Annotated in this window: 51 protein-coding genes and 1 riboswitch (2 of these 52 running past the window's edge); of the genes, 28 read left to right on the top strand and 23 right to left on the bottom strand. The window is 61.2% G+C overall.

What is annotated here, in order from left to right; all coding sequences use genetic code 11:
- The 4 genes from htpX to purH form a co-directional block, all read left to right on the top strand.
- On the top strand, window positions 1–936 hold the 3' portion of the coding sequence (gene htpX, locus E9677_RS20865; protein ID WP_136559976.1) for a zinc metalloprotease HtpX. 27 nt of this gene lie to the left of the window's left edge; the window shows 936 of its 963 coding nt (coding positions 28–963); its start codon lies beyond the left edge, outside the window; the stop codon is at window positions 934–936.
- Window positions 927–2,315, top strand: a complete 1,389-nt coding sequence (locus E9677_RS20860; protein ID WP_136559975.1) for an RsmB/NOP family class I SAM-dependent RNA methyltransferase — start codon at window positions 927–929, stop codon at window positions 2,313–2,315. Before htpX ends, E9677_RS20860 begins: the two co-directional genes overlap by 10 nt.
- A gap of 155 nt (window positions 2,316–2,470) precedes the next feature.
- Entirely contained in the window at window positions 2,471–4,147 is a 1,677-nt protein-coding gene (locus E9677_RS20855; RefSeq protein ID WP_136559974.1) for a heparinase II/III family protein, read from the top strand.
- 103 nt (window positions 4,148–4,250) lie between these two features.
- Complete coding sequence (gene purH, locus E9677_RS20850; RefSeq protein WP_136559973.1) at window positions 4,251–5,867, top strand: bifunctional phosphoribosylaminoimidazolecarboxamide formyltransferase/IMP cyclohydrolase; 1,617 nt, start codon at window positions 4,251–4,253, stop codon at window positions 5,865–5,867.
- A gap of 76 nt (window positions 5,868–5,943) precedes the next feature.
- On the opposite strand, the gene E9677_RS20845 is transcribed toward purH, so the two are convergent.
- Together E9677_RS20845 and E9677_RS20840 are read right to left on the bottom strand one after the other, a co-directional pair.
- A complete protein-coding gene (locus E9677_RS20845; RefSeq protein ID WP_235883058.1) occupies window positions 5,944–7,260 on the bottom strand; it encodes an MFS transporter in 1,317 nt (438 codons plus the stop codon).
- A 99-nt stretch (window positions 7,261–7,359) separates the two neighbouring features.
- Entirely contained in the window at window positions 7,360–12,147 is a 4,788-nt protein-coding gene (locus E9677_RS20840) for an NAD-glutamate dehydrogenase (RefSeq protein ID WP_136559971.1), read from the bottom strand.
- A 186-nt stretch (window positions 12,148–12,333) separates the two neighbouring features.
- On the opposite strand from E9677_RS20840, the gene pdxY reads away from it, so the two are divergent.
- Together pdxY and E9677_RS20830 are read left to right on the top strand one after the other, a co-directional pair.
- The gene (pdxY, locus tag E9677_RS20835) at window positions 12,334–13,221 is read left to right on the top strand and encodes a pyridoxal kinase PdxY (protein ID WP_136559970.1); all 888 of its coding nucleotides are present in this window, start codon (window positions 12,334–12,336) and stop codon (window positions 13,219–13,221) included.
- A 63-nt stretch (window positions 13,222–13,284) separates the two neighbouring features.
- A complete protein-coding gene (locus E9677_RS20830; RefSeq protein WP_136559969.1) occupies window positions 13,285–13,962 on the top strand; it encodes a carbonic anhydrase in 678 nt (225 codons plus the stop codon).
- Window positions 13,963–14,018: 56 nt separating this feature from the next.
- Here E9677_RS20830 and E9677_RS20825 read toward each other — a convergent pair whose 3' ends face one another.
- Window positions 14,019–14,840: a lytic murein transglycosylase gene (locus tag E9677_RS20825; protein WP_136559968.1), complete on the bottom strand. Its 822-nt coding sequence runs from the start codon at window positions 14,838–14,840 to the stop codon at window positions 14,019–14,021.
- A 181-nt stretch (window positions 14,841–15,021) separates the two neighbouring features.
- Window positions 15,022–16,053, bottom strand: a complete 1,032-nt coding sequence (locus E9677_RS20820) for an aspartate-semialdehyde dehydrogenase (RefSeq protein WP_136559967.1) — start codon at window positions 16,051–16,053, stop codon at window positions 15,022–15,024.
- A 414-nt stretch (window positions 16,054–16,467) separates the two neighbouring features.
- Here E9677_RS20820 and E9677_RS20815 point away from each other — a divergent pair, with 414 nt between their 5' ends.
- Entirely contained in the window at window positions 16,468–17,019 is a 552-nt protein-coding gene (locus tag E9677_RS20815) for a GNAT family N-acetyltransferase (protein WP_136559966.1), read from the top strand.
- A 3-nt stretch (window positions 17,020–17,022) separates the two neighbouring features.
- Here the strand turns inward: E9677_RS20815 and E9677_RS20810 are convergent, their stop codons facing one another.
- Window positions 17,023–17,421, bottom strand: a complete 399-nt coding sequence (locus E9677_RS20810; protein WP_136559965.1) for a DUF2794 domain-containing protein — start codon at window positions 17,419–17,421, stop codon at window positions 17,023–17,025.
- A 105-nt stretch (window positions 17,422–17,526) separates the two neighbouring features.
- Window positions 17,527–18,465: a LysR family transcriptional regulator gene (locus tag E9677_RS20805; RefSeq protein WP_136559964.1), complete on the bottom strand. Its 939-nt coding sequence runs from the start codon at window positions 18,463–18,465 to the stop codon at window positions 17,527–17,529.
- 190 nt (window positions 18,466–18,655) lie between these two features.
- Here E9677_RS20805 and chvE point away from each other — a divergent pair, with 190 nt between their 5' ends.
- From chvE to E9677_RS20760, 9 genes are all read left to right on the top strand, one after another.
- Window positions 18,656–19,708 (top strand): multiple monosaccharide ABC transporter substrate-binding protein, encoded by a 1,053-nt coding sequence (chvE, locus tag E9677_RS20800; RefSeq protein ID WP_408014763.1) that lies wholly within the window; start codon window positions 18,656–18,658, stop codon window positions 19,706–19,708.
- A 119-nt stretch (window positions 19,709–19,827) separates the two neighbouring features.
- A complete protein-coding gene (mmsA, locus tag E9677_RS20795) occupies window positions 19,828–21,363 on the top strand; it encodes a multiple monosaccharide ABC transporter ATP-binding protein (RefSeq protein WP_136559962.1) in 1,536 nt (511 codons plus the stop codon).
- A complete protein-coding gene (mmsB, locus tag E9677_RS20790) occupies window positions 21,363–22,574 on the top strand; it encodes a multiple monosaccharide ABC transporter permease (RefSeq protein ID WP_136559961.1) in 1,212 nt (403 codons plus the stop codon). Before mmsA ends, mmsB begins: the two co-directional genes overlap by 1 nt.
- Before the next feature lie 10 nt (window positions 22,575–22,584).
- On the top strand, window positions 22,585–23,550 hold the full coding sequence (gene araD1, locus E9677_RS20785; RefSeq protein WP_136559960.1) for an AraD1 family protein: 966 nt from the start codon (window positions 22,585–22,587) through the stop codon (window positions 23,548–23,550).
- 49 nt (window positions 23,551–23,599) lie between these two features.
- Complete coding sequence (gene araD / locus E9677_RS20780; RefSeq protein ID WP_136559959.1) at window positions 23,600–25,345, top strand: L-arabinonate dehydratase; 1,746 nt, start codon at window positions 23,600–23,602, stop codon at window positions 25,343–25,345.
- Between the two features lie 11 nt (window positions 25,346–25,356).
- Window positions 25,357–26,286, top strand: coding sequence for a Gfo/Idh/MocA family protein (locus E9677_RS20775; protein ID WP_136559958.1), 930 nt, complete (start codon window positions 25,357–25,359; stop codon window positions 26,284–26,286).
- A 21-nt stretch (window positions 26,287–26,307) separates the two neighbouring features.
- Complete coding sequence (locus E9677_RS20770) at window positions 26,308–27,822, top strand: aldehyde dehydrogenase (NADP(+)) (RefSeq protein ID WP_136559957.1); 1,515 nt, start codon at window positions 26,308–26,310, stop codon at window positions 27,820–27,822.
- 9 nt (window positions 27,823–27,831) lie between these two features.
- Window positions 27,832–28,761: a 2-dehydro-3-deoxygalactonokinase gene (locus tag E9677_RS20765; protein WP_136559956.1), complete on the top strand. Its 930-nt coding sequence runs from the start codon at window positions 27,832–27,834 to the stop codon at window positions 28,759–28,761.
- A gap of 4 nt (window positions 28,762–28,765) precedes the next feature.
- Complete coding sequence (locus E9677_RS20760; RefSeq protein ID WP_136559955.1) at window positions 28,766–29,398, top strand: 2-dehydro-3-deoxy-6-phosphogalactonate aldolase; 633 nt, start codon at window positions 28,766–28,768, stop codon at window positions 29,396–29,398.
- Window positions 29,399–29,667: 269 nt separating this feature from the next.
- Here E9677_RS20760 and E9677_RS20755 read toward each other — a convergent pair whose 3' ends face one another.
- Window positions 29,668–30,456: a DUF1223 domain-containing protein gene (locus E9677_RS20755; protein WP_136559954.1), complete on the bottom strand. Its 789-nt coding sequence runs from the start codon at window positions 30,454–30,456 to the stop codon at window positions 29,668–29,670.
- Between the two features lie 158 nt (window positions 30,457–30,614).
- Window positions 30,615–33,308 (bottom strand): aconitate hydratase AcnA, encoded by a 2,694-nt coding sequence (acnA, locus tag E9677_RS20750; protein WP_136559953.1) that lies wholly within the window; start codon window positions 33,306–33,308, stop codon window positions 30,615–30,617.
- Window positions 33,309–33,581: 273 nt separating this feature from the next.
- Here acnA and ccmA point away from each other — a divergent pair, with 273 nt between their 5' ends.
- From ccmA to E9677_RS20725, 5 genes are read left to right on the top strand one after another with little or no spacing between them, the layout of a single operon-like run.
- Window positions 33,582–34,229 carry a heme ABC exporter ATP-binding protein CcmA gene (gene ccmA, locus E9677_RS20745; protein WP_136560054.1) on the top strand — a complete coding sequence of 216 codons (648 nt, stop codon included), beginning with the start codon at window positions 33,582–33,584 and terminating at the stop codon, window positions 34,227–34,229.
- A complete protein-coding gene (gene ccmB / locus E9677_RS20740) occupies window positions 34,226–34,885 on the top strand; it encodes a heme exporter protein CcmB (RefSeq protein WP_136559952.1) in 660 nt (219 codons plus the stop codon). Before ccmA ends, ccmB begins: the two co-directional genes overlap by 4 nt.
- A gap of 59 nt (window positions 34,886–34,944) precedes the next feature.
- A complete protein-coding gene (locus E9677_RS20735; protein WP_136559951.1) occupies window positions 34,945–35,712 on the top strand; it encodes a heme ABC transporter permease in 768 nt (255 codons plus the stop codon).
- Window positions 35,709–35,888, top strand: a complete 180-nt coding sequence (ccmD, locus tag E9677_RS20730; RefSeq protein ID WP_136559950.1) for a heme exporter protein CcmD — start codon at window positions 35,709–35,711, stop codon at window positions 35,886–35,888. The genes E9677_RS20735 and ccmD overlap by 4 nt, the downstream gene beginning before the upstream one ends.
- Window positions 35,885–36,475 carry a DsbE family thiol:disulfide interchange protein gene (locus E9677_RS20725; RefSeq protein ID WP_136559949.1) on the top strand — a complete coding sequence of 197 codons (591 nt, stop codon included), beginning with the start codon at window positions 35,885–35,887 and terminating at the stop codon, window positions 36,473–36,475. The genes ccmD and E9677_RS20725 overlap by 4 nt, the downstream gene beginning before the upstream one ends.
- A gap of 3 nt (window positions 36,476–36,478) precedes the next feature.
- On the opposite strand, the gene E9677_RS20720 is transcribed toward E9677_RS20725, so the two are convergent.
- The 11 genes from E9677_RS20720 to E9677_RS20670 form a co-directional block, all read right to left on the bottom strand.
- The gene (locus E9677_RS20720) at window positions 36,479–37,069 is read right to left on the bottom strand and encodes a DUF2585 domain-containing protein (protein ID WP_136559948.1); all 591 of its coding nucleotides are present in this window, start codon (window positions 37,067–37,069) and stop codon (window positions 36,479–36,481) included.
- Complete coding sequence (locus E9677_RS20715) at window positions 37,066–37,707, bottom strand: septation protein A (RefSeq protein WP_136559947.1); 642 nt, start codon at window positions 37,705–37,707, stop codon at window positions 37,066–37,068. The genes E9677_RS20720 and E9677_RS20715 overlap by 4 nt, the downstream gene beginning before the upstream one ends.
- A gap of 27 nt (window positions 37,708–37,734) precedes the next feature.
- Complete coding sequence (ftsY, locus tag E9677_RS20710; RefSeq protein ID WP_136559946.1) at window positions 37,735–39,186, bottom strand: signal recognition particle-docking protein FtsY; 1,452 nt, start codon at window positions 39,184–39,186, stop codon at window positions 37,735–37,737.
- Between the two features lie 18 nt (window positions 39,187–39,204).
- On the bottom strand, window positions 39,205–40,497 hold the full coding sequence (gene mtaB / locus E9677_RS20705) for a tRNA (N(6)-L-threonylcarbamoyladenosine(37)-C(2))-methylthiotransferase MtaB (protein WP_136559945.1): 1,293 nt from the start codon (window positions 40,495–40,497) through the stop codon (window positions 39,205–39,207).
- Window positions 40,494–41,402 carry a diaminopimelate epimerase gene (gene dapF / locus E9677_RS20700; protein ID WP_136559944.1) on the bottom strand — a complete coding sequence of 303 codons (909 nt, stop codon included), beginning with the start codon at window positions 41,400–41,402 and terminating at the stop codon, window positions 40,494–40,496. The genes mtaB and dapF overlap by 4 nt, the downstream gene beginning before the upstream one ends.
- An 87-nt stretch (window positions 41,403–41,489) precedes the next feature.
- A complete protein-coding gene (locus E9677_RS20695) occupies window positions 41,490–42,095 on the bottom strand; it encodes a thiamine phosphate synthase (protein ID WP_136559943.1) in 606 nt (201 codons plus the stop codon).
- Window positions 42,092–42,868 (bottom strand): thiazole synthase, encoded by a 777-nt coding sequence (locus E9677_RS20690; protein WP_136559942.1) that lies wholly within the window; start codon window positions 42,866–42,868, stop codon window positions 42,092–42,094. The genes E9677_RS20695 and E9677_RS20690 overlap by 4 nt, the downstream gene beginning before the upstream one ends.
- A gap of 1 nt (window position 42,869) precedes the next feature.
- Entirely contained in the window at window positions 42,870–43,067 is a 198-nt protein-coding gene (gene thiS, locus E9677_RS20685) for a sulfur carrier protein ThiS (protein ID WP_136559941.1), read from the bottom strand.
- A complete protein-coding gene (thiO, locus tag E9677_RS20680; RefSeq protein WP_136559940.1) occupies window positions 43,064–44,047 on the bottom strand; it encodes a glycine oxidase ThiO in 984 nt (327 codons plus the stop codon). The genes thiS and thiO overlap by 4 nt, the downstream gene beginning before the upstream one ends.
- Window positions 44,044–45,882, bottom strand: a complete 1,839-nt coding sequence (thiC, locus tag E9677_RS20675; protein WP_136559939.1) for a phosphomethylpyrimidine synthase ThiC — start codon at window positions 45,880–45,882, stop codon at window positions 44,044–44,046. The genes thiO and thiC overlap by 4 nt, the downstream gene beginning before the upstream one ends.
- 90 nt (window positions 45,883–45,972) lie before the next feature.
- Window positions 45,973–46,093, bottom strand: a riboswitch (TPP riboswitch).
- A gap of 47 nt (window positions 46,094–46,140) precedes the next feature.
- Window positions 46,141–47,226, bottom strand: coding sequence for an MBL fold metallo-hydrolase (locus E9677_RS20670; RefSeq protein WP_136559938.1), 1,086 nt, complete (start codon window positions 47,224–47,226; stop codon window positions 46,141–46,143).
- A gap of 308 nt (window positions 47,227–47,534) precedes the next feature.
- Between E9677_RS20670 and ffh the strand changes: the two genes are divergently transcribed.
- The 5 genes from ffh (at window position 47,535) to trmD (ending at window position 51,281) form a co-directional block, all read left to right on the top strand.
- Window positions 47,535–49,106, top strand: a complete 1,572-nt coding sequence (ffh, locus tag E9677_RS20665; RefSeq protein ID WP_136559937.1) for a signal recognition particle protein — start codon at window positions 47,535–47,537, stop codon at window positions 49,104–49,106.
- A gap of 11 nt (window positions 49,107–49,117) precedes the next feature.
- Window positions 49,118–49,438, top strand: a complete 321-nt coding sequence (locus E9677_RS20660) for a chorismate mutase (protein WP_136559936.1) — start codon at window positions 49,118–49,120, stop codon at window positions 49,436–49,438.
- Window positions 49,439–49,504: 66 nt separating this feature from the next.
- Window positions 49,505–49,879: a 30S ribosomal protein S16 gene (gene rpsP / locus E9677_RS20655; RefSeq protein WP_136559935.1), complete on the top strand. Its 375-nt coding sequence runs from the start codon at window positions 49,505–49,507 to the stop codon at window positions 49,877–49,879.
- 123 nt (window positions 49,880–50,002) lie between these two features.
- Entirely contained in the window at window positions 50,003–50,581 is a 579-nt protein-coding gene (gene rimM, locus E9677_RS20650; protein ID WP_136559934.1) for a ribosome maturation factor RimM, read from the top strand.
- Between the two features lie 7 nt (window positions 50,582–50,588).
- Window positions 50,589–51,281 (top strand): tRNA (guanosine(37)-N1)-methyltransferase TrmD, encoded by a 693-nt coding sequence (gene trmD, locus E9677_RS20645; protein WP_136559933.1) that lies wholly within the window; start codon window positions 50,589–50,591, stop codon window positions 51,279–51,281.
- Here the strand turns inward: trmD and E9677_RS20640 are convergent.
- A complete protein-coding gene (locus tag E9677_RS20640; RefSeq protein ID WP_136559932.1) occupies window positions 51,263–52,009 on the bottom strand; it encodes a sulfite exporter TauE/SafE family protein in 747 nt (248 codons plus the stop codon). The genes trmD and E9677_RS20640 overlap by 19 nt on opposite strands.
- 277 nt (window positions 52,010–52,286) lie before the next feature.
- Here E9677_RS20640 and rplS point away from each other — a divergent pair, with 277 nt between their 5' ends.
- On the top strand, window positions 52,287–52,823 hold the full coding sequence (gene rplS / locus E9677_RS20635) for a 50S ribosomal protein L19 (protein ID WP_112239748.1): 537 nt from the start codon (window positions 52,287–52,289) through the stop codon (window positions 52,821–52,823).
- Between the two features lie 81 nt (window positions 52,824–52,904).
- Here rplS and E9677_RS20630 read toward each other — a convergent pair whose 3' ends face one another.
- From E9677_RS20630 to E9677_RS25760, 3 genes are all read right to left on the bottom strand, one after another.
- A complete protein-coding gene (locus E9677_RS20630; RefSeq protein ID WP_136559931.1) occupies window positions 52,905–53,735 on the bottom strand; it encodes a DMT family transporter in 831 nt (276 codons plus the stop codon).
- A gap of 184 nt (window positions 53,736–53,919) precedes the next feature.
- Entirely contained in the window at window positions 53,920–55,329 is a 1,410-nt protein-coding gene (leuC, locus tag E9677_RS20625; RefSeq protein ID WP_136559930.1) for a 3-isopropylmalate dehydratase large subunit, read from the bottom strand.
- 79 nt (window positions 55,330–55,408) lie between these two features.
- The gene (locus tag E9677_RS25760) at window positions 55,409–55,537 is read right to left on the bottom strand and encodes a hypothetical protein (protein ID WP_267499007.1); all 129 of its coding nucleotides are present in this window, start codon (window positions 55,535–55,537) and stop codon (window positions 55,409–55,411) included.
- Between the two features lie 121 nt (window positions 55,538–55,658).
- Here E9677_RS25760 and ppk2 point away from each other — a divergent pair, with 121 nt between their 5' ends.
- Window positions 55,659–56,534, top strand: the 5' portion of a protein-coding gene (ppk2, locus tag E9677_RS20620) for a polyphosphate kinase 2 (RefSeq protein ID WP_136559929.1). Its footprint extends 18 nt past the window's final position; 876 of the gene's 894 nt are visible here — the first part of the coding sequence; the start codon lies at window positions 55,659–55,661; its stop codon lies off the right edge, out of view.

Below are 56,534 nucleotides of genomic sequence, written 5' to 3'. Positions count from 1 at the left end.
CTCGCCTTCATGACTGCCCTCTTCATGGGCGTCGGCTTCCTGATCGGCGGAAGGGGCGGCATGATGATCGCCTTCGTCGTGGCGGCGGGCATGAACTTCTTCTCCTACTGGAACTCCGACAAGATGGTGCTCCGTGCCTATCGGGCACAGGAGGTCGACGAGCGGACGGCGCCCGAATTCTACGTCATGGTGAGAGATCTTGCGCAGAATGCCGGCCTGCCGATGCCGAAGGTCTATGTGTTCGACAATCCCCAGCCGAACGCCTTCGCGACGGGCCGCAACCCGCAGAATGCGGCCGTCGCGGCATCGACCGGGCTGTTGCAGCGGCTGACGCCGGAAGAGGTGGCAGGGGTCATGGCCCATGAACTTGCGCATATCGAGAACCGAGATACGCTCACAATGACGATTACGGCAACGCTTGCCGGCGCGATCTCGATGCTGTCGAACTTTGCCTTCTTGTTTTCCAGCGGCCGCGACGATCGCAACAATCCCTTCGGTTTCATCGGGGTCATCGTCGCCATGATCGTGGCGCCGCTCGCTGCCATGCTCGTTCAGATGGCGATCAGCCGCACGCGCGAATACGCAGCCGACCGGCGCGGAGCCGAGATCTGCGGTCAGCCGCGCTGGCTTGCGTCCGCGCTGCAGAAGATCGCAGGAGACGCATCGCAGATCGAGAACAGGGATGCCGAGCGCAATCCTGCGACAGCCCACATGTTCATCATAAATCCCCTGAACGGCCAGCGGATGGACAATCTGTTCTCCACCCATCCGAATACCCGTAACCGCATCGAGGCGCTGCTTGCCATGACCGATATCCGCTCGGGGGGATCGACGCCGCCGGACGCCCCTGTTAAGGCAACGCGCACGGCGCGTTCCGTTCCGACCTCCGGTTGGGGGCGCGGCAAAGCCGAACCACCCAAGGGACCATGGTCTTGAGCGACACATCGACGGGCAAACCGAAAAACAAGCAGGCCGGAAACAGAAATCCCCGAGAAAGTTTCTCTCGGCAGTCCATGAAGCCGGGGTTGGAGGCGCGCATCGCCGCGACCCGCATTCTGGCGGCCGTGATCGATCGCAAGACCTCACTCGACGGAATGCTTGATCCGGAGCATGGCAATCCGGCATTTCTGCCGCTGAACGATGCCGATCGCGGCCTCGTCAAGGCGATCCTGCAGAGTGCGTTGAGACATCTGCCGCGGATCGATGCCATCATAGGACAGCTCCTGGACAATCCGCTGCCGGAAGGCGCCCGATCGCTTCACCACCTGCTGGTCGTGGCCGCCGCACAGATGCTCTATCTCGACGTCCCGGACCATTCTGCTGTGGACCTCGCCGTCGAGCAGGCCGGTGGTGACCCACGCAGCCGTCGCTTCGCCAAGCTGGTGAATGCCATACTTCGGCGGATCGGGCGGGAGAAGTCCGCTCTGCTCGCCTCTGTGGAGGACCTTCCCTGCATGCCAGAATGGTTCATGCAGCGACTGACGGACGTGTACGGAGAGGAGCATGCGCTCGCCATCGCTGCCTCGCAGCTCGAGCCACCCACGATCGACCTCACCGTCAAAAGCGATGCGATCGGCTGGGCGGAGCGGCTCGGTGGGCAGATCATGCCGAGCGGCAGCATCCGGCTCGACCGTTTCCGAGGATCGATCCCTTCGCTCGAAGGATTCGATGAAGGCGCCTGGTGGGTTCAGGATGCGGCCGCTGCCCTTCCTGCACAGTTGTTCGGGGACCTCTCCGGAAAGCGCGTCGCGGATCTCTGTGCAGCGCCGGGCGGCAAAACGGCACAGCTGGTGATGGCGGGGGGCAATGTTCTCGCCGTTGAACAGTCCAAGTCGCGGCTGAAGCGGCTCGAGGGCAATCTCGCGCGGCTCGCCCTGTCAGCCGAAATTCGTTGCGTCAACCTCTTGGCCATGGATGCTGCGGAGAGTTTCGACGCCATCTTGCTGGATGCACCCTGCTCCTCCACGGGGACGACGCGTCGTCACCCGGATGTGCTCTGGACCAAGGACCTCAGCGACATCACGAAACTCGCTTCCGTGCAGGAAGGTTTGCTCCGGCATGCCCTCACGCTGCTGAAGCCGGGCGGACGGCTGGTCTTTTCGAACTGTTCTATCGATCCGACCGAGGGTGAGGATGTGGTTTCTCGCGTTCTCGCCGATGATGCTGGCTTGCAGTTGGTGCCGATCGATCCGGCCGACTGGCCGGGTCTCGAAATGGCCATCACGCCGAAGGGCGAGTTTCGCACAACGCCGGCCATGTTGCCGGACCTCGGTGGCCTTGACGGTTTCTACGCAGCGGTCATTGCTAAAACTTAACTAATATCTGAATAAACCTGTTGGGAAGTTTGTTGTCCCCGCCGTCCCTGCTCTGCAGGCGCGGCGTATGTCGCTATGAAACGGGATTGCACGTCTGGCTTCAGGCGTCAGATGTGAAACCGCCGGATCATTTCGATCCTACGACAGGATGCAGAATGCGATTTGCCGATCGCCGCAAGTTGGTCACACTGCACGTCGCCGAAGGGTGGCGCCGACTGCGGCTGGCGGCTGCGGTTTCAAGGCCTACGAGCCTGTCTTCCGGCAGCTTCCGAGTCACACGTGTCATCGTCGCACCTACCGATCTCAGGGCGGTAGATCCCTTTGTGGCCGAAGAGATCTTTAGCGGGCGTTTTCCGCTGGCCGGCCGGGTGCTCGACACCGATGGCCAGTCGCCCTTTACGCTCGAACTGCCGTCACTGCAGTTTGCCCGGCGCCTGCATGGCTTCGGCTGGCTGCGCCATATGCGGGCGAACAAAACATCCGATACCTGCGCTCATGCGCGATCGATCGTTGACCAATGGATCTCTGTCCATGGTGGACGCGCAGCCGGCGTTGCCTGGGAGCCGGATGTCGTATCTCGTCGCATCATCAGCTGGCTCTCGCATTCACCGGTCGTCCTGCACGATGCCGAAGCCGGTTTCTATCGCCGCTTCACCGCCTCCCTCAGTCAGCAGGTTCGCTATCTGCAACGTCGTGTCGGTTCACTGCCCGAGGGATTACCACGGCTGAAAGCGCGGATCGCCGTCGCCATGGCTTCGATTGCCGCAGAAGCGCGTCCGGCAGCCGTGCGTCGTGCAGGACGGTTGCTGGATCGCGAGTTGGAGCGACAGGTATTACCTGATGGCAGCCATTATTCGCGCAATCCGCAATCCTCCGTAGATCTGCTTTTCGACCTCCTCCCGCTGCGCCAGAGCTATATCAACCTCGGCCACGATGTTCCGCCGAAACTCATCCCGGTCATCGATCGGATTTATCCGGCGGTGCGGTTCTTCCGGCACAGCAGCGGTGACCTTGCTCTCTTCAATGGCGCCAGTTCCTCGCTGGCGACCGATCTGATGAGTGTGTTGCGCTATGACGAAACTGCCGGGCAACCGTTCAAGGCTCTGCCACATGGCGGCTATCATCGGCTGGCCGGTGGGGAAACGATCATACTCGTGGATACAGGGACCGCGCTCTCTGCGCGCCTTTCGGCGACGGCACATGCGGGCTGCCTGTCGTTCGAACTTTCCTCCGGACGAAACCGTTTCATCATCAACAGCGGGTCACCGCGTTTTGCCGGTGAGCGTCTTCGGCAGCTGGCCCGAACGACAGCGGCACACAGCACGCTTTGTATCGGGGACGTCTCCTCGGCGCGGATTGCGAAAACGTCGCAACTCGGTCCGATCATGCTCTCGGGACCGAGCCGGATTGCCGTCGACCGGCAGACTGGACCTGACGGAAGCGACCGCTTGTCGGCGCGCCATGACGGATATGTGGAGCGCTTCGGTGTCGTGCACGAAAGGGAAATCCGCGTCAACGAGCAGGGCACCAAGATCGCGGGAAGGGATAGGCTCCTACTGCCCGACGGCCTTCCTGCCGTCAACTTGCCGGACGCGGAAGTCATCGCACGCTTCCATATCCATCCATCGATCACCCTCGAACGATCCGACGAACGGAAGGTCCGGCTCGTTGCACCGGATGGAGAAAGCTGGACGTTTTCCATTCCCGTGGGCCACCTAGCCATCACCGAGGACGTCTTCTTTGCGGACGTTTCCGGCATCCGCCAGTCGCAGCAACTCGAGATCCTCTTCGAAGGCCCGGAAATTCGCTGGTTTCTGGCCCATCACGCCTGAACCCGGTGATCTTGCGGTTTCATCGGGCATGAAGCTGTGCTAGGCGGCGGCATCGCGCCCGCTGCCGCTTTTTCCGGGCGCCTGCCAGCTCGGAGTGTGAACCATGGCCGTCGTATCGAAGAAGATCCCCGCCCCCGACCTCGTGCGTGTTCGTACCGCACTTCTCTCGGTGTCCGACAAGACCGGCATCGTCGAATTCGCGAAGGCCCTGCATGAACGTGGTGTCCGCCTGCTGTCGACCGGTGGCACGCATAAGGCTCTGGCAGCAGCTGGCCTGCCGGTCACCGACGTCTCCGAAATTACCGGTTTTCCGGAAATCATGGATGGGCGCGTCAAAACCCTTCATCCGCTCGTCCATGGTGGTCTTCTCTCCATCCGTGACGATGCCGACCATGTCGAGGCGATGAAGGCCCACGGGATCGAAGCCATCGACCTCTCGGTCATCAACCTCTACCCGTTCGAGCAGGTTCGCGCTGCTGGTGGCGATTACCCGACGACGGTGGAGAACATCGACATTGGTGGCCCTGCCATGATCCGCGCTTCGGCGAAGAACCATGCCTATGTCACCGTCGTCACGGATGCGGCCGACTATTCTGATGTCATTGCAGCACTTGCCGAAAACGACGGTCAGACGACCTATTCTCTGCGCCAGCGACTGGCCGCGAAGGCCTATGCGCGCACGGCTGCCTATGATGCGGCGATCTCGAACTGGTTTGCCGAGGCGCTCGAGATCGAGATGCCGGCTTACCGCGTCGTCGGCGGTGTCCTGAAGGAAAAGATGCGCTATGGCGAGAACCCGCATCAGAGCGCCGGTTTCTACGTCAATGGAGACAACCGTCCGGGTGTTGCGACCGCTACCCTGCTCCAGGGCAAGCAGCTCTCTTACAACAACATCAACGACACCGATGCCGCTTTCGAACTCGTTGCCGAATTCCCGCCGGAGAATGGCCCGGCCTGCGCAATCATCAAGCATGCCAACCCTTGCGGCGTTGCAACTGGTGACAGCCTCGTCGAAGCCTACAAGCGTGCACTTGCCTGCGACAGCACCTCGGCATTCGGGGGTATCATCGCCCTGAACCAGATCCTCGACGCCGAAACGGCCCAGGAAATCGTCAAGCTCTTTACTGAAGTCATCATCGCGCCGCAGGTGACGGATGAAGCCAAGGCCATCATCGCTGCCAAGCCGAACCTGCGACTTTTGACGACAGGCGCCCTGCCTGATCCCCGCTCGCGTGGCATCATGGCCAAGACGGTTTCCGGCGGCCTGCTCGTGCAGAGCCGCGACAATGTCATGGTCGAAGATCTCGACCTGAAGGTCGTGACCAGGCGGGCACCAACGGGGACCGAACTCGAAGACATGAAATTTGCCTTCAAGATCGCCAAGCATGTGAAGTCGAATGCGGTGATCTATGCGAAGGACGGCCAGACAGCCGGTATCGGTGCCGGCCAGATGAGCCGCGTCGACTCGGCCCGCATCGCAGCTCTAAAGGCCGAGGATGCCGCAAGGGCACTCGGACTGTCCGTCCCGCTGACGAAGGGATCTGCGGTGGCTTCGGAAGCCTTCTATCCCTTCGCGGACGGTCTGCTGGCCGCCATCGCAGCCGGCGCCACCGCCGTTATCCAGCCGGGCGGCTCGATGCGCGATGAAGAGGTCATCGCTGCTGCTGACGAGCATGGCGTCGCCATGGTCTTTACAGCCGTTCGCCATTTCCGCCACTGAGCGGCATCCAGGAGAACTGAAAAAGGGCCGGTGGAGCGATCCGCCGGCCCTTCTCGTTCAACAGGTCAAAGTCTTATCAATCCTTCGCCGGATAGCTCGTCTGCCAAAGCATGATCAGACCTCCGACCAGGAAGATCAAAAGTGTTGCCATACCCGCGCGCGCCGAGCCGGACCATGCTGTGACGACCGAGAAGGATAGCGTGGCGAGGAAGCTGGTGGCTCGCCCCGACAGGGAATAGATGCCGAAATAGCGGCCTGCCTCATGGAGCTCGACGCTTCGCGCGAGATAGGAACGGGATGAGGCTTGAACGGGTCCGAAGGACACACCAATCAGGAGGCCATATAGGATGTAGGCCTTTTCGGCAGGCGTGGCGAAGAGACCATCCGTTCCGGAAATGGGCAAGCTCACCAGTCCGAAGAGTGTGAAATCGACGCCGGTCGAGATGATCCCGAAGGTTGCGAGAATGAGCAGGCTGAGGGCCACCAGAACGACGACCTTGGAGCCGAGCGCCCGGTCCACTCTGCCTGCAACGAGACAGCCAAAGATCGCCACGACATTCAGGATGATGCCGTAGATTCCGATTTCCATGGTGGACCAGCCGAACATGGCAGCCGCAAAAACGCCTCCCAGCACGAGAAGACCATTGACCCCATCCTGGTAGATCATCCGAGCAATCAAAAAACGCAGAATGTTTGTCCGATGGCGGAGTTCGCCCAGAGTTGACCGGATCTCGCGAAGGCCGGAACGGATGGCCGAACCGAGCGGTTTTCCCTTTGCCGCATCGGGCGTGAACAGAAACATCGGCAGGATGAAGAGGAAATACCAGACTGCCGAGATGGGACCCGTGATACGGGCGTCCTCACCGGCCGCGGCATCAAGCCCGAAAAGCGGATCAATGCCGATCAAGGTCTTGCCAGTGGTCGGGCTGCCCGCGAGGAAGAGAACGACAAAGATCAGCACGATCATGCCGCCCATATAGCCGAGTCCCCAGGCGATGTTGGAGACGCGGCCCACATCCTGCTGGCTGACGAGGCGTGGCATCATCGAATCGTTGAAGACGATGGAGAATTCCGCCGCGACACTCGCAAGGATGACCAAGAGCATCACAAACGCCACGGATGAACCCGGGGCGGCTGTCCAGAGAAGGGCGAGGCAGAAAATCTTGATGACGGCGAAGAAGGCGATCCAGGGCTTGCGAGCCCCCGATTCATCGGCGATCGAGCCGAGGATCGGCGCGAGCAGCGCGATGATGACGCCGGAAATCGTCGCCGCATTGCTCCAATCGGTCTGTGCGCTGACAGTATCATCGGTCATGCGCGCGACAAAATAGGGGCCGAAGATGAAGGTCGTTACGACAGTGAAGAAAGGCTGGGCCGCCCAGTCGAAAAACATCCAGCCACGGACCCCTCTGTCGATGCGGCCGTGGCTGGATTTTACGTCTGCACTTGTCGTCACGCGCACCCCCAAAAGGCTCTCAGGCCCGGGACAGTGTCACCTCAAGTGGTCTTGTGCAAGATCGCCGAGCAAGCCCGCGGCGACCGCAAGTTTGGAGATACTCGGTTCGCCGCTGTCGACGATCGATGCGAGTTCCTTACCGATGCGCTCGACGCGTGTCTTGTCAGTGGCGACCCAGGCCTGGACGGGTTGGGGGTCGTTGCCGTGGCTGGTCAGGGCCACGCAGACGATCTGTCGGCGGGCCTGGCCGATGCGGTCCAGGCTGCGTGTGAGCGCCAGGCTGTCGTAATGGTCGGTGGCCTGAATGCGGCCGGCATTCTCAATGATACGGCCTATGCGGAAGGCCTCCGATACGGCGAAGAAGCCTTGCATCGCTGTTGCGAAATCGGCTCCCGTCCTCTCCGCAATCTGCAGGATCTCCGGGAGGAGCTGCATGGTCTGGAGGTTGACCACTTCGCCGGCCAGGGCAGACGGGACTCCCGCCTCCTTGAGCTCTGAAATCTGGTCGTCGAAATGCTGCCGGAGCGGGGCTGGAACCGTCTTCTTGAAGACCGGCCCTGCCGCAGCAACCGCGGCTGTCAGTTGCGCGACGGCGTCGCTGACAGCCCCCTTGGCGAGGCCGGTATCGATCAGGAGCCTGGTCATCGCAGAGTAGACCACGGAGACGATCGCGTAGAGCCTGTTCTGGGTCCGTCCAGGGATCTTCGCGTCGAGCGCGTCGATCTTGTCCCAGAGAGTGGTGAGGCCAAGTGCATCCCGGGTTATGAGTGCTGCCTTGACCACCTCGTCCGGGGAGCTTCCGGTTGCGTCGCAGACCGAAACCACAAAGCCCGGACCACCCCGGTTGATCGCATGGTTGGCGAGCACCGTCGCGATGATTTCCCGGCGCAGGCGATGGCTGTCGATATCCGCCCCGAAGGTCTTACGCATCGCGGCAGGGAAATAATTGGCAAGCGTCGTTTCGCAGTAGGGATCATCCGGCAGCGCGGATTCGATCAACTGGTCGAAAAGGACAATCTTTGCATAGGAGAGGAGCACGCCAATTTCCGGCCGGGTCAAGGACTTGCCCGACACATAACGTTCGGCAACGGCAGCGGCATCCGGAAGCATCTCGACCTTGCGATTGAGGCGCCCCATGCCCTCGAGATAGTCCATCAGACGGCTTAGTTCCTCGCGATTGCCTGCCTCCTTGGCTTCCGTCAGTGAGATCGCCAGCGACTGAAGATAGTTGTTGCGCAGGACGAGATCAGCGACTTCATCCGTCATCTGTGCCAGCAGGACGTTACGCTTCTCGCGGGGCAGGCGACCTTCCAGCATGGCAGGGCTCAGCGCGACCTTGATGTTGACCTCGACGTCGGAGGAGTTCACGCCCGCCGAGTTGTCGATCGCGTCCGAATTGCAGCGACCGCCATTCAGCGCATAGGCGATGCGACCCTTCTGGGTGACACCGAGATTGGCGCCCTCGCCAATGACCTTGGCACGGACATCGGTCGCATTGATGCGGATCGCGTCGTTGGCGCGGTCGCCGACTTCCGCATCCGTTTCTGCTGCGGCCTTGATGTAGGTACCGATGCCACCGAACCAGAGAAGGTCGATCGGCGCCTTCAGGATCGCCGTGATGATGTCCATCGGAGTGGCGGTTGCACTACTCAGGCCGATGGCAGCTGCGGCCTCCGGCGTCAGCGTCACGGATTTTTCAGCGCGGGAGATGATCATGGCGCCCGGTGACAGGGTGGATCGATCGTAATCCTGCCAGCTGGAACGGGGCAGGTCGAACATCCGCTTGCGCTCCGCAAACGAGATGGCCGGATCCGGATTGGGATCGATGAAGATGTCGCGGTGGTCGAAGGCTGCGATCAATCGGATCTTTTCCGACAACAGCATCCCGTTGCCGAATACGTCACCCGACATGTCACCGACGCCAGCCACGGTGAATGGCGTGGTCTGGATGTCGGTGTCGATTTCGCGGAAATGCCGCTTGACCGTTTCCCAGGCGCCGCGCGCTGTGATGCCCATCTTCTTGTGGTCGTAACCGGCGGACCCACCCGAAGCGAAGGCGTCGTCGAGCCAGAAACCCGCTTCTTGCGCAAGGCCGTTGGCGGTGTCGGAGAAGGTGGCCGTGCCCTTGTCGGCCGCGACAACGAAATAGGGGTCATCTCCATCCGGCCGCAGGGTGTCGGAAGGGGGGACGATTTCGCCGGCAACGATGTTGTCGGTGATCGACAACAGGGTGCGGATATAGGTCTTGTAGGCCTCCGTGCCGGCTGCAAACCAGGCTTCACGGTTGGTGGACGGCGGCAATTGCTTCGGGAAGAAGCCGCCTTTGGCGCCAACTGGCACGATGACGGCGTTCTTCACCTGCTGGGCTTTAACCAGACCGAGGACTTCCGTTCGGTAATCCTGCGCGCGATCCGACCAGCGCAAGCCGCCGCGGGCGACCTTGCCGAAGCGAAGGTGCACGCCTTCGACCTCGACGCCGTAGATGAAGATCTCGCGGAAGGGGCGCGGTTCCGGAAGGCCCTCCAGCTTGTGTGGATCGAACTTGAAGGCGAGCATGGGTCGCTCGCCCTGCTGATAGCCCTTCTGGAAGAAGTTGGTGCGCAGCGTCGCCTCGATCGCGTTGATGTAGCGACGCAGGATGCGGTCCTCGTCGAGGCTCTTGACGTCCGTCAGCTTGGTTTCCAGACCCTGCAGAAGCTCCGCTTGCCTGCTGTTGCGAACTTTCTCCGTGAGGGCGACGTCAAAGCGACTGCGGAACAGGGTGACGAGATCGGCCGCGACCGCTGGATGCTTCGTCAGCGTTTCTGCCATGTAGGTCAGAGAGTAAACCGCACCGGCCTGGCGCAAATAGGCCGCATAGGCCCTGAGCACCGAGGCCTCGCGGGCGTTCACGCCGGCTGCGAGGATCAGGCGATTGAAGGCATCGTTGTCGACCGCGCCCGTGAAAGCCGCGATGAAGGTCTCCTCCACCTGGGTGCCATGCCGTGCGATGTCGAAAGCCACGCCGTCGGGCGTCTGCAATTCCATGTCGTGCAGAACGACGGTCGTATGGGCATCGCCGGACTGGTTGATGTCGATGTCGAAGGTCCGTTCGCTGATGACGCGGAAGCCGAGGTTTTCGAGGAGCGGCACGCGGCGAGAGAGCGGTAGATGGTCGCCGGCGTGAAAGATCTTGAGGTAGAGGAGCGGACCATGTTCGCCGGCCACCTGATGGAATTCCAGCGAAAGCGGTGCTCCTGCGATGCAGGCCTTGATATGCTTCAGGTCGCTGACGGCTTCTTCGGGGGTGAAGGCTTCCTGAAAAGCCTGCCCCACGTCGAGCGCGGGTGCTCCGGCGCCGGCGAGCGCTGCAAAGCGGTCGGTCCAGCGGGCGGTGATCTCGCGCACGGCGTCCTCAAGGGCAGCCTGGGGGATCTGCGGCGTGGCGCCTTCGCGCCGGCCTATGATGATGTGCACACGTGCAACGCCGCCTTCCGGGAAAGCCGGATAGAAAGCTGAAACATGGCCATTGTAGACGGACTGGAAATAGAGGCCGATCTTCTCGCGGACCATGGAATTGTAGTCTTCGCGCGGCACATAGACGATCAGGGATACGAAGCGGTCGAAATGGTCGATGCGCGGCAGGACGCGAACGCGTGGCCGTTCCGACAGATCGTTGATCTGTTCACAGAACTTCGCGAGAAGATCCGGCGTGATCTGGAAGAGGTCGTCGCGAGGGTAGTTTTCCAGCGTGTTCTGCAGCATGCGTCCAGAATGGCTGCGCGGATCGAAATCGAAGTAGGAGACGACCTTCTCGACCTTCGCCCGCAGGAGCGGGATCTGATTGACGGATCTCGTATAGGCCGTTGCCGTGAATAGTCCGACGATGCGGAGTTCACCGACGACCTTGCCATTCGGACCGAAGCGCTTGATGCCGACATAATCCATATAGGCACGGCGATGCACGACGGATTTGACGTTCGCCTTGGTGACGATGAGGAAATCCGGCCCCTGCAGGAAGGCGAGAATTTCTGGCGTCGTCGTCACATGGTTTTGTCCTTGGCGAAGTACCAGAACATCCGGATCCGAGAGGATGCCGAGGCCGCTGCCCTTGTCGCGCTCGACGGTCGCCTCGGCGCCGTCGCCCGAATAGACATATTCGCGCATGCCGAGGAAGGTAAAGTTGTTGTTGCGCAGCCATTCCAGAAACGCGACGGACTCATCGCGCTCCGTTTCGTTTCTTCCGGCAGATAGGTCGCGTAGCTCCGAGAGAGCACTCTCGAGCAGGTTTAGCATCGGCTTCCAGTCGGTCGCGGCCATCTTGACCTGGCGGAGGACGTGCTGGAGCCTCTGGATGAGATCGGTAGATTGTTCGGCAGTCAGGGGCGCCAGATGGAGCTGAATATAGCTCACCTTGATTGCACCTTCCGGATCCGAGTCAGGATTCGACAGCGAGATCTCGCCGCGAGGGGTCACGGCGAGGATCGGATGCACCGCCATATAGATGTCGCGATAGTGGCTGGTGACCTCACCCATCAGCGAATCGTAGAGGAAGGACTTGTTGTGATCCACGATCGACAACACGCTCACGGAAGTGCCGAGCGGGTTCACGCCTTCGGTCGTCTCGATCCGGATATGTGGTGTCTGGCGGTCCCAGCCCGCGATATCGCTGGCAGCCCTGGCAGCGGACCGGGCGAGCATGGCTGCGTCGTAACGGTCGATATCGTCGTTGCTGGCCCTGCCGAAGATCACGGCGGGGGCAATGAATTCCCCTCCGAGGCTGCGTGCCGTCTCCTCCGCCCTTGTCAGAAGTTCGTCCCGCTTGGTGATGCCAGTCCTGCCCATTTACCCCTCCGAAGCTCGCGCGTTTCGCGTAATGTCGCGCAAATGATTTGCGAAAGTATGTATGGAACAGACATATGAAAAAAGCAGGCAAAAATATGCGGTCAAAACCAGATAACTCAAGAAATTTTATCTTTGAAGCCGGAATATACGGCCCGAAAGGCCGTCTGCCGTACGGAATTGCGTAAAATGAACCGAAAATCCGATGGTGCTGTTATCGTCATATCCAGTCATGTCGTTCGCGGATCGGTGGGCAACCGGGCGGCAGTCTTCGCGCTGGAAACTCTCGGCCATCCGGTCTGGGCTCTGCCTACCATCGTCCTTCCCTGGCATCCGGGCCATGGACCTTCCACGCGTCTGCTCTTCTCCGATGACGACTTCGACCATGCCATCGATGATCTGATCAGGGCTCCATGGCTCGGTGAAGTCTCGGCTATCTTGTCAGGCTACTTCGGCTCGCCACGCCAGCCGGCCGCCGTTGAGCGTCTCGTCACCGCCGCTAGACTACAAAATCCCGATCTCATCTATGTCTGCGATCCCGTCATGGGGGACCTTGGAGGTCTGTATGTTCCCGTGGAAACCGCGTCGGCGATCCGCGACCACCTGATCCCGCTGGCAGATATCGCTACGCCCAACCGCTACGAACTGCAATGGCTGGCTGGCGGTGTCGAACTCTCGAGCAATCAGGCCATCATCGATGCGGCGCTGACGCTCGGACCGAAACGCATGCTGGTTACCTCGGCCGTGCCGATGATGGCGGGTGGCACCGGCAATCTGCTGCTCAGCGGGCGCTCCGCACTGCTTGCGGAACACAGGCTCATCGACAATCCGCCGAACGGACTCGGCGATCTGCTCGCGGCTGTCTTCCTTGCGCGCCTGCTTGATGGCATGGACGAGGAAAAGGCGCTTCAGACGGCGACCGCGAGCGTCTTCGAGATCCTCGCGCGTACCGCAAAGCGAGGGGGCGACGAGCTCGCGCTGGAGAGCGATTCCTCAAGTCTTTCGACACCCATGGCCATGGTTCAAATGCGTCGGCTTATGCCTCCGGCGCAACGAAAACCGACGCGACCCCGGTGACACTTGCGAAAACGGCATTTCGCATATGTTGCCATGGCCTTTCTTGCGCTGTAATCGATAACAATGAGCCATTTTCCATCCGAACTCCTCACTGGTTACCGCAACTTCATGGGCGGTCGCTACCTCGACCAGCGCGATAGGTATCGGGCGCTCGCGGAGCAGGGGCAGAAGCCCCATACGCTCGTGGTTGCCTGCTGCGATTCCCGCGCCGCGCCGGAAATGATCTTCGATTCCGTGCCGGGTGAACTCTTCGTCGTTCGCAACGTCGCGAACATGGTGCCGCCTTATGAGCCGGATGGGCAGTACCACTCGACCTCCGCCGCGCTCGAATTTGCCGTTCAGGCGCTCCGGGTTCGCGACATCATCGTCATGGGCCATGGTCGCTGCGGTGGCATTCGGGCGGCTCTCGATCCGAATTCCGAGCCGCTATCGCCGGGCGACTTCATCGGGAAGTGGATGAACCTCGTTGCTCCGGCAGCAGAGCAGATCCAGGGCAACTCGCAGATGACGTCGGGTGAGCGCCAGACCGCGCTGGAACGGATCTCGATCCGGAACTCCATTTCCAATCTCAGGACATTTCCTTGCGTGCGAATTCTCGAGGAACGCGGCAAACTGCGTATCCACGGGGCTTGGTTCGACATCAGCAACGGAGAATTGTGGCTGATGGATCCGCAGACGCAGGACTTCGTCCGGACCGAGCCGGAAGAAATCCTGCCCGTCCAAGCCATCGACGCGACCTGAACTTCAAACGAAAACGGCGGCCAGAGGCCGCCGTCGAACATTGAACAGAGCCCGTTTTATTGGGCGTCGATCTGTGCGCCGATATAGGCGATCGCCTGCTGATAGACCTTCGCGGCGTTCCAGCCCTGGATGGCAACGAAGTTCGGTTCGCCCTGCTGATACCCTGCGCCCGGCCGCCAGCCGTGACCTCTGAGGAAGTTCGCCGTCGATGCGAGCGCATCTGAGCGCGAACGCACCATGTCGATATGGCCGTCGCCATCCCCATCAGTGCCATAACGCACGACATTGCGCGGCAGGAACTGCGTCTGCCCGATCTCGCCATGGGCAGCACCCTTTGCGTTCACGTCCAGATTGCCGGCCTGGACGAGTTCCAGGGCCGCATAGAACTGGTCGGTGAAGAATTCGCTGCGGCGGCAATCGAAGGCCAGCGTGGCGACGGCAGACAGGGTGTGCTCTTTGCCAAGGAAAGAACCAAAACCCGTCTCCATGCCCCAGATCGCGATCAGCGGGCCGGCAGGAACGCCGTAACGCTGCTCAAGCTTCGAAAACAGAGCGGCGTTGTTCTTTTTCATGGTCTTGCCGCGATTGATGATCGTCTGGCCGCCACGCTTCTGCATGAACTGCTCAAAAGAAAGCTTGAAGCTCTTCTGGCCGCGGTCTGCGCTGATCGTGCTGCGGCTGTACTTGACCGTCGAAAAGACCTTGTCGAGCATGCGGGGGCTGAGGCCCTGAGCAGCAGCCTGCTGTTTGAAGGCCGCGCTCCATTCCTCGAAGCCTGCGGAAGTGTTGCTGCAAGCAGCGGCGGCTGCGGATCCCGCGCCGGCCGTCAGGGCGGCCACGGAAATCAGGGCTGCCGACAGGATTGATGTCAGTCGCATTCATGCCTCGTTACGGACTGTGGATCGGGTCGAATCGGCCGCACCATGCCAGCGAAAGCGGATGATGTCATCCATTTGACGCTAATGTAGGGCCTCGTGGGTCTCAATTTAAATCACATTCGCCTGAAGGGTCTCTAGAAGGCTTCCCGATGCAGCACCGGGAAGCCTTGGAGATGGTCAATCAAGCTGCCGCACGCGGCTTGATAAGGCCGCGATTGACAAGCAGTTCCGCGATCTGGATTGCGTTCAGAGCAGCACCCTTACGCAGGTTGTCAGAGACGATCCACATGTTGAGGCCATTCTCCACAGTGGCGTCTTCGCGGATACGGGAGATAAAGGTCGCATCCTCACCGGCGCATTCGACGGGTGTGATGTAACCACCGTTTTCGTGCTTGTCGATGACGAGGCAGCCCGGAGCGTCGCGCAGGATGTCACGGGCCTGGTCTGCTGTGATCTCGTTTTCAAACTCGATGTTGACCGATTCCGAATGCCCGATGAAGACTGGGACGCGCACGGCGGTGCAGGTCACCTTGATCTTCGTGTCGAGCATCTTCTTGGTTTCGGCCAGAACCTTCCATTCTTCCTTCGTGTAGCCGTCTTCCATGAAGCTATCGATGTGTGGAATGACGTTGAAGGCAATGCGCTTGGTGAACTTCTTCGCCTCGACCGGATCGGCGACGAAGACGGCGCGAGTCTGCCGGAAGAGTTCGTCCATGCCTTCCTTGCCGGCGCCGGAAACGGACTGGTAGGTCGAGACGACGATGCGCTTGATCTTTGCAAAGTCGTGCAACGGCTTCAGAGCGACGACGAGCTGGGCGGTCGAGCAATTCGGGTTCGCAATGATGTTGCGCTTGGTGAAGCCTTCGATTGCATCCGGGTTCACTTCCGGAACGATCAGCGGAACATCAGAATCGTAACGCCAGGCCGAGGAGTTGTCGATCACGACGCAACCCTGTGCGCCGATCTTCGGCGACCACTTTTGCGAAATCGTCCCGCCGGCGGACATCAGGCAAATGTCGGTGTCGGAAAAATCGTAATTGTCGAGGTTGGAAACCTTCAGAACCTTGTCACCGAAGGAGACTTCCGTGCCCTGGGAGCGAGCCGAGGCCAGTGCCACGACTTCCGATGCGGGGAAACCACGTTCTGAAAGGATGTTCAGCATTTCGCGCCCGACATTGCCGGTGGCGCCTACGACTGCAATCTTGAAACCCATGTCAATGCTCTCTTTCTGTCTCTCCTCGGGTGGTGAGGGGGAAGCTCGCGACGGGTGCGCAACCTTCCTTGTCCCCGGCCGTGCCGGGGAGAGAGCGGTGGCCGAAGACTTCAGACGGTTTTCGTCGTCGTTTTGGCCTTGGTCGTGGATGCAAGAGAAAGGCATGCGCAACCGGCAGCAGAGAGCTGCAGGATGTGGAAGACCGCAAAGGGTTGCCCGAAAGCGTGCATGGACCGAATTCCTCTTCGCGGCGAGGCATTACAAGGTTTTCGGCGCGAGTCAAGCCAAGCGCCGGCCGGCTTCGGCTAAAAGCGCGTAACGACCGGATGAGCGGCCCTTGTCACCATGACAAGCTCGCGCTTGTCTGGACATTTCCAGCGTGGAAGAACGGTTGCATTCACCGGAGCCTATTGCATGAGCCTTGATATTCGTGAGCTGAGAACCGAGGACCTTCCCTCCGTTACGGAGATCTACGCCGACGCGGTCGCAAACGGAACCGCAAGCTATGAGCTCGTGGCGCCCACTCTCGACGAGATGTCTTCACGGTGTAGGGCGCTGACGGAGAAGGGGTATCCCTACCTTGTGGCAGCGGATCCCAACGGGCAGTTGCTGGGGTATGCCTATGCATCGGCCTTTCGGACCAGACCTGCCTATCGATGGCTCGTGGAGGATTCCATCTATATTCATCCCTCGGCCCGCGGGCGCGGCGTTGGGAAAGCCCTGCTCATGACTCTGCTCGATCAATGCGAGGCGCTGGGGTTCCGTCAGATGGTCGCCGTGGTCGGTGGCGCGAGCGAAGCATCCATGGCAGTTCATCGCAGTTGTGGCTTCGAACTCGCTGGCCGGTTGAGCGGAACGGGCTTCAAGCACGGTCTCTGGCTCGATACAGTCTTCATGCAAAGGAGGTTGGGTGAAGGTAGCGCGACAATGCCGGATCTTTCGACCTATCCGGGCACGATGTGTTGAGCGTCAGTCCAACGCCTTGAGCGCCTTGTCGAAGACCTTCAGCACCTGGCGCAGATCATGGCCGCGTTTGAGAATGCGTCCGTCTGTGGCTACCACGGCGAAAGCGCCCTGCTTTGCTGCGAGCTTCGGATTCTTCTCGATCCGGTAAAGCGGATACTCGCCCGATCTCTTGAAGACGGAAAACACCGCCTTGTCCTTCAGATGGTCGATTGCGTAGTCGCGCCACTCACCTTCTCCGACCATGAGGCCGTAGATCCAGAGAATGGCGTCGAGTTCGCGCCGGTGGAAGGTGACGGGTAAAGGGTCGACCGCTTGTCTGTAGACACCCAAGTCGACGACGGTGGCGGCCGTTCTGTCTGCCCCCTCCTCGTCGTGGCGCTGCCCTTCCGGCTGCTCTGTCATCAATGCTCCATGAGCTCCGATTCATGACGGATGGGTAACAGTGTGCCTGACATGCCCGAAATTGCAAGCATGTCGGGCATTGCGATACCCGGCGTCAGAAGCGTATCAGCGGCCTCTGCTCAGGAAGTGACCGAGCAGGAGGTCACGCAGACGCGCCGCAATCGGCGACAGGCGCTTACCACTGAGGGTGATCAGGTGATACGGCGTCACCTCGATGGGTGTGTCCAGGCGCAGTGTTGTCAGATCACCGACGGGAGTCTGCCGACAGAGAAGATCCGCGACCTCGCGTGACATGGGTGCGATCGCGTTGGAGGAGGCCAGCATCGCGATCATGACAAGCAGCGAGGTCGTGTTGACGATGTTGCGCGGGATCGGCGCGCCTTCTTCGATGAAGACATTCTCCACTGCCAGACGCAAAGGCGTCCCGGGAGCCTGCATCACCCAGGGGAAATGCGTCATGTCGGATATGTTGAGCCGGTCGACGTTGACCAGCGGGTGGGTGCGGTGAACGACGATCTCCACCTCTTCCATGGTGGCACCCTCGACGTGAAACTGACGCGCATCAATTCCTGCGGGAATTCTTCCCAGCACGAAATCGTACTGGCCCGACAGCAGGTCGCGGATCATTTCGCCGCTGGGTGCGACGTCGACATGAATATCGACGGTCGATGCCTCCGCCTTTAGGGCGCGGATCGCAGGCACGACATGTCCGACCGCGCCCCCTGTGACCGCACCGATCCGGACCTTACCCGTCAGGCCACGCTGGATCGCTTCGACTTCCCGCGCCGCTTCGCGCATTTCCTCGAGCACATTCTGAGCCCGGCGCGCCAACGCGCTGCCGACGGCCGTCGGCTCCATACCCTTCGGCGTTCGAACGAAAATTGGCGAGCCGACATAACGCTCGATCTCGCCCAGCATACGCGACGCTGCCGGCTGGGTCAGTGCAAGCTCTTGAGCGGCCAAGCTCAATTGACCCAGTTCGGCGATTGAGCGAATGAGATTGAGGTGCTTGGGCTGCAAGCGGTGAATATGAATTTCAGCCATAAACGACATATCAACCATGGTATGCAGAAAGTCAAAATAATCATTTGATCGGTATATTGGCCGCGATAAGACTCGCCACGGAGCTGGGGGGCTGCTGTGTCAGCCGTCCGTTCTTGTTTCAGCGAGTGCCAGGAGGAGCTTGGCCCCGCACGGTATGACCAGGGAGGTTACCATGAAGAAACTTGGAGCCATGATTGCGTCTTTCGCAATCGGCATCGCATCCTTTACGCCAATGTCCTTCGCGCAGGACAAGGGCATGGTCGGCATTTCCATGCCGACGAAGACGTCGACCCGCTGGATCTCGGACGGCGAGACCATGGAAAAGCTGTTCACGGAAGCCGGCTACACCCCGGACCTGCAGTTTGCTGACGACGACATTCCGAACCAGCTCGCCCAGATCGAAAACATGGTCACCAAGGGTGCCAAGGTTCTCGTCATCGGCGCCATCGACGGCACGACCCTGTCCGACATCCTGCAGAAGGCTGCAGACGCTGGCGTGAAGGTCATTGCTTATGACCGTCTGATCCGCGATTCGGGCAATGTCGACTACTACGCCACTTTCGATAACTTCCAGGTCGGCGTTCTCCAGGCAACCAGCCTCGTGGACGGCCTCAAGGCCAAGTTCCCGGACACCAAGCCATGGAACGTCGAACTTTTCGGCGGTTCGCCGGATGATAACAACGCCTTCTTCTTCTATGATGGCGCAATGTCGGTTCTGCAGCCCCTGATCGACAGCGGCGACATCGTGATCAAGTCCGGCCAGCAGGGCATGGACCAGGTTGGCACCCTGCGTTGGGACGGCACCGTCGCCCAGGCTCGCATGGAAAACCTGCTCTCCTCGACCTACACCGAAGACAAGCTGAATGGCGCCCTGTCTCCTTATGACGGTCTCTCCATCGGTATCCTCTCTGCTCTGAAGGGCGTTGGCTACGGTTCGGGCGACATGGTCATGCCTGTTGTCACCGGTCAGGACGCCGAGCTTCCCTCGATCAAGTCGATGCTTTCCGACGAGCAGTACTCGACCGTGTTCAAGGACACGCGCGAACTCGCAAAGGTCGCAGTTCAGATGGTTGACGCCATCATGGGCGGCAAGACCCCGGAAGTGAACGACGAGAAGACCTACAACAACGGCGTCAAGGTCGTTCCGTCCTACCTGCTGAAGCCTGTCGCTCTCGACAAGGCCAATGCCAAGGACGTTCTGGTCAATGCCGGCTACTACACGGCCGATCAGATCGACAACTGATCCTCAGGATCATACTCGGGTCCGCGACATGTCGCGGACCCATTTTCTATACGCATTGAGGGAGCTCGCGCCGTCGGCTAGATCTTGAGAGATCGCTGGTAGGCGCCGGAATTCTGCACATGGACAACATCATTCTCGAGATGCGCGGCATCACAAAGACATTCCCCGGCGTCAAGGCGCTGGATAATGTCAGCTTCAAGGTGCGCGAGGGCGAGATCCACGCGCTGGTCGGCGAAAACGGTGCCGGCAAGTCCACGCTGATGAAGGTCCTGAGCGGCGTCTATCCTGCCGGGACTTACGACGGCGACATCCACTATGACGGCGAGGTCCGTCGCTTTGGCCGGATTTCCGACAGCGAAGAACTCGGCATCATCATCATTCACCAGGAGCTGGCGCTCGTGCCGCTCCTGTCCATCGCCGAGAACATCTTCCTCGGCAATGAAATCGCCCAGAAGGGCGTGATCAAATGGCCACAGACCTTTGCGCGGACGAAAGAGCTGCTGGCGAAGGTGGGCCTGAAGGATCCGCCGTCTACCCGCATCACGGATATTGGTGTGGGAAAGCAGCAGCTGGTCGAAATTGCCAAGGCACTTTCGAAGAAGGTTCGCCTGCTGATCCTAGACGAGCCGACGGCCTCGCTGAACGAGACGGATTCGGATGCGCTGCTGACGCTTCTCATGGAATTCCGCAAGCAGGGGATGACGTCGATCATCATCTCCCACAAGCTGAACGAAATCCGCAAGGTTGCCGACCAGATCACCATCCTGCGTGACGGCGGCACGGTCGAAACGCTCGACTGTCACACCCAGGAGATCTCGGAAGACCGGATCATCAAGGGCATGGTCGGTCGCGACATGGAAGACCGCTACCCGAAGCGTCAGCCGAAGATCGGCGATATGCTGCTCGAGGTGAAGAACTGGAACGTCTTCCATCAGAACCACCGCGATCGCCAGTTCCTGCATGATGTCGCGTTCAATGTCCGTGCCGGTGAAGTTGTTGGTATTGCCGGCCTCATGGGTGCCGGACGCACCGAGACGGCGATGAGCCTTTTCGGCAAGTCCTGGGGACACAAGATCACGGGCGACGTGCTGATGCACGGCAAGCCGGTCGATGTCTCGACGATCCCGAAGGCGATCAATGCCGGTCTTGCCTATGTCACTGAAGACCGCAAGCATCTCGGTCTCGTGCTGCAGAACAACATCAAGGAAAACACAACGCTCGCCAATCTCAATGGCGTGTCCAGTGGCACCATCATCGACGACCGCAAGGAAGCCAAGGTTGCTGCGGACTATCGGCAGAAGCTCAGGATCCGGTCGCATTCGATCTATCAGGAGGCCGTGAACCTTTCCGGCGGCAACCAGCAGAAGGTCGTGCTGTCGAAGTGGCTGTTCACGAACCCTGAAATCCTGATCCTCGACGAGCCGACGCGCGGCATCGACGTCGGGGCGAAGTTCGAAATCTACACCATCATCAACCAGCTTGCCGCCGAAGGTAAGGGCATTCTGATGATCTCGTCGGAAATGCCTGAACTGCTCGGCACCTGCGATCGCATCTACGTCATGAACGAAGGACGCATCGTCGCGGAACTGTCCAAGGAAGAAGCAAGCCAAGAGTCCATCATGCGTGCCATCATGCGCTCTGGGGAGAAACACTAATGGCCATCGACACAAGAACCGAAACCCCCAAGGTCTCCGTAGGCGACTATCTGCGTAACAACATCCGCGAATACGGTCTGTTGCTCGCGCTCGTCGTCATCATGTTGCTGTTCCAGTTCCTGACCAACGGCGTTCTCTTCCGTCCGGTCAACATCACCAATCTGGTGCTGCAGAACTCGTTCATCGTCATCATGGCGCTCGGCATGTTGCTGATCATCGTGGCCGGGCACATCGACCTCTCGGTCGGCTCGATCGTCGCCTTCATCGGCGGCATATCGGCGATCATGCTGGTGAAATGGGGCTGGCATTTCTCGCTGGTGGTACCGCTGTGTCTCGTGCTGGGCGGTATCATGGGGGCAGCCCAGGGATACTGGGTCGCCTATCAGAAGATCCCATCCTTCATCGTGACGCTTGCAGGCATGCTCGTGTTCCGTGGCCTGACCTATGTCGTTCTGGGCGGACGGCCGATTGGACCCTTCCCGAAGGAATTCACGCTGCTGTCGACCGGCTTTATCCCGGATTTCCTGCCGCTGACAGACGTCGCGACCACCGGCATCGCCAACCATGTCGCGATTATCGTGATCGTGCTGCTTGTGGCGCTCGCGATCTTCAACGGCATGAAGAACCGCCGTCTCAACGAAGAGCATGGCACCGAAAACGAACCCTTCGTCTTCTTTGCCGTGCAGATGGCCATTATCAGCGTTGTCGCGATCTTCCTCGGCTATCAGCTGGCGACCTATCGCGGCCTGCCGAACGTGCTCGTCGTCATGGGCATCCTGATCGCGCTCTATTCCTTCGTGACTACGCGCACCACCATCGGTCGCCGCATCTATGCCCTTGGCGGCAACGAGAAGGCAGCGAAGCTTTCCGGTATCAACACCGAGCGGCTGACCTTCTATGCCTTCGTCAATATGGGCGTGCTTGCGGCTCTCGCCGGCATGATCATCGCTGCCCGCCTCAATTCGGCGACCCCGAAGGCCGGCGTCGGCTTCGAACTCGACGTCATCGCGGCCTGCTTCATCGGCGGTGCCTCGGCGTCCGGCGGCGTTGGCAAGATCACCGGTGCAGTCATCGGCGCCTTCATCATGGGTGTCATGAACAACGGCATGTCGATCATGGGTATCGGCATCGACTACCAGCAGCTCATCAAGGGCCTCGTGCTTTTGGCTGCTGTCTTCTTCGACGTTTACAACAAGAACAAAGCAGTCTGAGGATAAGCTTATGTTTCTCTCGCAATTGAAGACTGGCGGCGTCATTTGCCGCCAGGGCGAGGCCGCGCGCCTTGTCCCGGGCTACACCACCACCTACGATCTGGCCAAGGCGGCGATTGCCGCCGGGACCAGCGTCGCAAACCTGATCGAAAAGCAGGGTGCAGGCGACGCGGTCGACCTGATGGCCCTTGCTGCCGAAGGCAAGCTCGACTGCCCGGTTCGCCATCCGGATCCGGCGCACATGTACCTGACGGGCACGGGCCTCACCCACACGGGTTCAGCCTCCGCACGCGACAATATGCATGCCGATACGGCCGGCATGAGCGACTCGATGAAGATGTTCCGGATGGGCATGGAAGGCGGCAAGCCGAAGCCCGGCGAAATCGGCGTCCAGCCCGAATGGTTCTACAAGGGCAATGGTTTCAACGCTGTGGCGCCGGGAGACGACCTCGTCTCGCCGTCCTTCGCGCTCGATGGTGGCGAAGAGCCGGAAATGGCCGGTTACTACATCATCGGTGAGGACGGCACCGCGCATCGCTTGGGCTTCTCCGTCGCCAACGAATTCTCCGACCACGTGACCGAGAAGATCAACTACCTCTTCCTCGCCCACTCCAAGCTGCGTCCGGCGTCCTTCGGCCCGGAACTGCGTGTCGGCGCTCTGCCTGACCACGTCGAAGGCACCTCGCGCATCATCCGCGCGGGCCAGACTGTCTGGGAGAAGCCGTTCCTCTCGGGTGAGGCCAACATGTCCCACACGATCGCGAACCTGGAGTATCACCACTTCAAGTATGCGCTGTTCTGCCAGCCGGGCGACCTGCATGTCCACATGTACGGGACGGCTACGCTTTCCGTCGCGGATGGATTCGTCACGCAAGAAGGCGATGTCTTCGAAATCGAGTCCCCGCAATTCGGTCTTCCACTGCGCAACCGCCTGGCAAAGGCTGCCGCAGAGACCGTCAAGGTGAAGATGCTCTGAGCGGATCGGTCAACCGACCCGCCCATTTCCCAGAGACAGGACGAAAGCCATGAGCAAGTTCAAACCGGCGGCCTGGCCGCGCCAACTGAGATCCCAGCACTGGTATGGTGGGACATCCCGCGACACGATCTATCATCGTGGCTGGATGAAGAACCAGGGCCACCCGCACGACCTGTTCGACGGTCGCCCGGTCATTGGCATCCTGAATACCTGGTCCGACCTCACACCGTGCAACGGCCACCTGCGTGAGCTCGCTGAAAAGGTGAAGGCCGGGGTCTGGGAAGCCGGTGGCTTCCCGGTCGAAGTTCCGGTGTTCTCGGCGTCAGAAAACACCTTCCGTCCGACGGCGATGATGTATCGCAACCTGGCTGCCCTTGCGGTCGAGGAAGCCATGCGCGGCCAGCCGATCGATGGTGCCGTGCTGCTCGTCGGCTGCGACAAGACGACTCCGTCGCTCGTCATGGGCGCTGCATCGACCGACATTCCCTCGATAGTCGTCACCGGTGGCCCGATGCTGAACGGCTATTTCCGCGGCGAGCGCGTCGGTTCCGGCACGCATCTGTGGAAATTCTCCGAAGCCGTAAAGGCTGGCGAGATGACCCAGGAAGAGTTCGTCGAAGCCGAAGCCTCGATGTCCCGCTCCAGCGGCACCTGCAACACGATGGGCACGGCCTCGACCATGGCGTCGATGGTTGAAGCCCTCGGCATGGCGCTCTCTGGCAACGCCGCTATCCCGGCTGTCGACAGCCGCCGCAAGGTGATGGCTCAGCTTTCCGGTCGCCGCATCGTGCAGATGGTCAAGGACGACCTGAAGCCCTCCGATATCATGACCAAGGAAGCCTTCGAGAACGCCATCCGCGTCAACGGTGCGATCGGCGGCTCGACCAATGCCGTCGTTCATATCCTGGCCATGGCTGGCCGCGTCGGCATCGATCTGACGCTCGACGACTGGGACCGCCTTGGCCGCGACATCCCGACGATCGTCAACCTGATGCCGTCGGGCAAGTACCTGATGGAAGAGTTCTTCTATGCCGGCGGTCTCCCCGTCGTCATCAAGCGTCTCGGCGAAGCCGGCAAGCTCAACAAGGATGCGATCACCGTCTCCGGCGAAAGCATCTGGGACGAGGTCAAGGACGTTCGCAACTGGAACGAGGATGTTATCCTCCCGGTCGAGAAGGCACTGACCCAGCAGGGCGGTATCGTCGTTCTGCGCGGCAATCTCGCGCCGAAGGGCTGCGTGTTGAAGCCGTCGGCCGCTTCCGCGCATCTGATGAAGCATCGCGGCCGCGCCGTCGTCTTCGAAGACATCGATGACTACAAGGCGAAGATCAACGACGAGGCGCTCGATATCGACGAAACCTGCGTCATGGTCCTCAAATACTGCGGTCCGCGCGGCTATCCGGGTATGGCCGAAGTCGGCAACATGGGTCTGCCGCCAAAGGTCCTGCGCAAGGGCATCACCGACATGGTCCGCATCTCCGATGCGCGCATGTCCGGTACCGCCTACGGCACTGTTCTGTTGCACACGTCGCCGGAAGCGGCGCGTGGTGGCCCGCTCGCTATCGTCAAGAATGGCGACTTCATCGAAGTCGATGTCGAAGCCCGTCGCGTGCATCTCGACATCTCGGACGAGGAAATGCAGCGCCGTCTCGCCGATTGGCGTCCGCCGGTCGAGCCGCCGGCAAGCGGCTATGCCAAGCTCTTCCATGATCACGTCGAGGGTGCCGATACCGGTGCCGACTTCGACTTCCTGAAGGGCTGCCGCGGTTCGCCGGTCGGCAAGGACGCACACTGAGGACCTTGACGATGGCAGATCGTATTCCGCTCGCGCTTGTCGGCATCGGCAAGATCGCACGCGACCAGCACATCCCGTCGATTGAAGGCGGTCAAGACTTTGTCGTTGCCGTTGGCGTCAGCCGTCACGGCAAGGTCGAGGGTGCCGAGAACTTCACCGACTTCGATGCGTTTCTGGCCGCGCGTCCGGACATCAAGGTCGTGTCGCTCTGCACGCCGCCTGAAGTGCGCTTCGACATGGCAAAGGCTGCAATTGCAGCGGGCCGCCATGTCCTGATGGAGAAGCCTCCGGCGACCACGTTGGGCGAGGCAGAGGCTCTGACCGAGCTTGCTGCCAAGGCTGGCGTGACGTTGTTTGCGACCTGGCATTCGCGCTTTGCCCTTGGTGTCGAGCCTGCCAAGCAGTGGCTGTCGGACAAGGTCATCCAGTCGATCTCGATCGTCTGGAAGGAAGACGTGCGCCGTTGGCATCCCGGCCAGGCCTGGATCTGGGAACCGGGTGGCTTCGGCGTTTTCGATCCGGGTATCAACGCACTCTCCATCCTGACGGAGATCGTGCCCGGCCACATCATGGTGCAAAAATCCACCCTGGAGTTCCCCGAAAACAAGAAGCAGCCGATCGCCGCTTCCATCGCCATGCGGACCGTCGAAGGCGCGCCAATCTCGGCCGAATTCGACTGGCGACAGGAAGGGCCGCAGACGTGGGATATCACAGTCCAGACGAATGCCGGTGAGCTGCGCCTTTCAAAGGGCGGCTCGGAACTCTATATCGGGGGTAAGGAACAGGCGTCCGGCCCGGACCGCGAATATGCGGGAATCTACGAACGCTTCGCCCACCTCATCCGCTCCCGCCAGAGCGACACCGACTATCAGCCGCTGCGCATCGTGGCGGATTCGTTCCTTTGCGGGGAACGGAAAGTCGTCGCTCACTTCGAAGACTGACATCAAAAGGAGGCCCATCCCATGGCCTATACACCGACTGGAAAACACCTGATTGCCGGCAACTGGATTGCCAGCACGGATACTTTCACTTCGTCGCCTGCCACGGGCTCCTCCCACACCTTCTCCAAGGGCACCCCTGCCCTGGTCGATCAGGCGGTGAAGGCCGCTGAAGAGGCATTTGAAACCTATGCCTATTCGACCCGCGAAGAGCGTGCCGCCTTCCTCGACGCCATCGCCGAGGAAATCGATGCCCGTGGTGATGCGATCACCGAGATCGGCTCCCAGGAAACCGGTCTGCCGGAAGCACGCCTGATCGGCGAGCGCGGCCGCACCGTCGGCCAGCTTCGCCTCTTCGCAGCGCATATCCGCAAGGGCGACTATCTCGACCGTCGTCATGACGAAGCACTGCCCGATCGCAAGCCGCTGCCGCGTCCTGACCTGAAGATGGTCCAGCGTCCGATCGGCCCGGTCGCCGTCTTTGGTGCCTCCAACTTCCCGCTCGCCTTTTCCACGGCTGGTGGCGATACAGCCGCTGCGCTGGCAGCCGGCTGCCCCGTCGTGGTCAAGGCGCATGATGCCCATCCGGGCACGGGTGAAATCGTGGCTTCCGCCATCGATGCCGCCATCAAGCGTTGCGGCGTTCATCCGGGCGTCTTCTCGCTGGTTCACGGCGGCAGCCGCGACGTGGGCCAGGCCCTCGTTCAGCATCCGCTGCTCAAGGCCGTCGGTTTCACCGGGTCGCTCGGCGGCGGTCGCGCGCTCTTCGATCTCTGCGCCCAGCGTCCGGAGCCGATCCCGTTCTTCGGTGAGCTCGGCTCGGTCAATCCGATGTTCATGCTGCCCAAGGCCATCGCCACCCGTGGCGAAGCCATCGCCAAGGGCTGGGTCGGATCGCTCACCATGGGCGCTGGCCAGTTCTGCACCAATCCGGGCATCGTCGTTCTGCTCAAGGGCCCAGACGCTGACAAGTTCGTCGAAACGGCAACCGAGGCCTTGTCCGGCGTTGGTCCGCAGACCATGCTGACCGATGGTATCGCCAAGGCTTACCGCGATGGCGCGACCCGGATTGCCGGCACCGAAGGTGTGCGTTCCGTGCTCACCTCGACCTGCGATCTTCGCAATGCAACGCCGTATCTCTTCCAGACCACCGCGAAGGACTGGCTCGACAACCACGTGCTCGGCGAGGAAGTCTTTGGACCGCTCGGTCTGATCGTGATCGCTGAGAGCGAAGACGAAATGGTGGCGATGGCACGCAGCCTGCAGGGTCAGCTTACGGCTTCCCTGCATGTTGACGCCGGTGACGAAGCTCTCGGCAAGCGCCTGATGCCGATCCTGGAGCGCAAGGCTGGTCGCGTGCTCGCCAACGGCTTCCCGACGGGTGTCGAAGTGGCTGATTCCATGGTTCACGGTGGCCCCTACCCGGCGTCGACGAACTTTGGTGCCACGTCTGTCGGCACGCTCTCGATCCGTCGCTTCCTGCGGCCGGTCTGCTTCCAGGACATCCCGGCGGCGCTTCTGCCGACCGATCTCGCCTGAGGACATGCCGTGACTGCATCACCGTTTGCCGCGCTCGTCGACTGGGGCACCAGCAACCTTCGGCTCTGGCTCGTTGACAGCCAGGGCGGGGTAATCGGTGAACGGCAATCTGCGGAGGGTATGGGCAGCCTCGACAGGGCTGCCTATCCCGCCGTGCTCGAAGGGCATCTTACCGCGCTTGGTGCATCACCGGATCTGCCGGTGGTCATCGCCGGCATGGCGGGTGCTCGCACCGGCTGGCGTGAAGCGCCCTATGTGGAGACCCCTGCTCCGCTCGTTGGACTCTTCCAGCATGCCGTCCAGCCGGAAGGCGTCAATCGTCCCGTCTATATTTTGCCCGGTGTCTGCCAGCGCGAGGGCGGCGCCTACGACGTGATGAGGGGCGAGGAAACACAACTCGCCGGCGCTCTGGATCAGGGGCTGGACAACGCCCTCTTCTGCCTGCCGGGCACTCATTCGAAATGGGCGCTGGTGGAGGACGGACAGGTTCGCCGGTTTTCCACCGTGATGACAGGCGAACTGTTCAACCTTATTAGCCGGCAATCGATCCTGCGCTTGTCCGTGCCTGAGGATGGTGACGCCGAGGCGGATCCTGAGATCTTCGATGCGGCTGTCGCGCAGGCTCTCGCACCCGGCTTTGCTTTAACGTCCGTCCTCTTCTCCATCCGGGCCGAGGGTTTGCTCGCATCCGACACCAGGACCAATCCCGCAGCGCGCCTCTCCGGCCTCCTGATCGGCGCCGAGATCGCTGCCATCAGAGATGACCTCCTGCGCCACGGCAAGGCCTATCTCATCGGTACGGGCAAGCTGACGCGGCTTTATGCGCGTGCCCTCTCCAAGGCCGGCGGGGAAGCTGTGCTGCTGGATGGCGGGGTGCTTGTGCGCCGTGGACTGCTCGCATCCGCCCTTTCGCTCTTCGATCACGAATTCAAGGACTGAACCCATGACCGCCTCCGTCGCCTGGCCTGCGCTTCGCCGCAATCTCGTTGCTATCCTGCGCGGCATCAAGCCGGAGGAAATCGAAGCGACGGTGGATGTGCTGATTGAGGCAGGCTTCGAGGCGATCGAGGTGCCATTGAATTCGCCGGATCCCTTCGTCTCCATCGAGAAGGCACGGAAACGCGCTCCGGCGAATGTCCTGATCGGCGCCGGGACGGTTCTGGAGGTTGCCCAGGTTGACCGCCTGAACGATGTCGGCGGCAACCTCCTGGTCACGCCGAATGTCGAACCCGACGTGATCCGTCGCGCTGTGTCGCACGGCATGGTCGCGATGCCCGGCGTCTTCACGCCGACCGAGGCTCTGCTCGCAGCCAAGTGTGGCGCAGCGGCATTGAAGTTCTTCCCGGCCAGCGTGCTCGGGCCGAGCGGTATCTCCGCCATCAAGGCCATTTTGCCACCGCATCTGCCTCTCGGTGCTGTCGGTGGCGTTTCAGATGCCAACTTCGCGGATTATTGGAATGTCGGTGTCCGGGCGTTCGGACTTGGCTCCAGCCTCTACAAGCCGGGTGATGACGCGAAGGTCATCGGCGAGCGTGCCGTGAAGTCTGTCCGAGCTTACGACGCGCTTTTGGCCTGATCCACCCCGTCCGTTTTTCACGTTCCGTATCGCTGGCTGCTGCGTGCGGCTGGCGCCGCTTCCTGCTCGGCTGTGACGCTTGTCACGCGCCGAAACGGATTATTGTGCCGGTGCCCAAATTTGAACATACCGCCGCCGTTTTTTGCGATAGAATATAACTAACTTGGTTGGCGCGGTGCGCCAAACGGTCCGGTCTGGCGCATTGACCCCTTACCCCCAGCCCCCCAATGCTTCCGGGCCGGACCACACCAAGCCAGCAATCCTGACAATCAGAGTGTTTTTGGCGTCGTCTTCATGACGGTTGCGCCGATGATTCGCGACGGATTGCCGGCGCCATCCGCCGCCTGCAGCAGTATCGCGATGCCGTCGCTCTTGTCGTCGCCCATGGGTTTGGCGGGAAGCGTCAAATCAAGCGATTTGCCATCCCACATTCCGACAGTTTGGACGTCGGTCACGCTGTGCCAATAGCTCAGGCTCTGCCCGAGGTTCTCGCCCTTCAGAACCTCGACTGTCTGGTTCTGGCGGAAATACACCACCACAACATTTGCCTTGCCGGCACCCTGGCCAATCGAGATTGCCAACTGGTCATCGTGGCGAGATGCCGTGACCGGCACGACGAGTCCCTTGCCGCTGGAATTCATGCGTTCCAGCCGGCGATTGACCTCAGCGGCATCTGTGCCCTTCAGATGATCGCGTCCGTTCAACACGGCCTGGGGCGTATAGACACCATTGCGGCCAAAGGTCTTGGCGTAGGCATATTGCCTGGCCGTATTTTCCTTGGTCGCCAGTGTGTCGGCCCAGCCCAGGTAGTTCCAGTAATCGACATGATAAGACAGCGCGACGACCTTGCCCTCGCGGACCAACTGCTCGAAGGCACGATCCGCCGGCGGGCAGGAGCGGCAGCCCTGTGAGGTGAAGAGTTCGACGACACCCTTCGGGGTGGAAAAGTCGTCAGCTTTCGCTACAGGTGCTGAAAACCCGATGAACGGTACCAGGCATAGCGCAGCAAGCCTTGCACACGCCCTCCGTCGCCCTGTCCTCGTCTTTGCCTGCAACATGCTGATGCCATGCCTTTCCTGAACGTTGCACTGATACCCTCTCCGCCCTTGAGCGCAAAGTCACGATGGGGTGAAATTTTGGTCAACGGTCCAATTCCTGCAGCAACGAAAAAAGCCGCCGGGCGACCGGCGGCTTTTCATCTGTTGTGTTGGACCTATCAGGCCGCGAGATCGCGTAGAACGGTCTGCAAGATGCCACCATTGTTCATGTAGGTGACCTCATCGAGCGTATCGATGCGGCAGAGCAGCGGTACGTCCTTCACGGTGCCGTCGGAGTAGGTGATCTTGGCGATCTTCTTCTCGCGCGGCTTGATCTCGCCTTCGAGACCCTCGATCGTGACGATTTCGTCGCCCTTGAGGTTCAGCGAAGCCCAGGTGGTGCCTTCCTCGAAGGTGAAGGGCACGATGCCCATGCCAACGAGGTTCGAGCGGTGAATACGCTCGAAGGACTGCGCGACCACGGCCTTGACGCCGAGCAGGTTGGTGCCCTTGGCAGCCCAGTCGCGTGACGAACCGTTGCCGTATTCGACGCCAGCGAAGATGACGAGCGGAACGCCTTCTGCCTTGTAGGCCATCGCCGCATCGTAGATCGACAGCTCTTCCTTGGACGGATAGTGGATGGTGTAGCCACCTTCCTTGCCGTTCGGGCCGAGCATGTGATTGCGAATGCGGATGTTGGCGAAGGTGCCGCGCATCATGACTTCATGATTGCCGCGCCGCGTGCCGTACTGGTTGAAGTCCGCCACACCGACGCCGTTGTCGGTCAGGTAGGCACCTGCCGGAGACGCTGCCTTGATCGAACCGGCCGGAGAGATGTGGTCGGTGGTGATCTTGTCGCCGAAGAGACCAAGGACGCGGGCGCCGTTGATGTTCTTCAGGCCCGAACCAGTCTTGCCCATTCCAACGAAGTATGGCGGGTTCTGCACATAGGTCGACTTGTCGTCCCATGCATAGGTCTGACCGGCGGGGACCTGAACGGCCTGCCAGTTCTCGTCGCCCTTGAAGACATCGGCATACTTCGATTCGTACAGTTCGCGCGTGACGTATTTCAGGATGAATTCCTGGATCTCGTGCGACGTCGGCCAGATGTCCTTGAGGAACACCGGGTTGCCGTCCTGGTCTTCACCGAGCGGCTCGGTCGTCAAGTCCTTCTGGACCGTGCCGGCGAGTGCGTAGGCGACGACCAGCGGCGGCGATGCCAGGTAGTTGGCCTGGACGTCAGGCGAGATGCGGCCTTCGAAGTTACGGTTGCCCGACAGTACGCCGGCTGTGATCAGGCCCTTGTCGTTGATCGTCTTGGAGATCGGTGCCGGCAGCGGGCCGGAATTGCCGATGCAGGTGGTGCAGCCGAAGCCGACGAGGTTGAAGCCCAGAGCATCAAGCGAGGTCTGCAGTCCAGACTTAGCCAGATATTCGCCGACGACCTGCGATCCCGGTGCCAGCGAGGTCTTGACCCACGGCTTGGACTTCAGGCCCTTGGCAACGGCGTTGCGGGCGAGGAGGCCGGCCGCAATCAGCACGCTCGGGTTCGAGGTGTTGGTGCAAGACGTGATGGCGGCAATGGCCACATCGCCATGGCCCAGGTCGAAGTCCGTGCCTTCAACCGCATAACGGTTCGAGAGCTGGCCGGGCTTCTTGTAGTCGTTTTCCAGCGCGGTTGCGAAGTTCGGCGCGATGGTTTCGAGAGCCAAGCGGCCTTCCGGACGCTTCGGGCCGGCCATGGACGGAACGACGTCGCCGAGGTCTAGTTCGAGCGTATCGGTGAAGACGAGGTCCGAACCGTCGCTGTCGCGCCACATGCCTTGAGCCTTGGAATAGGCTTCGACAAGCGCAATACGCTCCTTGGTGCGGCCCGACATGGTGAGGTAGTTGATGGTTTCGCCGTCAACCGGGAAGAAGCCGCAGGTTGCGCCGTATTCCGGACCCATGTTGCCGATGGTCGCGCGGTCAGCCAGCGTCATCGAGTCAAGGCCGGGGCCGTAGAATTCGACGAACTTGGAAACAACGCCCTTCTTGCGAAGCATCTGTACGACGGTCAGAACGAGGTCTGTTGCGGTGACGCCTTCCTTCACCTTGCCGGTCAGCTTGAAGCCAATGACTTCAGGCAGCAGCATGGATACGGGCTGGCCGAGCATGGCGGCTTCGGCTTCGATACCACCAACACCCCAGCCGAGAACGCCGAGACCGTTGATCATCGTGGTGTGGCTGTCCGTGCCGACGCAGGTGTCGGGATAAGCCGTTGTTTCGCCGTCCTCATCCTTGGTCCAGACGGTCTGGCCGAGGTATTCCAGATTGACCTGGTGACAGATGCCGGTGCCGGGCGGCACGACGCGGAAATTCTTGAATGCCTGCTGGCCCCACTTCAGGAAGCGGTAGCGTTCGCCGTTCCGCTCGTATTCGAGCTCGACGTTGCGGGCAAAGGCCGTCGGCGTGCCGAATTCATCGACGATAACAGAGTGGTCGATGACGAGGTCGACGGGAACGAGCGGGTTGATCTTCTCTGGGTCACCACCGAGATTGACCATGGCGTCGCGCATGGCGGCAAGGTCGACCACGGCTGGAACGCCGGTGAAGTCCTGCATAAGCACGCGGGCCGGGCGGTAGGCGATCTCCGCCTCGGCCAGACCCTTGTTGGTCAACCAAGTCGCGACGGCCTGAATGTCCTTCTTGGAGACCGAGCGGCCATCCTCGTTGCGGAGAAGATTCTCCAACAGGACCTTCATGGAGTAGGGGAGTTTCGACACACCCGTCAGGCCATTCGCTTCGGCCTTCGGGATGCTGTAGTAGACATAGTCCTTGCCGTCGACGGTCAGGACCGACCGGCAATTGAAACTGTCGAGAGATTTAGCCACGGATAGAAACCCCGCATATTCTGATAGCCAACACAATCGTGCGGACGCCTATGCACTTCATGCACATCAGGATGCGGGTACGACCATTTCCGCTGTCCGCACGTGAAAATCGCTCCTCGCGATGTCCAAGTTCGGCACAAGGATGAACTTCACGCCGGCCGCTGGCGTGGTTGCAGGTCTTATAGATAATTTCTAAGAAAGGCGCCAGACCGACGAAGGACGAAATCGGATTTTTTTATGAGGCAGGCCTCATCCTGCCAGAAGGCGACCATGATCAGGCTCGAAGCCGAAAATCTCTCAGCGCGCCGTGGCGACGATCTGATTTTCGTTAATGTTTCCTTTACGTTGGGTCCTGGAGACGCGTTGGTTCTCACTGGGCGGAATGGCTCGGGGAAATCCACATTGTTGCGCGTCCTCGCGGGCCTGCTTCGTCCGGAAACAGGGCGTGCCGTCTGCATTTGCCACAGCGACGACGAAGTGCGCCCGGCGGGTGAGCTCAGCCACTACCTCGGTCATCGCAATGGGATGAAGCGCGAACTCACGGTCGCTGAAAACCTCGTCTTCTGGAAGTTGTTTCTCGGTGACACTGCAGGAGGGCGCAGCCTCGAGGTCGAAGAGGCGGCCGCAGCAGTTGATCTGGCTGACATTACCCATCTCCCCTACGGCTATCTTTCTGCTGGCCAGCAACGACGCTTTGCCATGGCGCGGCTTCTGGTCGCCCACCGGCCGATCTGGATCCTCGACGAGCCGACGGCGGCGCTCGACCGCCGGGCCGATACGATGTTTGAGGAACTCGTGCGTCAGCACCGGCAAGCGGGCGGCATCGTAATTGCAGCCACGCACCAGCCTCTCGGGATGGAGGGCGCCAAAAACCTGGAGATGCTGGGTTTCGATGGCGTGGACGAGGAGTACTCCGCATGATGGCGCTGTTTCTGCGAGACCTGAAGCTCTCCGTCCGGGCCGGTGGCGGCGCGTTGATCGGCGTCTTGTTCTTTACGACCGTGGTCGCCGTCATTCCTTTCGGCGTCGGTCCGGACCTCAACCTTCTGTCGCGTATCGGCCCTGCGATCGTCTGGATCGGTGCACTGCTTTCCGCACTGCTCGGTCTCGACCGTCTCTTCCAGGCGGAGTGTGACGACGGCGCTCTCGATATCTTGCTGATGCAGGAGACACCCCTGGTTCTCACCGTGCTGGTCAAGTGCCTCGCCCATTGGGTCGCGACGGGGCTGCCTCTGGTCATCGCCTCGCCTCTGCTCGGCCTCTTCATGAATATGGATGAAGTCGCTATCGGTGCCGTCATGCTCACCTTGCTGGTCGGATCGCCCGCCATCACCTTCATCGGAGCGGCCGGGGCTGCCGTCGCTGTTGCTTTGCCCCGCGGCGGCCTGCTTGTCTCCATTCTTGTGCTTCCGCTCGCTGTCCCGGTGCTGATTTTCGGGGTCAGCGCTTCCTATGCAGCCGTGGAGGATCCGGCGCCGTTCCTGCCGCCCTTCATGTTTCTGTCGGCGATCACGCTTCTCTTTGCTGTGATCGGGCCCGTCGGTGCGGCTGCGGCCTTGCGCAGCGCGGCAGACTGAGGCATTTCGGCTTGACCAGGATCAATTGCAGGCGGGATTGAGACAGGCTAAAACACAGCATGACCGACAACAGCCTTGCCATCACCAAAATCGGCGACCTCGCCAATCCGACACGCTTCCTCGCGCTGGTCGCGGGGATCCTGCCCTGGTTTGCGGGCATTACGGTGCTGTTTTTTGCCGTCGGGCTCTATCTCGGCTTTGCCTCTGAGACCGATTACCAGCAGGGCGACACGGTGCGCATCATGTACGTGCATGTGCCGGCCGCCTGGCTCTCGATGATGTGTTACTCCGTGATGGCACTGTCGGCGATCGGGACGCTGGTCTGGCGGCATCCGCTCGCCGATGTCAGCCACAAGGCTGCAGCCCCTCTGGGCGCTGCCTTCACGCTGATCGCGCTCGTCACCGGCTCGCTCTGGGGCAAGCCGATGTGGGGCACCTGGTGGGTCTGGGATGCGCGTCTCACGTCCGTCTTCGTGCTGTTTCTGATGTATCTCGGGCTAATCGCGCTCAACCGCGCCATGGACGATCCGTCGAAGGCAGCAAGGCTCAGCTCGGTTCTCATCCTTGTCGGATTCGTCAACATTCCGATCATCAAGTTCTCGGTTGACTGGTGGAACACACTGCACCAGCCGGCAAGCGTGGTGCGGCTCGACGGACCGACCATCGACCCGGAATTCCTCTGGCCGCTGCTGATCATGGCGCTGGCATTCACCATGCTGTTCTTCACGTTGCATCTGATGGCGATGCGCAACGAAATCTGGCGTCGTCGCGTCGGTACGCAGCGCCGTTTGGCCGCGCGCCAGGCCGGCCGGGAGCATGCGGCATGAGCCACGCATTCTACGTTATCGGGTCCTATGCGCTGACGGCCGCTATCTGTCTTGCCTTGACCGTCTGGGTGTATCTCGACGGTCGCGCACGCCAGGCCGAACTCAGGACGCTTGAGGCCCAAGGCATTCGCCGACGATCGGCGTCGACCTCTTCCGGTGAGGATGTCGGCACATGACGCAGCAGACCGAAAGCGAAGCCGCTACCGGCAAAGGACGCGGGCGGTATTTGATCGCAGCGTTGCCGCTCCTGCTGTTTGCGGGGCTTGCGGCCGTCTTCATGACCCAGCTGCAATCCGGTCGCGACGTGTCCGAAATCCCCTCGGCATTGCTCGGCACCAAGGCGCCCACGCTTCAACTCGAGGGTCTCGACGGTTCGGAGCGTCCAGCGCTCACCACGGCTGAAATCACCGGGAAGCTCACCCTGGTCAATATCTTCGCTTCCTGGTGCGTGCCCTGCCGGCAGGAGCATCCCATGCTGCTCGAACTCTCGAAGGATCCGCGGGTCAATGTCGTCGGCATCAACTACAAGGACCGCAACGACAATGCGCTGCGGTTCCTGGGCGAACTCGGCAATCCCTATTCGGCGATCGGGGTCGATCCGAACGGCAAGGCTGCGATCGACTGGGGTGTCTATGGTATCCCGGAAAGCTATCTCGTCGGCCCGGACGGCACCATCCTGTACAAGAAGGTTGGGCCGTTCGATCCGGAAAGCTTCGAAACGCAGCTGATGCCGGCTATCGAGAAAGCGTTGCAGGGCTCCTGAGCGTCAGAGCGCTGCCTGCCACGTCTTTACGGCTTCGATCGGCCAGACCAACATCACGACATTCAGGGTGAGATTGTCGCGGATGATGACAGCCGTCAGAACCTCGAACGCGATTGCGATCGCCACGGTCAACCAGATCGGCGCGCGTGCGGCGAAGAAGAAGCCGGCGATCATGGCCACCATGTCCATGCCGGAATTCAGGATGCTGTCGCCCGTATAGCCAACCGCCATTGTGGCTGTCCGATAGCGATCGATCACAATCGGTGAGTTTTCCAGGATCTCCCACACAGCTTCGATCAGCGCTGCAAGAGCAAGCTTGGCGGTGATCGGCTTCTTGCGCATGAGCAGCCAGCCGAGGCCGTAGAACAGGAAGCCATGGATGATGTGCGACGGCGTGTACCAGTCGAACAGATGCTGGGAGTTGCCGGGCGTGTTCACGCCGGCTTCAAAGAGCTTCACATAGCCGCATTCGCAGATCCACAGACGGCCCATGATATATTGCGACAACACCTGGATCAGGATGATGACCAAAGTCACAGTCAGCCAGAAGCGTGTGGTTGAGCTGTCGTCCGTCCGATTGGTTACATCGGTCATTTGACTTCCTTGTCTTCCAACGAGTGCTTCATGATCAGTGGCATCTGGGCCAGCGTGAACAGGATCGTGATGGGCATCGTGCCCCAGACCTTGAAATTTACCCAGACGTCATCGGAGAAATTGCGCCAGACAACTTCGTTGAGCACCGCCAGGAAGAGGAAGAAGATGCCCCAGCGCAGCGTCAGCTTGCGCCAGCCTTCAGCGTCGAGCTGGAAGGCAGCGTTGAAGACGTAACCCAGAAGCGAGGTGCCGAAGGCCAGGCCCCCGAGTAGAACGACGCCGAAGAGCGTGTTGACGATGGTTGGCTTCATCTTGATGAAGGTGTCGTCCTGCAGCCAGATCGACAGGCCGCCGAAGACCATGACGACGATACCCGAGACGAAGGGCATGACCGGCAGGTGCTTGAAGACGATCTTGGAGATGACAAGCGAAAGTACGGTTGCGACCATGAAGAGGGCGGTGGCGATCAGAAGCGGGCCGCCAATCGCGGTCAGTGCCGGAAAGGTCTTTGCCAGCCATTCGCCGCGCAGGTTTCCGAAGAAGAAGATCAAGAGTGGCCCGAGTTCCAATGCCATCTTCAGCACCGGGTTCTGCTTCTCGGCCTTGGAGGCGTGGGTATCGGTTGATGTATCCGACATGGTCTGGTTTCCTAGAGTTTCCGGCGCTCAGCGCGCGATGCCGGCGATGGCGCTGGCGAAATCTTCCGCCTCGAAGGGCTCGAGGTCGTCGATTCCTTCGCCGACGCCGATGAAATAGACGGGCAGCTTGTGCTTGGCGGCGATGGCAACGAGGATGCCGCCGCGGGCCGTGCCGTCGAGTTTGGTCATGATCAGGCCGTTGACCCCCGCAATATTGCGGAAGATCTCGACCTGCTGAAGCGCATTCTGACCCGTGGTCGCGTCGAGCGTCTGAAGAACGGTGTGCGGCGCATCAGGATCGAGCTTGCCGAGAACGCGGACGATCTTTTCGAGTTCCGCCATCAGTTCGGTCTTGTTCTGCAGGCGGCCGGCGGTGTCGATGATCAGGACATCGGATTTCTCGGCCTTGGCCCGTTCGAAGGCCTCGTAGGCGAGGCCGGCTGCATCTGCGCCGAGCTTGGTGCCGATGAAAGTCGAGCCGGTCCGGTCAGCCCAGATCTTCAGCTGCTCGATGGCAGCCGCACGGAATGTGTCGCCGGCGGCGAGCATGACCTTCAGGCCAGAGCCCGCGAGCTTGGCCGCGAGCTTGCCGATCGTCGTCGTCTTGCCGGTGCCATTGACACCGACGACCAGGATGACATGCGGCTTGTGGCTGAGATCAAGGGCCAGCGGTTTTGCCACCGGCTTCAGCACCTTGACGATTTCGGTCGCCATGATCTTGGTGACGTCCTCGCCGGTCACATCCTTGCCGTAGCGTTCGGAGGCGAGCGTGTCTGTGATACGGAGTGCCGTTTCGACGCCGAGGTCCGCCTGGATCAACAGGTCTTCAAGTTCCTCCAGCGTCTCGTCGTCGAGCTTGCGCTTGGTGAAGAGCGCGGTAATCTGGCCCGTCAGCTGCGAGGAGGTGCGGAAGAGGCCGGCGGTCAGTCGCTGAAACCAGCTTTGTTTGACCTGCGGAGCCGCAGCCACCGGCTGGACCGGCAAATTTTCGGCAGTGGCGAACCCCTTGGGCAGGGCGGTTGGGGCGCGTGTTTCCGCTGGCTCAGCGGCATCAACCATGACACCCTGCGATACATCGGCGGGCTGGATCGGATTTTCATGGAAGATCGGCGTCGGGGCATCGACCGACTCGGGATTATCGACAATGTCGTCCTGGTCGACGGACTCTTCCGCCTGCAGAAGCTCCAGCGGCACCATGTCGAGATCGACAGCACTTACGATCGTCGATTCAGATTCACCAGGCTCACCTTGGTCTTCTTCGAGATCAGGTGCCGGCCCCCCAGCCGTGTCCATTTCCTCAGGAAGGACTGGATCGTCAGCCAACGGCAAATCTGCCAGAAGGTCGTCAGATACGCTTCCTGCCGGGGCCTCGGATTCGATCTTTGCCACCGACGTTTTGTCTTCAACGGCATCGGGCGCCGTCTGAGCAGGCCTCTCCTTGCCGAAGGTGAAGACTTTTTTGATGAAGCCGAGGGCCATACTCACTCTATCCGTCTGTCAGGCAGCCACACTTGCCGCTGCCGCTGAAATCGTCAGATGACGGCCGGTATGGCCGCCGATCGAAACCTCGACGAAGCTTCCAGGTTTCATGCCCGGTGTCGCAACGAGGGTAAAGTCTTCCGTATGCGCCATTTCGTTGCGCTCGACCAGCAGCTTCTGGCGGGTGCCGACACGCGAAGCGAGATGCACAGCTTGCAATCGTTCAGCAACTGCCCGCAGGTCTGCCGCCCGTGCTTTGACCAATGCCCGGTCGAGCTGTGGCATACGGGCTGCCGGCGTGCCGGGGCGTGGGCTGTAGGGGAAGACATGCAGATGCGCGATGCCGATCTCCTCGGCGAGGCGTGCCGAATTCCCGGCCATCTCCGCAGTCTCCGTCGGGAAACCGGCGATCATGTCGGCGCCAAAGGCAAAGCCGGGGCGCAGGCGCCGGACCTGCTCGGCAAAGGCAATCGCATCGGCCCGGGAGTGGCGACGCTTCATGCGCTTCAGGATCATGTCGTCTCCATGCTGCAGCGACAGATGCAGATGCGGCATAAAACGCGGCTCATCGGCGATCAGGTCGAAGAGATGGCTGTCCGCCTCGATGCTGTCGATCGAGGAGAGGCGGAGGCGCAGGATCTCCGGCACCTGTTTCATCAGTGTCTTGGCGAGAAGGCCGAGCGTCGGATTGCCGGGGAGATCCGCGCCATAGCTCGTCGCATCCACCCCGGTCAGCACCACTTCGCGATAGCCGTTTTCGACGAGCTTGCGTGCCTGCTCGACGACGGCGCCCATCGGCACGGAGCGTGAATTGCCGCGGCCATAGGGGATGATGCAGAAGGTGCAGCGGTGGTCGCAGCCGTTCTGTACCTGCAGGAAGCCACGCACATGGCCGTCGATATGCGCCACCATCTGCGGTGCCGTCTCGGTCACGCTCATGATGTCGTTGACGGCAACCTTCTCTTCCGCAGAGACGCCGAAATCCGGCAGGCGGCGATAGTGCTCGGCCTTGAGCTTCTCCTCATTGCCAAGAACGGCGTCGACCTCGGGCATCGCCGCGAAACTTAGCGCTTCGGTCTGTGCAGCACAGCCGGTGACGATGATACGGGCTTCCGGGTTTTCCCGGCGTGCCCGGCGGATTGCCTGGCGTGCCTGGCGCACGGCTTCCGAGGTGACCGCACAGGTGTTGACGAGGATGGCATTATCGAGGCCGGCCTTGGCGGCCTCCGCCTTCATGACTTCGGACTCATAGGTGTTCAGGCGACAGCCGAAGGTGATGACCTCGACGGCGCCTTGTCGCGTGGAGGTCACGGGGTGGCAGCCTCTGCATCGATGCGCACATCGCGTTGCCAGCTGCCGGTGGCCGGATCCACCATGCCCGACCATTCCCATTCGGCGGGACCGGTCATCACAACCTTGTCGTCTGGGCGCCAGTCGATGGTCAGCGTGCCGCGATTGGGGCTCGACGCGACCGTGATCGTCACCTTGCGCTCGGTGCGGCCGGTGCGAGCGGCGGAGACACCAGCGGCGCAGGCAGCCGAACCGCAGGCGAGCGTCAGGCCGGCGCCGCGTTCCCAGGTGCGTGTTACCATTGATGTCTTCGAGGTGACCTGGGCCAGCGTGATATTGGCCTTTTCCGGGAAGATCGGATGGTTTTCGAGGAGAGGACCGAAGCGTTCCAGATCATAGGTCATGGGATCACGATCGACCCAGAACACCGCATGCGGATTGCCCATCGACATGGCCGAGGGCGAATGCAGGATCGGCGCGTCGATCGGGCCGATCTGCAGCTCGATGCGGCTGGTGTCGTGGAATTCTTCCGAGAGCGGGATCTTGTCCCAGGCAAAGACGGGCTTGCCCATGTCGACGGAGATCGTGCCGTCCGCATGCTCGACGGCGTTCAGAATGCCGGCAATGGTCTGGAAGGTGAAGCTCTTGCGGCCGGTTTCGCTGGCAAGCGCCTGAACCACGCAGCGGGTGCCGTTGCCGCATGCCTGGGCCTTCGAGCCATCGCAGTTCAGGATGTCGATATAGGCGTCGGTGCCGTCGACCTTTGGATCATGGATGGCCATAATCTGGTCGAAGGCCGTTGCCGGTTCGGCGGCGAGCGCGACTGCGGCAGCCGGGGTCACGCGGTCGGTGCGACCGCGCATGTCAATGACCAGGATCTTGTTGCCAAGCCCGTTCATCCTAGCGAATTCGACCCGATCCGACATCGTCACTCCATACAACTGCACTTTCAACCTATATGGCGGAAATACAGCCAAATTACCAGTAGAGCGACCAAAACCGCGCAACCGTGGTCAACGCCATGGCTCGGTCACTTCAAGCCATTCCCGGGTTCGCGCCTCGGGATCGGCATGCAAGGTGATGTCCGTCACCACAGCGGCGCTGTCTGCTCCGGCCCCGAACACACCGAGGAGCCGGTCGGGGCGAAGCCCGCCAATGGCGACGAGGGGCAGGGGCCCGATCTTTTCCTTCCACACTGTCAGCCGTTCCAGACCCTGCGGCGCCCAGGGCATCTTCTTCAGGATCGTCGGATAGACGGGGCCGAGGGCGATATAATCAGGCTTGGCGGCGAGCGCCGTTTCGAGCTCCGCCTCGTCGTGCGTCGACAGACCGAGCTTCAGGCCTGCGCTGCGGATCGCTGCGAGATCCGCTGTTGCCAGATCCTCCTGGCCGAGATGGATGAAGTCGCAGCCCTCGTCGATGGCGATCTGCCAGAAGTCGTTGACGATGAGCTGGCAGCCGTGGTCGGCACAGCATTGCCGGGCGCGTCGAACATGCTGGCGAAGCACGCTTTCCTCGGCGTCCTTCATCCGCAGCTGCACCAGCTTGACGCCCAGCGGGACAAGCCGCTCGATCCAGTCGGCGCTGTCGACGATGAGGTAGAAGGGATCGAGCTTCATGCGAAGACCCCCTTTCCGATCACGGGGGTAGATGGCACGGCCATGTCGCGCGGTTCCAGCATGCCTGATTTATGGGCGATGTGTCCTGCCTCGATCGCCTTGGCAAAGGCCTCACCCATCGCGGCCGGATCACCGGCGCTGGCGACGGCTGTGTTCAGCAGCACCGCGTCATAGCCGAGTTCCATCACCGTCGTGGCGTGGGACGGGCGACCGATGCCGGCATCGACGATCAGCGGTGCGTCGGGGAACTCCGCCCGCATGGATTTGAGTGCCGGCAGATTCTGCGGCCCCATGGCGCTGCCGATCGGCGCGCACCAGGGCATCAGCACGCGGCATCCGGCGGCGAGCAGCTTCTCCCCGACCACCAGATCGTCAGTCGTATAGGGAAAAACCTCGAAGCCCTCAGCAACAAGGATCTTCGCCGCTTCCACCAGTTCGAAAACATCCGGCTGCAGCGTGTCGTTGTGGCCGATAACCTCCAGCTTGATCCAGTGGGTGCCAAAGACCTCGCGCGCCATCTTTGCCGTCAGCACCGCTTCGCGGGCGCTGTGGCAGCCGGCGGTGTTGGGCAGAATGTGAACGCCGAGATCGCGGATCAGCTGGAAGAAGGCGCCGCCCGTTTTGCCGCCTGCGGTTTCCCGGCGCAGCGAGACGGTGACGATCTCGGTCTTCGAGCGCCGTACGGCCTCGGCCAGGATCGCGGGCGAGGGGTAGCGCGCGGTGCCGAGCAGGAGACGCGAGATGACGGTCTTGCCATAGAGTTCCAGGGTCATCTCAGCCTCCCTGCATGGGCGAGAGGATCTCGATCCGGTCGCCATCGTTCAGTGCCTGCGACGATCGCTCCTCTCGGTGAACCAGCTCGCCATTGACGGCGGTGGCCAGCCAGTCGCCCTGGTAGTCGAGCTTGGCGAGCAGATCGGCGAGGTTGCCTGCATCCAGTTCCAGGGGTTCTCCGTTGACGGTGAGCTTCATGCCCTCCTCCTTCTCTCGGATGCGTTTGCTGCCGTGAGCTTCTCTGCCGCCTGACGCGCCAGTGCCGGCGCGAGCAGAAAGCCGTGGCGGTGCATGCCGGCGACTGCCAGTCCGTCGGACGTTTCGATGATCCGTGGAACATTGTCCGGGAAAGCCGGGCGGATGCCGGTCCCGGTTTCCACGATGCGCGCCTCGGCAAAGGCCGGGTGCAGCGCATAGGCCGTGTTGAGCAGTTCCATCATCGAGCGCGCGGTGATCGGCCCGTCATCCTCAGCCTCGATCATGGTCGCGCCCAGCATGAACAGCCCGTTTCCGCGCGGCACGATGTAGAGGGGGTGGCGGGGATGCAGGAGGCGCACGGGGCGGGACAGCGTGACGTCACCCGTCTCCAGATAGAGCATCTCGCCGCGCACGCCGCGCAATCCGTCGATCTCGCCGATCGCCTGTGGTCCCCGGCAATCCACCACACTCGTATAGCCTGCCGCATCAGTTGCCTCTTCCCCGAAGCGGAAGGAGACACCGAGCTGCCGTGCCGCCTGATAAAGACCCCGCAAGGCCTGGCGTGGATTAAGATGCGCCTCTTCTGAGAAGAAGAGGCCTGTGGTGAAACGCCCTGCCAGATCTGGTTCGAGGTCTGCGATCTCTTCCTCGCCCAGCCAGCGATGGCCCCGCGTTCGGGTCGCAAAGCGTTTGAGGTCGGCAAGATCGCGGGGATTGGCCAGCACAAGCGTGCCCCGGCGTTCGACGAGACCGGGCACGGCCTCGTCCCACCAGTCGGAAGCGGAAAGGCCAAGCGTCAGTACGACTTCTTCCGCCGCCTCCCGCTCGCAATAGGGGGCAAGCATGCCGCCCGCCCAATGGGAGGCGCCAAAGCCGATATCGGCCCGGCACTCAACGATCTCGACAGGGATACCCCTGCGCGCCAATTCCAGCGCCGTCGCCAGCCCTGCGACACCGGCGCCCTTCACCAGAACGGTCATGACCGTTCCCCCACCTCAAGCGCTTCGATCTCGTCCGCCGTCATGTAGAGATCGCCGCCGGCGCGGTATTTCTCTGCCATGGCGGTCAGGCCCTCCTTCTGTGCCTCGGCGCGGATGTCATGCGAGATGCGCATCGAGCAGAATTTCGGCCCGCACATCGAGCAGAAGTGAGCCACCTTGTGCGCTTCCTTTGGCAGCGTCTCATCGTGCATCGAGCGTGCCGTCTCGGGGTCGAGCGACAGGTTGAACTGGTCTTCCCAGCGGAATTCGAAGCGGGCGCGGGAAAGCGCGTCGTCACGGAGTTGGGCTGCCGGATGACCCTTGGCGAGATCGGCGGCGTGCGCCGCGATCTTGTAGGTGATCACGCCAGTCTTCACGTCATCGCGGTCGGGAAGGCCCAGATGCTCCTTCGGCGTGACGTAGCAGAGCATCGCCGTGCCGAACCAGCCGATCATCGCCGCTCCGATCCCCGAGGTAATGTGGTCGTAGCCGGGCGCTATGTCTGTCGTGAGCGGCCCCAGCGTATAGAAGGGCGCCTTGCCGCAGGTCTTCAGCTGCTTGTCCATGTTCTCCTTGATCTTGTGCATGGGAACATGGCCGGGGCCCTCGATCATCACCTGGCAATCTTTTGCCCAGGCGATCTGCGTCAGCTCACCGAGCGTTTCGAGTTCGGCAAACTGGGCGGCATCATTGGCATCGGCAATCGAGCCAGGGCGCAAGCCATCGCCGAGCGAGAAAGAGACATCGTAAGCGCGGCAGATGTCGCAGATTTCCTCGAAATGCTCGTAGAGGAAGCTTTCCTTGTGATGATGCAGACACCACTTGGCCATGATCGAGCCACCGCGCGAGACGATGCCGGTGACGCGGTTGACGGTGAGCGGGATGTAGTGCAGCCGCACGCCGGCATGGATGGTGAAATAGTCGACGCCCTGTTCGGCCTGCTCGATCAGCGTGTCGCGATAGACCTCCCAAGTCAGGTCCTCGGCGATACCACCGACCTTTTCCAGCGCTTGGTAGAGCGGCACAGTGCCGATCGGCACAGGCGAATTGCGCAGGATCCAGTCGCGGATGTTGTGAATGTTGCGCCCGGTCGAGAGATCCATGACCGTGTCGGCGCCCCAGCGGATCGCCCAGACCATCTTCTCGACTTCCTCGGCCATATAGGAGGTCACGGCTGAATTGCCGATATTGGCGTTGATCTTCACCAGGAAATTCCGGCCGATAATCATCGGCTCGAGCTCGGGATGGTTGATGTTGGCGGGGATGATCGCCCTGCCTGAGGCGATCTCCTGGCGAACGAATTCCGGCGTGACGTGATCCGGGATCGCGGCGCCGAAGCTTTCGCCGTCGCGGACAAGCGCTTCTTTCATGGCCTTGCGGCCGAGGTTTTCGCGGATCGCCACATATTCCATTTCCGGCGTGATGATGCCGGCGCGGGCATAGGCCAGTTGCGTCACGGCCTTGCCGCCCGTTGCACGAAGCGGCTGATGTTTCACGGGAAACGCCGGGGTCAGCTTGTCGGCAGAGACGAAGCCGTTGTCTTCAGGCTTTACATCGCGGCCGTCATAGGCCTCAACATCGCCGCGTGCCTTCACCCAGGCTGTCCGGTGGCGCCGTAGGCCTTGGTCGATGGCGATGGTCACCTGCGGGTCGGTATAGGGACCTGACGCGTCATAGACATTCACAGGTGGTTCGCCGGAAGTCGGGTGCAGCGCGATCTGGCGCAGGGGCACGCGGATATCCGGGTGGATATCACCCGGCAGAAAGATCTTGGTCGAGGCGGGAAGCGGCCCGGTGGTGACGTCGGGCCTGTCGAAATGCGGGGCAATGTTCATCGTGGAGCTCCAAGTGTTCAGGTTGGAGACCCAGTCATGTCAGCCGGAATGATGGAAAGACGCCACGGGATTCGGGTTTACGAATCGTCGTTTGCAGCGCTTGCACCGTCCCTACGCCAGTATGAACTGGATCAGGTTCAACGGGTCACCGCGCTGCCATCTCGGCGTAGCGATATCTCAGCCCCTTGTCGGGACACCCCTGGTGAATGAGCGAAGTCTGGCCAAAAGCGGCCGGTCTGTCAACGCGGAAGGTGAGCCTCAGGCTCTTGCGCGAGGTACCTCGAACTGCTGGCCAGGCCGCAACCCCTTGAAACGCTCGGCCCCGATACCGGCTGCAGACATGGCCGTCTTCAGTGCTGCCGGTGGATCGTCGATGCCTTCGTTCGTCAGCTGGAACGTGCCGAAATGGTGACCGATACCGAAGGACGCACCACTCAGGCCGAATCCGGCGATCGCTTCCTCCGGGTTCTGGTGCTGCGCCTGCATGAACCAGCGGGGCTCATAGGCACCGATCGGCATGATGGCGAGGCGGATGTCGCCGTGTTTCTCGCGAACTTCGCGATAATGCTGGCCGTTGGCATAGCCGGTGTCGCCGATGTGGTAGATCTTGCCTCCCGGCGTCTCGATGATGAAGGCAGCCCAGAGCGCCATCCGCCTGTCGCCCATGCCGCGGGCCGACCAATGGTGGCAGGGCTCACAATGGATGGTAATGCCGTCGCCCAACTCTACCCGGTCGCCCCAGTCGGTCACGCCGACATCGATGTTTGCTACGTCGTCAAGGATGATCCTGTCATTGCCCAGCGGGGTGATTATCCTCGGCTTGTCGCGGTCGGCGAGGCGCTTCAGCGTCGCGATGTCCAGGTGGTCGTAATGATTGTGCGTGACGATCACGATGTCGATCATCGGGAGGTCGTCAAATGCGATGCCCGGCGGATTGGCGCGTTTCGGCCCTGCGAAGGACACAGGGCTCGCGCGCTCCGACCAAACCGGATCTGTCAGAATGTTGAGACCTGCTGTCTGGATTAGCAGGGTTGCATGACCGATCATCGTTACGACCAGCCGATTGCCATCAACGCGTTGGTCCGGCTTCGTCGTGACGAAATCGGCCGCCTTGACTGGCTTCGGCCAGTCGATCTTCCCTCCACCGAACTGCCAGCGCAGAAGATCGGTAAACCCGCGCGGTTCTTCGCCACCCGGATTGAAAAAGATCTTGCCGTCGAAGTGATCCGAGATCGGGCCGCTATAATAGCGATTACCCGCCTGAGCCTCACGCATGCCGAGGCCTCCGAGTGTTGCGGCAACGAGCCCGAAGCCGGACCATTTGAGAAAGCTGCGTCTGTTCATGGCTCACCCATATGTGGTTTTGTCAATTCTACGACAAGATGCGGGTTCCAGATCGCCGAAAGAAGGGGATGCCTTGAGAAATCGGGACTTGGCTTGACTTCGCGGCCATTTTCCTGTTTACCCGCCGCAATCTGCGACGAGACAAGTACTCTGAGCCGCCGACCGGGACCCGAAAAGGTATAAAGAGATCCCGGAGGTCAACACCCGACAGCGCGTTGCGCCCTCGGGTGGTTTTTGGCTTTGCGTCTTGTTTTCCGGCCAGAGAAGACCGAGGTTTGGGTTTCCCCGAACCATGCAAGGAAGAGCCGATGTTTGAAAACCTCCAGGACCGACTTGGATCCATTCTGAATGGACTGACCGGCCGTGGCGCACTGTCCGAGGCGGATGTCTCGGCTGCCCTGCGTGAGGTTCGTCGTGCCCTTCTCGAGGCCGACGTTGCCCTCGAAGTGGTCCGCTCCTTCACGGAAAAGGTGCGCGAAAAGGCTGTTGGTGCGACCGTCCTGAAGTCGATCAAGCCCGGCCAGATGGTCGTGAAGATCGTCCATGACGAGCTCGTCGAGATGCTCGGCACGGAAGGCGTTTCGATCGACCTCAACGCTGCTGCTCCCGTCGTCATCATGATGGTCGGCCTGCAGGGGTCGGGCAAAACGACCACCACCGGCAAGATCGCCAAGCGCCTGACGGATCGCGACAAGAAGAAGGTCCTGATGGCCTCGCTCGACACGCGTCGTCCGGCCGCCCAGGAGCAGCTTCGCCAGCTCGGCGTGCAGACCGGTGTCGACACACTGCCGATCATTGCAGGCCAGTCGCCGACCGATATTGCCAGCCGGGCCGTTCAGGCCGCCAAGCTCGGTGGCCATGACATCGTCATTCTCGACACCGCTGGCCGCACGCATATCGACGAGCCGCTGATGATGGAGATGGCCGAGATCAAGGCCCGCTCCAAGCCACACGAAATCCTGCTCGTCGCCGACTCCCTGACCGGTCAGGACGCGGTCAACCTCGCCCGCAACTTCGACGAACGCGTCGGCATCACAGGCCTCGTGCTGACCCGCATGGACGGCGACGGCCGTGGCGGTGCAGCCCTTTCGATGCGGGCCGTCACCGGCAAGCCGATCAAGCTGATCGGTGTCGGCGAGAAGATGACGGAGCTCGAAGAGTTCCATCCGCGACGCATTGCCGACCGTATTCTCGGCATGGGCGACATCGTTTCGTTGGTCGAAAAGGCCGCCGAGAACATCGATGCGGACAAAGCCCGCGCCATGGCCGAGAAGATGGCCAAGGGCAAGTTCGACCTCAATGACCTAGCCGAACAGATCAAGCAGATGCAGGCGATGGGCGGCATGGGCGGGATCATGGGCATGATGCCGGGCATGGCCGGCATGAAGGACAAGATTTCTGCTGCCGGCCTCGACGACAAGGTTTTCAAGCGCCAGCTCGCCATCATCTCCTCGATGACCAAGGCCGAGCGCGCCAATCCCGACGTTCTGAAGCATTCCCGCAAGAAGCGCATTGCCGCCGGGTCTGGCACCGATGCCTCCGACATCAACAAGCTGCTCAAGATGCATCGCCAGATGGCCGACATGATGAAAGCCATGGGCGGCAAGAAGGGCGGCGGCATGATGAAGCAGATGATGGGCGGCCTCGCTTCGAAGATGGGCCTCGGCGGCGGCATGGGCGGCATGGGCATGCCCGACCTGTCGAGCATGGATCCGAAGCAGCTCGAAGCGCTTGCCAAGCAGGCAGAAGCTGCCGGCGTGAAGCCGGGTGGCTTGCCGGGCCTGGGTGCTGGTGGCCTGCCGGGTCTTGGTGGACCGAAACTTCCGGGTCTCGGCGGTGGCGGCTTCACCGGCCTTCCCGGCCTGCCGAAGAAAAAGTGAGGAGCGCGCCCATGATCGATCCGTCCATCAAGGAGCAGCTCTCCGGCTATCGCCAGTCGATCGACAATATCGACGCGGCGCTGGTCCACATGCTTGCCGAACGCTTCCGCTGCACCAAGGCAGTCGGCGTTTTGAAAGCCGAGTACGAATTGCCGCCGGCCGACCCGGCGCGCGAAGAATACCAGATCGAACGCCTGCGCCGCCTGGCTCAGGATGCTCATCTGGATCCGGATTTCGCCGAGAAGTTCCTGAACTTCATCATCAAGGAAGTCATCCGGCATCATGAAGCCATTGCCGCCGAACATGGCGGTGCAACTGAAAAGACCGCCTGACGGCGGCCTCAACAAGAACAGGGTTCGCCACGGCTGCCCGAACTGAAAACATCAAGGAGTAATACAATGTCCCTCAAGATTCGTCTCGCCCGCGGTGGTTCCAAGAAGCGCCCTTACTACCAGATCGTCGTCGCCGACGCCCGCGCACCGCGTGACGGCCGTTTCCTCGACCGCGTCGGTTCCTGGAACCCGATGCTCGGCAAGGACAACGAAAAGCGCGTTGAGCTCGACGTCGATTCCATCAAGGCATGGGTTGCCAAGGGCGCTCAGCCGACCGACCGCGTCCTGCGTTTCATGGCTGAAGCCGGTATCGCCGAGCGCGCTGTTCGCAGCAACCCGGACAAGGCAAAGCCGGGCAAGAAGGCCCAGGAACGCACTGCCGAGCGCGCTCAGAAGGCTGCTGATGCTGCCGCCGCTGCCGCTGAAGGCTCCGCAGAATAATCGGCATCCAGTCGATATCGACGGGCGGTGGGTCACCCCATCGCCCGTTTTTGCGTTTTCTTTCGGGCTGCTTGCGCCTAAAAGGAATGTCGAACCGATGCATATGCAGGACCGTTCCGCCCGATGAGCAAAATTGAAAACCCGATACTGATGGCCGTGATCGGCGCCGCCCAGGGGCTCCGGGGCGAAGTGCGGGTCAAGACATTCACCGAGGATCCGCTGGGCCTTGCGGACTATGGTTTCCTCCATGCGGCTGACGGGCGCAAATTCGAGATCCTCGACATTCGCGACGGCAAGACTGTCGCCATCGTGCGCTTCCGCGGGGTTAACGACCGCAACGCGGCCGAGGCCCTGAACGGGACCGAGCTTTTCGTCGATCGCGATGCGCTGCCGGATGATGATCTGGAAGAGGACGAGTTCTACTACACGGATCTCGAGGGGCTCGAAGTCTATGACGCGGAAAACAATCACTACGGCGCCGTGACGGCGGTCTATGATTTCGGTGCCGGCGACCTCCTTGAGCTCAAGGGGCCCGGCAAGCGGCCCGTGCTCATTCCCTTTTCCGAAGCCGCAGTGCTGGAGATCGATCTCGAAGGCGGACGTCTGCTCGTCGATCCGATCGCGGCCGGCCTGAAGGATGACGGTGAAGAGAAGCCTTATGGCAATGCCGGTGGAAAGCCCCGGCCGAACAACGGGCGCTGAGCCTCCCATGCCTTTCAAGGCTTCCATACTGACACTCTACCCGGACATGTTTCCCGGCCATCTGGGCCAGGCGCTTGCCGGGCGCGCGCTCGAGCGCGGCGATTGGCAGATCGAGGCTGTGCAGATCCGTGATTTCACCGAGGACAAGCATCGCAGCGTCGACGATACACCGTCTGGCGGCGGAGCTGGAATGGTGCTGCGGCCCGATGTGCTGGCCCGAGCGATCGATTCCATAGCTGACGATGGAAGGCCGCGGCTTTTGATGAGCCCGCGTGGCCGGCCTCTCACCCAGGAGCGGGTTCGTGCGCTTGCCGCAGGCGAGGGCGTGGTCATCGTCTGTGGCCGTTTCGAGGGTATCGACCAACGTGTCATCGATGCGCGCCAGCTCGAAGAAGTGTCAATTGGCGACTATATTCTCTCCGGTGGCGAGCCGGCGGCGCTGACGCTCCTTGATGCCGTCGTGCGGATCCTGCCCGGCGTGATGGGCAACCAGCTATCAGGCGTGCATGAAAGCTTCGAGGGCGGATTGCTCGAACACCCGCAATATACCCGCCCGCAGGTCTTCGAGGACCGGGAAATCCCGGAGGTCCTGACCTCAGGCAATCACGCTGCCATCGAGAAATGGCGGCGCGAGCAGGCTGTTGCACTGACCCGCGAGCGACGCCCGGACCTGTTGCCGGTTCAGCCGGTCAAAAAGTAATAGGCGGCGAGCCCGAGCCCTGCCGCGACCACCAGCCAGCGCAGCACGTTCTGCGGTACCTTCTTCGCCATGGCGACACCCGCATAGCCACCGACAGCAACCGCCGGAATCATGATTACGGCATGCAGCCAGGACAGCGCGCCGGCGCTGGCGAAGATGACAATGGCAACGGCTGCGATGACGATCGACAGGAAGTTCTTCAGAGCGTTCAGCCGGTGGTAGTCGCCGCCACTCGCCAAGCCCAGTGATGCCAGCATCATGATACCCATGCCAGCGCCGAAGAAGCCACCGTAGAATGAGGTAAGGCTCTGCAGGGCGAGCCCGAGCGGGCTTGCCGGATGGCTTTCGCCTTTCGTCTTCGGTCTCAGTTTCGGCCCTGCTGCAAAGATGGCGGTGGCACCCAGCAGAAGCCATGGGACCATCGAGCGGAAGGCGGGATTGGACAGGGAGATCAGGAAAAGCGAGCCCCCGGCGGCACCGATTGCAGAAACAAGAGCGAGGATCCACACGCCACGTCCCATCTCGCTCAACTCCTTGCGATAGGCGAGTGTCGATGTGATATAGCCCGGGAACTGGGTGACGGAGGAGGTCGCATTGGCGCTGATCGGGGGCAGCCCGGCGAGCGTCAGCGCGCCGAATGTCAGGAAGGTACCGCCACCGGCAATCGCGTTCACCGCTCCCGACAGGAAGCCGGATGCGAAGAGCAGCAAAATCATGGCGATGGTCATGCGATTGTCCTTCCGATAGATCGTGGCGAAGTCTTAAGGGCATAGATCTGACGCATCAAGGCATCCAGGGGCCTCGTCAGGGGCAATATTTGAAACTCATGGGGTGACAAGCCGGCCATCTTGGTGTAATGGCCCCCTCGGAAATGGGCGTTTCGCCCGTCTGCCAAAACAAAGAACTGCGCATTCGCTCCGACCCATCAGGGTCAAGATCCTGCGGCATGAACCCAGGGATCATCGTTGAGCGCTCTGGCTGTTTCAGAAGAAACCGAGGTTAGACATGAACATCATTCAGCAGCTGGAAGCCGAACAGGCTGCCAAGATCGAAGCCAAGCGCAAGCTCCCGGAATTCTCCCCGGGCGACACCGTGCGCGTGAACGTCACCGTCAAGGAAGGCAACCGTACCCGCGTGCAGGCCTATGAAGGCGTTTGCATCGCTCGTTCGGGCGCTGGCATCAACGAGAGCTTCACCGTTCGCAAGATCTCCTACGGCGAAGGCGTCGAGCGCGTATTCCCCGTCTACTCGCCGCTCGTCGAAGGCGTCGAAATCGTCCGCCGCGGTAAGGTCCGTCGCGCCAAGCTCTACTACCTGCGCGATCGTCGCGGCAAGTCGGCTCGTATCGTCGAGAACACCGGCACCCGCGCTCGCAAGCTGAACGACGCCGAGCGCGCCGCCGTTGCCGAGGAAAAGGCACGTCTGGAAGCCGAGAAGGTCGCAGCAGCACAGGCGCTGGCCGCCGAAAAGGCAGCAGCCGAAGCCGCTGAAAAGGCCGCTGCTGCTGAAGCTGCTGCCGCAGCAGAAGCTTCTGCCGAATAAGCAGTCGCAAGACTTATTGATGAAAGGCTCCGGTTTCCGGAGCCTTTTTTCGTTTGGGAGTATGCGACGACAGCAGATGGTTCAGAGGCTGACACTGATTGCGCCGCCGGCCACGATGAGGCAGGCGAGGAGCCTGCGAACCGTCAGTGGCTCGCCGAGGAGCAGGGCTCCGATCAGGACGGCGAAGACGACGCTCGTTTCGCGCACTGCAGTAACGAGCCCTGCAGGTGCATAGGCATAGGCCACGACCACCAGTCCATAGGCCAGCATGGCCACCACGCCACCCGCGGCAGCCTTCCAGGTGAGCGGCGAGCGAATATCGATCGCCAGCCCCCTTCGGGTGACGGCGAAGGCGATCGTGATCATCAGGCCGAAGAGAAAAAGCACCCAGACAGCGTAGGCTATGGGTTGTTCGACCAGTTTGACCCCACGCGAATCGACCGTCGAATAGCAGGCGATGATCAGGCCCGTTGTCAGCGCGAAGAGGATGGAGGAGGTCGCCGCACGGGTTCTGCCCAGTGAGAGGCTCATGATGCCCCCGGCGATCAAGATGACTCCGAGCGTCTGCCAGGGCCCCAGCACCTCGCCAAAGAAGAGGAAGCCGCCGAGAGTGACCAGAAGCGGGACGGTACCCCTGACGATCGGGTAGACCTGCCCGAGTTCTCCGTGGCGATAGGCTGCCACCAGAAACAGGCTGTAGCCTACCTGCAGGCCGGCCGAGAGCAGGATATAGGGCCAGGCGGCAAATCCCGGGACCGGCAGGATGAAGAGGAAGGGCAGGCAGATGATGCTGCCTGCCAGGCTCATCACCGTGATCGACCAGAGGCGGTCCGCGCCAGTTCGCAGGAAGGCATTCCAGCTCGCATGAAGGATAGCGGCGATGAGCGCCAGGCCGACGGCAACAGTGCTCACGACCGCGGCCTGCGGGCTGAGACTCCGGATATGCTGATGTTCATGGGAAACCCGCGGGCGGCATGTGACAGTTTTGTGACGCCGCGACGATAACGCCTTCGGCCATCATTGCAACGGGCCGGCAAAAAGAAACCGCCCGCTTTGCAGCGGGCGGCGAATATCCGAGGATGGATTGGAAACTGGCTTACTGCCAGTCGCGGATGTCGACGAAGTGGCCGGCAACGGCGGCCGCTGCTGCCATGGCGGGCGAAACAAGATGCGTCCGGCCCTTGAAGCCCTGCCGACCTTCGAAGTTGCGGTTCGAGGTCGAGGCGCAGCGCTCACCTGGCTTCAGGCGGTCGTCGTTCATCGCGAGGCACATGGAGCAACCCGGCTCGCGCCAGTCGAAGCCGGCGGCCTTGAAGATCTTGTCGAGACCTTCGGCTTCCGCCTGCTCCTTCACGAGGCCGGAGCCCGGAACGATCATGGCAGACACGGTGGAGGCAACGGTCTTGCCTTCGACGACCTTGGCCACTTCGCGCAGGTCTTCGATGCGGCCATTGGTGCAAGAGCCGATGAAGACGCGGTCGACCGCGATATCGGTGATCTTCGTGCCCGGCTTCAGGCCCATATAGTCCAGTGCACGCCATTTGGAGGTGCGCTTGTTTTCGTCCTGGATTTCGTCCGGGTTCGGGACCACGCCCTGGACCGAGATCACGTCTTCCGGCGAAGAGCCCCAGGACACGATCGGCGGAAGCTTTGCAGCGTCCAGTACGACGACGCGGTCGAAATGGGCACCTTCGTCGGACTTCAGCGTCTTCCAATAGGCGATTGCCTGCTCCAGGGCTTCATCCTTCGGAGCCCGTGGCTTGCCCTTGATGTATTCGAAGGTCTTTTCATCAGGCGCAATCAAGCCGGCGCGGGCGCCACCTTCGATCGTCATGTTGCAGACGGTCATGCGACCTTCCATCGACAGAGCTTCGATGGCTTCGCCGGCGAATTCGATGACGTGGCCGGTACCGCCAGCCGTGCCGATCTCGCCGATGATCGCCAGGATGATGTCCTTGGCAGTGACGTGTTCCGGCAGGATGCCGTCGACACGTACCAGCATGTTCTTCGCCTTCTTCTGGATCAGCGTCTGGGTGGCGAGCACATGCTCGACTTCCGATGTGCCGATGCCATGGGCAAGAGCCCCGAAGGCGCCATGCGTCGAGGTGTGGCTGTCACCGCAGACGATGGTCATGCCGGGGAGGGTGAAGCCCTGTTCCGGACCGACGATGTGGACGATGCCCTGGCGCTTGTCGCTTGCCGAATAGTACTCGACGCCGAATTCGGCGGCATTGGTGGCAAGTGCTTCGACCTGGATGCGGCTTTCCTCGTTCTTGATGCCGAGGTGGCGGTCCGGAGAGGTCGGCACGTTGTGGTCGACCACGGCGAGCGTCTTTTGCGGCGCGCGGACCTTGCGGCCGGTCATGCGCAGACCTTCGAATGCCTGCGGGCTCGTCACTTCATGCACGAGGTGACGGTCGATGTAGAGAAGACAGGTTCCGTCTTCCTGACGGTCGACGACGTGGTCGTCCCAGATCTTGTCGTAAAGGGTGCGGGGTGCGCTCATGGCTATGTTCCGTCCAGACTGAGGAAAGGATTTTGGAGTGTTCAGGATGCATCGGCGCCGCTCCCGCAGCGCGAGGCGCTCAGCCGCGAAGGCTCGCGAGTGCCCCTTGAACGCGCGCGAAGAAGCGTGCCGGCAGACGCTTGTGGTCCTGCAGCACGATGAACTGGTTCGCGAGGCATCCGAATTTCGATCCCATGAGCGGCGTCATATCAGTTTTCACAATTGTCGGCAATTGGTTCGCGAGCCTTGTGACATGCCTCTGTCATGAAGCTTTCGTGCAAGCATGATTGATCTTCGTCAGTATCGCACGCCCTATGGGAACCCGCGCCATGAACGAAGAGATCCACCGCATCAAGACCGAACTCCTCGACAGTTTCGACGAGGAGCTGGAGCAGCAACTGGACGAGGATCGGCTCGACCAGCTCGTTGCCGACGGCATGTCCGAGCCCATGATCGACCGGAAGATCTACTTCCGCGAACTCTTTCGCCTCCAGCATGAACTGGTACGCCTGCAGGACTGGGTTCAATACAAGAAACTGAAGATGGTCGTGCTGTTCGAAGGGCGTGACTCTGCTGGCAAGGGCGGTGCGATCAAAAGGGTCACACAGCGGCTCAATCCGCGCGTCTGCCGGGTCGTTGCACTGCCGGCACCCACCGAGCGCGAGCGCAGCCAATGGTATTTCCAGCGTTACGTCCAGCATCTGCCGACGGCCGGCGAAATGGTTCTGTTCGACCGCTCCTGGTATAATCGAGCTGGTGTCGAGCGTGTGATGGGCTTTTGCGGACCCGACGAGTTGGAGGAGTTCTTCCGCTCGGTCCCGGAATTCGAGCGCATGTTAGTTCGTTCTGGGATCATTCTGGTCAAATACTGGTTCTCGATCACAGACGAGGAGCAGGAATTTCGCTTCCGCATGCGCATCAACGATCCCTTAAAGCAATGGAAGCTTTCGCCCATGGATCTCGAAAGCCGGGTGCACTGGGAGGATTACACCCGGGCCAAGGAGGAGATGCTGGAGCGGACGCATATCCGCGAGGCGCCCTGGTGGGTGGTGCAGGCTGTCGACAAGAAGAAGGCGCGGCTCAACATGATCGCTCATCTCCTGTCACAGGTGCCCTACGAACATGTGCCAAAGGAGACGGTCGAGCTACCGGCCCGTGTGCGAAACGACGATTACATTCGCCAGCCGGTGCCGCTGGAGATGTAT

Source organism: Peteryoungia rhizophila (genome assembly GCF_004912145.1).
GTDB lineage: Bacteria > Pseudomonadota > Alphaproteobacteria > Rhizobiales > Rhizobiaceae > Allorhizobium > Allorhizobium rhizophilum.
The sequence above is the reverse complement of the archived record's forward strand: the minus strand, read 5'-3'. Positions and strand labels throughout refer to the sequence as shown.

What these genes read in the sequence shown, in the direction of transcription:
- E9677_RS20760 (WP_136559955.1), top strand. Translation starts at nt 28,766, where the DNA reads ATGACCGCCTCCGTCGCCTGGCCTGCGCTTCGCCGCAATCTCGTTGCT.
- mmsA (WP_136559962.1), top strand. Translation starts at nt 19,828, where the DNA reads ATGGACAACATCATTCTCGAGATGCGCGGCATCACAAAGACATTCCCC.
- dapF (WP_136559944.1), bottom strand. Translation starts at nt 41,402, where the DNA reads ATGTCGGATCGGGTCGAATTCGCTAGGATGAACGGGCTTGGCAACAAG.
- E9677_RS20815 (WP_136559966.1), top strand. Translation starts at nt 16,468, where the DNA reads ATGAGCCTTGATATTCGTGAGCTGAGAACCGAGGACCTTCCCTCCGTT.
- E9677_RS20775 (WP_136559958.1), top strand. Translation starts at nt 25,357, where the DNA reads ATGGCAGATCGTATTCCGCTCGCGCTTGTCGGCATCGGCAAGATCGCA.
- ccmD (WP_136559950.1), top strand. Translation starts at nt 35,709, where the DNA reads ATGAGCCACGCATTCTACGTTATCGGGTCCTATGCGCTGACGGCCGCT.
- chvE (WP_408014763.1), top strand. Translation starts at nt 18,656, where the DNA reads ATGATTGCGTCTTTCGCAATCGGCATCGCATCCTTTACGCCAATGTCC.
- thiC (WP_136559939.1), bottom strand. Translation starts at nt 45,882, where the DNA reads ATGAACATTGCCCCGCATTTCGACAGGCCCGACGTCACCACCGGGCCG.
- E9677_RS20770 (WP_136559957.1), top strand. Translation starts at nt 26,308, where the DNA reads ATGGCCTATACACCGACTGGAAAACACCTGATTGCCGGCAACTGGATT.
- E9677_RS20735 (WP_136559951.1), top strand. Translation starts at nt 34,945, where the DNA reads ATGACCGACAACAGCCTTGCCATCACCAAAATCGGCGACCTCGCCAAT.
- mmsB (WP_136559961.1), top strand. Translation starts at nt 21,363, where the DNA reads ATGGCCATCGACACAAGAACCGAAACCCCCAAGGTCTCCGTAGGCGAC.
- E9677_RS20725 (WP_136559949.1), top strand. Translation starts at nt 35,885, where the DNA reads ATGACGCAGCAGACCGAAAGCGAAGCCGCTACCGGCAAAGGACGCGGG.
- E9677_RS20855 (WP_136559974.1), top strand. Translation starts at nt 2,471, where the DNA reads ATGCGATTTGCCGATCGCCGCAAGTTGGTCACACTGCACGTCGCCGAA.
- E9677_RS20695 (WP_136559943.1), bottom strand. Translation starts at nt 42,095, where the DNA reads ATGAAGCTCGATCCCTTCTACCTCATCGTCGACAGCGCCGACTGGATC.
- E9677_RS20820 (WP_136559967.1), bottom strand. Translation starts at nt 16,053, where the DNA reads ATGGGTTTCAAGATTGCAGTCGTAGGCGCCACCGGCAATGTCGGGCGC.
- E9677_RS20670 (WP_136559938.1), bottom strand. Translation starts at nt 47,226, where the DNA reads ATGAACAGACGCAGCTTTCTCAAATGGTCCGGCTTCGGGCTCGTTGCC.
- E9677_RS20825 (WP_136559968.1), bottom strand. Translation starts at nt 14,840, where the DNA reads ATGCGACTGACATCAATCCTGTCGGCAGCCCTGATTTCCGTGGCCGCC.
- leuC (WP_136559930.1), bottom strand. Translation starts at nt 55,329, where the DNA reads ATGAGCGCACCCCGCACCCTTTACGACAAGATCTGGGACGACCACGTC.
- E9677_RS20845 (WP_235883058.1), bottom strand. Translation starts at nt 7,260, where the DNA reads ATGTTTTTCGACTGGGCGGCCCAGCCTTTCTTCACTGTCGTAACGACC.
- thiO (WP_136559940.1), bottom strand. Translation starts at nt 44,047, where the DNA reads ATGACCGTTCTGGTGAAGGGCGCCGGTGTCGCAGGGCTGGCGACGGCG.
- E9677_RS20805 (WP_136559964.1), bottom strand. Translation starts at nt 18,465, where the DNA reads ATGGCTGAAATTCATATTCACCGCTTGCAGCCCAAGCACCTCAATCTC.
- pdxY (WP_136559970.1), top strand. Translation starts at nt 12,334, where the DNA reads ATGAACCGAAAATCCGATGGTGCTGTTATCGTCATATCCAGTCATGTC.
- E9677_RS25760 (WP_267499007.1), bottom strand. Translation starts at nt 55,537, where the DNA reads ATGACGCCGCTCATGGGATCGAAATTCGGATGCCTCGCGAACCAGTTC.
- E9677_RS20660 (WP_136559936.1), top strand. Translation starts at nt 49,118, where the DNA reads ATGATCGATCCGTCCATCAAGGAGCAGCTCTCCGGCTATCGCCAGTCG.
- E9677_RS20860 (WP_136559975.1), top strand. Translation starts at nt 927, where the DNA reads ATGGTCTTGAGCGACACATCGACGGGCAAACCGAAAAACAAGCAGGCC.
- E9677_RS20840 (WP_136559971.1), bottom strand. Translation starts at nt 12,147, where the DNA reads ATGGGCAGGACTGGCATCACCAAGCGGGACGAACTTCTGACAAGGGCG.
- E9677_RS20755 (WP_136559954.1), bottom strand. Translation starts at nt 30,456, where the DNA reads ATGTTGCAGGCAAAGACGAGGACAGGGCGACGGAGGGCGTGTGCAAGG.
- ftsY (WP_136559946.1), bottom strand. Translation starts at nt 39,186, where the DNA reads ATGGCCCTCGGCTTCATCAAAAAAGTCTTCACCTTCGGCAAGGAGAGG.
- E9677_RS20830 (WP_136559969.1), top strand. Translation starts at nt 13,285, where the DNA reads ATGAGCCATTTTCCATCCGAACTCCTCACTGGTTACCGCAACTTCATG.
- araD1 (WP_136559960.1), top strand. Translation starts at nt 22,585, where the DNA reads ATGTTTCTCTCGCAATTGAAGACTGGCGGCGTCATTTGCCGCCAGGGC.
- rimM (WP_136559934.1), top strand. Translation starts at nt 50,003, where the DNA reads ATGAGCAAAATTGAAAACCCGATACTGATGGCCGTGATCGGCGCCGCC.
- rpsP (WP_136559935.1), top strand. Translation starts at nt 49,505, where the DNA reads ATGTCCCTCAAGATTCGTCTCGCCCGCGGTGGTTCCAAGAAGCGCCCT.
- thiS (WP_136559941.1), bottom strand. Translation starts at nt 43,067, where the DNA reads ATGAAGCTCACCGTCAACGGAGAACCCCTGGAACTGGATGCAGGCAAC.
- E9677_RS20810 (WP_136559965.1), bottom strand. Translation starts at nt 17,421, where the DNA reads ATGACAGAGCAGCCGGAAGGGCAGCGCCACGACGAGGAGGGGGCAGAC.
- rplS (WP_112239748.1), top strand. Translation starts at nt 52,287, where the DNA reads ATGAACATCATTCAGCAGCTGGAAGCCGAACAGGCTGCCAAGATCGAA.
- E9677_RS20715 (WP_136559947.1), bottom strand. Translation starts at nt 37,707, where the DNA reads ATGTCGGATACATCAACCGATACCCACGCCTCCAAGGCCGAGAAGCAG.
- E9677_RS20690 (WP_136559942.1), bottom strand. Translation starts at nt 42,868, where the DNA reads ATGACCCTGGAACTCTATGGCAAGACCGTCATCTCGCGTCTCCTGCTC.
- trmD (WP_136559933.1), top strand. Translation starts at nt 50,589, where the DNA reads ATGCCTTTCAAGGCTTCCATACTGACACTCTACCCGGACATGTTTCCC.
- purH (WP_136559973.1), top strand. Translation starts at nt 4,251, where the DNA reads ATGGCCGTCGTATCGAAGAAGATCCCCGCCCCCGACCTCGTGCGTGTT.
- ffh (WP_136559937.1), top strand. Translation starts at nt 47,535, where the DNA reads ATGTTTGAAAACCTCCAGGACCGACTTGGATCCATTCTGAATGGACTG.
- ccmB (WP_136559952.1), top strand. Translation starts at nt 34,226, where the DNA reads ATGATGGCGCTGTTTCTGCGAGACCTGAAGCTCTCCGTCCGGGCCGGT.
- E9677_RS20640 (WP_136559932.1), bottom strand. Translation starts at nt 52,009, where the DNA reads ATGACCATCGCCATGATTTTGCTGCTCTTCGCATCCGGCTTCCTGTCG.
- E9677_RS20720 (WP_136559948.1), bottom strand. Translation starts at nt 37,069, where the DNA reads ATGACCGATGTAACCAATCGGACGGACGACAGCTCAACCACACGCTTC.
- araD (WP_136559959.1), top strand. Translation starts at nt 23,600, where the DNA reads ATGAGCAAGTTCAAACCGGCGGCCTGGCCGCGCCAACTGAGATCCCAG.